The following is a 55,624-nucleotide window of genomic DNA, read 5'->3' on the forward strand; positions in this document are numbered from 1 at the left end:
GGCTCGCCGAAACCCGAGGCGAACTTCGCGCTCTTGGCCTTGGCGAAGTCCTTCAACGCCTGCTGCTGCACATCCGCGTTACCGGCGGCCAGCCATTCGTTCTCACGACGGGCCTCGGTCAGCTGGCGGCACTGCTCCGCGAAGCCGGGAGCGGCCTTACGGCCCTTGCTCCAGTGCGAGTGCTGCTCGACAGCCAGGTTCCACACATACCGGGCGTGTGCGCAGTGCAGCAGCATCTGCTGCTCCTGCTCGCGCGTCGGGTACATGCGATACCTGGACATGGGTCCATTCTAGTCCAAGAATGGTCCTATGAAGCATGTAAATCTGAGACTCCCCGATGATCTGCACGACCAGGCCAGGGCTGCTGCCGCCGCCGACGACCGTTCCCTGAACTCCTGGCTGGTCGCCGTCGTGCGACGTGCTGTTGAGACCGGCGAGACGCCGAATCGCCCGGGCGGCGATTCGGCTACCCGTGCCCCGCTACGCGGGAGCGGGCATTCACCCCGGCCCTGAAGGACCGGGCACCCTGCCCGAAAGCCAGGTGGAACCACTCGCCCCGAGATCGGTATCCGCCCGGCGCCCGCTTGCTGCCCTTCTCCCCGATGGGGAGCAACAGGCGGTGCCGCAGCGTGCGGATCCCGGCTTCGAGGTTTTGGATGTGGGCGAGCAGGCAGCGGCGGGCCAGACCGTACTGGTCGTGCGTGGCCTTGGAGATCGTCCCGGCGATACGGGACGCGAGAGCCGAGCAGGTCTTCTTCCCCCGGGAGCACCTGCGGTTCGACCGCCACTGGCGGGTGATCACCGCCGCTGCTGCTGGTCGCCGGAGGTCTCTCGGCGGGACTGATCAGGAGGAACTGCTGCGTCCGGCGGTGGCCGACGTGCGCCAGGGGGCTGGATGTGGCTGAGCGGCTGGGCCTGACCAAGCGGCTGAGGGTGGCCGAGGAACTGCTGCTTCCTGCGGAGGCGGACGTGTCCGAGGGACTGGGTGTGTCCGAGGGACTGGGTGTGTCCGAGGGGCTCGGGCGGGGGTCGTGGGGGCAGAGCCAATCAGGGTTCTTGAATCCGAAGCCCACGCCCCACTCCTCGTCGCAGCCGCCCCAGTATGTCCCCACCCAGCCGCAGTAGGGATCGCCGTAGCTGTAACAGGGGGTGCTGATTCCTGCGAGCCGGATTCGTGAAGGGTGGCTGGGGCGATGCGGCTTTCCTCCGCGAGATGCCTGGGCGCTGGGTCATGTCCCGCGGGGTGTCACTTCATGGGACGCGATCGGGCGCTGACCACGCGGACCTGCGTGGCATCGGAACTCTGGGGCATCCAATCAGTGAAGAAGAGGGGCAGGCCGATGGCTGTGGCGGAGGCCGCCACCGTTGCAGCAGCGGATCAGGCGCATGACTGTCCCTCTCGGCTTTGTGGTCTGTGGCAGGTCTGGACGAGCTCCGTGCGCGGGCGCCACCGCTGTGCGCGCCGGAGCTGAACGTATGTTTTGCAGATCCCCCCAACAACCAGCGACCCGCCAATCAGGCGGCCCTGCTCCGACTTTTTCACTCGAAGAGTCTCGCCTCGATCTTTGGCTCCGACCCACACCGGCGCCGTCTGGCGCAAGTCGCTGCACAGCGCCCGCGAAGGCCAGCGCGCGGAGATCGCCGACCTGCCAGCGGACGGTACCCGCGTATCCGCATCGAGGACGGCGGTCGTGGGGACAGGTCTGCAGGGCAGCTGCTGGTGGGGATGGTCCGCAAGAACGGCCAATGTCAGACAATTTCATTATGATCGGCAAGTCGTCTCGATTCGTCATGGCGAAGATGGCACCGTAAATGCGCGTGAAACTGATCGGAGCCAGACAAGCCGACCGCTCTGTGCGCTGGAGGCTGCTGCTGGCCAGCGCGACCATGCTCTTCGTCGAGCTGGCGCTGATCAGATGGGCGGGCGCCAATGTCGTCCACCTCAGCTACTTTTCGAACTTCATCCTGCTGGGGTCGTTCCTGGGTATCGGCATCGGGTTCCTGATCCCCGCTGCGCGCGGGCAGTGGCTCACGCGCTGGGCATCGGTTCCGCTCGCGCTTCTCGTCATTCTGGTACGCGAGTTTCCGGTTCAGGTGCGTCAGAGCAGCGGCCAGGTCATCTACTTCACCGCCGTGAAGACCACCGGTTTCCCCGAGTGGGTGACGCTGCCGACTATCTTCCTGCTCACCGCGGTGATCATGGCCGCGATCGGCAAGATCGCCGCCGATCTCTTCCGCCGGCTTCCCTCGCTCGACGCCTACCGCTACGACCTGCTCGGCAGCATCACCGGGTCAGTGTCCTTCGCCCTGCTGTCCTGGCTCCGCGCTCCGTCGGTCGTGTGGGGCGTACTCGCCGCCGCGGCCCTGCTGGTCCTCGGGGGACGGCGCAACGCCCTGCGGTACGGCATCCCTCTGACGGCGATGGTTGCCGCGTTGTTCGTGGAGACGACGACGGCCGGTATCTCCTGGTCGCCCTACTACAAGATCCAGCTCACGCCCGCGAAGTCCACCACCGGTGGGTACCACATCTCGGCCAACGGTGTCCCGCACCAGAGTATCGCGCCACTCCCGGTGCTGATGCGGAAGAACTCGCCCTACCGGCAGCCGTACGACCGGACGCCCGGCAATCCGCACCAGCGCGTGCTGGTCATCGGGGCCGGCAACGGCAATGACGTCGCGGTCGCGCTGGCGCACGGAGCGCAGCGCGTGGACGCGGTCGAGATCGATCCCCGGCTGCAGCAGATCGGCGCACAGCTGCACCCCGCGAAGCCGTACGACCACCCCAGGGTGCACGTCCACATCAACGACGGGCGGGCTTTCCTGGAGCGGACGAACGCCAAGTACGACCTCGTCGTCCTGGCGCTGCCGGACTCGCTGACGCTAGTGGCCGGCGCGAGCAATCTGCGCCTGGAGAGCTACCTGTTCACCCAGCAGGCGTTCGAGGCCGCCCGCGATCACCTGGCGCCCCACGGCGCGTTCGCCATGTACAACTACTACCGGACGAGCTGGCTGGTCGACCGCTTCGCCGGCTCCCTCGATGGCATCTACGGCCATGCCCCCTGTATGACGACGTTCGGCAAGAACGCGGCCGTGCTGGTGGCCGGGATGACGACTGCCGATCAGTCGTGCGAGCGGATCTGGCAGCCCAGCGGCGCGGTCCCGGCGGCCGCGAGCGATGACCACCCTTTCCCGTATCTGCTCCACCGGGACATTCCCAGGCTCTACCTGGGCGCGCTGGGCGCGATCCTGCTGGTGACGCTCCTGGCGGTGCGCCTGACCGGAGTCCGGATCCGAAGCACGGTCCGCTACACCGACATGTTCCTGATGGGCGCGGCCTTCATGCTGCTCGAAACGAAGAACGTGATCGGCTTCGCGCTCTACTTCGGAACGACCTGGCTGGTCAACGCCCTGGTCTTCATCGGCGTCCTGCTCGCCGTCCTCGCGGCGGTCGAGGTCCGGCGCCGACTACGGCGAGTCAACCAGCTGCCGCTGCAGCTCCTGCTCTTCGCCACCCTCGCGGCAGCCTGGCTCGTCCCGGCGCACGCCGTGCTCTCGCTGCCCTTCGCCGGACGGCTCACCGCCGCCATCGCCCTGGCCTTCGCCCCCATCTTCTGCGCCAACCTCATCTTCTCGGACCGCCTCGCCCTCGCCACGGACCCGACATCCGCGTTCGGCGCGAATCTGCTGGGCGCGCTGACCGGGGGCGCGCTCGAGTATCTGGCGCTGGTGACGGGCTATCAGGCGCTGCTGCTGGTGGTCGCCCTGCTGTACCTGGGAGCGTTCGTCGCCATGCGATTCGCGAGGCGTGGGCCGGGCACACAGTCACCGCCGGTGCTGGACGAGACGGTGGCCCTCAATAGGCAGTAGAACTTGGCCATGTTGGTGTGGGGATGCGTCGCGGGAACTGGTAGGGCAGGCGTCGGCCTTGCTGCCAGTCCCAATGGGCTGATCACCTGGCCCGTTCGTCATCACCGTTTCCTTCATCGGCTACGTCGTCGACGCCGCCACCGGTGCGCTCGTCGCCACGGTCGCCCTCTACCCGGGCGTCGTCGTCCCGGGCCGCTCGTTCGTCCGCCACCGCGACAACCTCCAGCGCAAGGCGTTCGTCACCGGAGCCACCGCCGCCGCGGGCGGCGCCTTGTGCGGCGCGGTGGTCGTCCTGACCCGCCAGGCCGTCGTAGACCTGCTCACCGCCGCCATAGCCCTGACCATCCTCGGCCTGCTGTGGCACTTCATGATCCCCGAACCGTACGTCGTCGGGGTCGCCGGGGCCCTCGGCCCGCTGCTCCACTGACCGGCCGCCAGGCAAACGGCGGCATGCGTCAGGGGCGGGTGGGCCGCAGCGGGCGGGTCAGTCGTGCGGGGCCTGCCCGCTCACCCGGTGGTCGGCGTGACTGAGGGCCTCCATCACCAGCCGCCGCAGATGCCCGTCGCGCAGGCGGTAGTAGATGTACCGACCCTCGCGCCGCGTCTCCACCAGGCCCGCGAGCCGCAGCTTCGCCAGATGCTGACTCACTGCCGTCCGGGACGCCTCGCACCGCTCGGTCAGCGAGCTGACGTCCGCCCCCCTGAGCCAGCAGCCACAGCAGGTGCAGCCGGGTCGTGTCGGACAGCATCGCGAACACCTCGGTCGCCTCCGCGAGACGCACGCTGTCCGGGGCACGTAGATGCGCATCAGCAAGGACTCGCGAGCAGGCATGCAGACGGCGTAAAGGCTGGAGTCGGCAGATACGGGCTTCGGTCGAATCGGCTTGAAATCTATACGTGCACAGGTGCGCACGTATAGATACAGTGGGCCGGTCGAGCCCGCACCAGACCCGCCGAGGGGCGCCCGTTTATCAGCTTGCCGCCGTCGAAGCCCCGGCTGTCCGATCCGACGACGGCGTCCGCCTTGACCGACTGCGAGTCGATCACCCCGGCCGTCGACTCGGCATCCCGCTCCAGCCGCTCGCGCACCCGCGTCCGTAGTCGGTCGTGGAACTCCCTGACCAGCGCGTGGTCGCGCCAGCGGCGGAAGAACGCATACACCCGGTCCCACGGCGGGAAGTCGGCCGGCATGGCGCGCCACTTGATGCCGTTGTCCACGAGATGGCGGATCGCATCCAGTATTGCGCGATGGCAGTACGCCTCCGGCTGCCCGCCCCGGCCACGTAGCCACCTCGGCAGCGGCAGCAACGGCCGCAACGGCCGAACAGTAGTCCACTCCCCGTCCGTCATGTCCGTCGGGCAGCTGGCGACACCCTCGTGGTCGCCGACGTGGATGACGCCACCGCCGAGTCCTCCGGCCTGGCAGGCCACCGGGCCCATCTCGCCGGAGCCTTGAACGGCGCCGACCCCGACCTGCCCGTCCTGCTCCTGGCACCTCAGCCCAAGTTCATCGACCGGGCAGCAGCCGCCGGCATCGACCTCCAACTCTCCGGCCACACCCACGGCGGCCAGATCTGACCCTTCCACCACCTGGTCCGCATCGACCAGGCCGCCCTCGCCCAGCAGCCCGATCTGGAAGACGCCGACCACGCCGCCGAACGCGCCGCCCGCAGCCCGCGCTCCCTCACCGCCCAACTCATCGCCGCCGCAGCCCTCGACCACGGGCCCCTGGAGGGTTACCGGCGCACCCGGACCGTCCGCCACGCTGCCGCTCTCTACGCCGGCTCCCCCGCCCAGGACACCCCCGAGCGCGAGACGCTGCGCGTGGCCCTGATCAACGCCGGAGCGTGTGGGTATCGAATGGGAGTTCTATCGGCGACTTGGGCGGGTGCCGCGCTTAAAGGAGGCTTCTGCTCAGACACCAACAGCTCTGCCTGGCGCTCTGGTCGCGGTGCATGAGCAGGCATTTTGTGCAGGGAATCGCTCCAGACGTCCCGGGGTGGGAGCGAGGTTCCACTCGGGGCGTCGGGAGCGGCATCCGTGGCCGTCCCGGGCCTTCGAGGCGCGGGACGGCGGCGCAAGCTGTCAGTCAGCGTCGTCTGCGTGCGCCCACGCCGGTGTGCGGAAGGTGCCGCCGTACATGGGCAGCGTGATCGTGTGCCCGTATCGAGCCAGCTGGGACCATGGCCGGTTGATGCCCGCGGAGCCGTAGCGGCGGACGCGGGAGACGGCGTCTAGGTCGAGGACGTCGACGAGGATCTCCTCTCCGCCGGCTGCCTGCTGACGGATGACTCCTTCGGGGTCGACGATCACACTGGCGCCCACGCCGGCCGGATCGGCGGCGTTGAGGTTGACCACGTAGACCTGGTTGGTCCAGGCGTTGGCGCGTGCGCAGACCAGCTCCATTTCGCGGTCCCGGGTGGTGGTCAGTGTCGGTTGGATGACGACCTCGGCGCCCAGCCAGGCCAGTTGTCGCACGGTCTCGGGGAAGGAGCCGTCGTAGCAGATGGCCAGTCCCACGGTTCCGATGCCAGGGATGTCGAAGACGGTGAACTCGCTGCCGGGTTCGGCCTTTTCGTAGGGCTGCCAGGGGAAGACTTTTCGGTAGCGGGCGACCACGCCGTCTTGGGGCGAGATGGCGAGGGCTGTGTTGTAGACGGTTCCGTCCTCGGCGCGCTCGTAGACGGATCCAGGGATCAGCCACAGGCCGGTCTGCGCGGCCAGGGCGCAGAGGCGGTCGGTGAGGGGGCCCCGGATCGGGACGGCCGCCTGGTTCATCCAGTCTGCGGGCGCGGGCTCCAGCAGGGGGCCTTCAGCGGCGAGCAGGAGTTCGGGGACGACGATGAGCTGGACGTGCGGGAGTTGCTCGCGGACGGAGTGGATCTGAGTTTCGAAGCGGTGCCAGGTTGCCTCCAGGTCGTACGGGGCGGGGGTGGTCTGGATGGCGGCGATGGCGAGTGTGCGCATGGGGGATTTCTCAGTTTTCTGTGATGACGAGGTCGGTGACGGTGCGGCGTCCGTGGCGGAAGAAGTTCGGGTAGCGGATGCGGAGCAGGGCGGTGACGGGCAGGCCGAGCACGATCGACCCGATGCCGAGCAGGAACACGCCACCGACGCCGTCGATCGAGGTGGCGCCGTAGTCGGGGCTGACCATGTCGGAGGCGCTGCGGATGAAGGCCGCGAGCATCATCAGGCCCCCGGCCAGCGGCAGCAGGCCCTTGGTAAGGAAGTCCTTTGCGGAGTTGCGCAGTTCGCGGCGGAAGTGCCAGGCGCAGGCGAAGGCGGTGGCGCCGTAGTAGGCGCAGACCAGCAGACCGATGGAAAGCACGGCGTCACCGAGGAAGGCGGGTGCGGCGTAGCTGAGACCGGCGAGGAGAACGATGGCGACCGCTCCGGTGAAGACGGTGGCGACGGTCGGGGTGCGGAAGCGCGGGTGCACACGGGCGAAGGCCTCGGGGAGCGCGCCGTGCGCGGCCACCGACACGTTGGGCCGTGAGGTGGAGACGATGCAGGTGAGCAGGGCGGCGACGGCGGACAGGGCGACGGCGAGCTGGACCACCTTGGCCAGCGGCCCACCCAGGGCCGCCGGCGCGAGGGCGGCCAGGACGTCCGCGGTGTTGTCCTTGTTGCCCAGGCCGAGGCCGGTGGTCGCGGTGCCGGCGAAGCTCAGCGCGGCGACGGCGGTGAACAGGTAGGTGCTGAGCAGGACGACGGTCGAGACCAGGGCGGCCCGGCCGGGGATGCGGGTGCGGTCGCGGGCCTCCTCGTTGACGGTCAGCGCGGCGTCCCAGCCCCAGTAGATGAACAGGCATAGCAGGACCGACTCGGCGAAGGGGCCGCTGCCGGTGAAGCCGAAGGGGTTGAACCAGGCGGGGCTGGGTGCGGTTGCGTCGTGGCCGGCGAGAGCGGCGACGCCGAAGCCGATCAGGGCCACGATCTGGAGGGCGACCATCGCGGTCTGAACGGCCGCGGAGAGCTGGATGCCGCGGTAGCCCACCACGGTGACGAGCGCGATGAGCGCGGCTCCGAGCAGGGTCACGGGAAGGGTCTGGCTCGCCAGCGAGGTGAGGCCGACCAGGCCGAGGAGGTTGCTCGCGCCGACCTGGGCCAGGGCGGTCATGGCGATGATCGTGGCGATCTGCGGGATCCAGTTGCCAAAGATCCAGCCCGACCATGGGCCGAAGTTCCGGGTGATCCAGACGAAGTTGGTCCCGCAGTCCGGCATGACCCGGTTGAACTCGCGGAAGGCGTAGGCGGTGCACAGGATCGGCACGAAGCCGATCAGCAGCGCGGCCGGGGCCAGGTGGCCGACGCTGAGCACGACCAGGCCGAGGGTGACGGTGATGCTGTAGGCGGGGGCGGTGGAGGCCAGCCCCAGGGAGACCATCGACAGCAGGCCGACGGCGTTGGTCGCCAGGCCCTTGTCCTGGGTCGAGGGTCTGGGGGCGACATCGGTGGGGTTCGACATTGCGGGGCTCCTGCAAGTAGGGCCAGCAGTTGTTAAACGGAGATTTAAGAATCTGGCATCTAATCCGTCAATAGCTGGGCTGCTAGTCTTAAACCCAAGGTGAGAGAAGGGCATGGCATGGCAGCGGGCAAAAAGGGCAAGGAGGCCCGCCGGGCCGAATTGGGGGCGGCTGTGCAGCGAGCGCTGCTGGCCCGAGGCCTGGAGGGGCTACGACTGCGCGACATCGCCGAAGAAGCCGGGGTCACTCCCGCCGCCGTGCTCTACTACGGCGACCTCGACGCCCTGGTCTACGAGACCTACCAGCGCGCCATCGAGCGCTACAGCCAGCAGCGTGAACATGCGGCGGAGCAGTTCACCGACGCGCGTGACCAATTGCGCGCCTGCATCGACCACGGCCCGGCCACGGGCCCCGACGACGCGCTGACCCGGCTCCTGTACGAGTACTGGCCCCGCTGTCTGCGCGACCCGAAGGCAGCGGCGCTCGACAGCGCTCTGACCGAACGTCAAATCATGGTTTACCACGGCATCCTGGTCCTGGGCCAAGGCCAGGGTCATTTCACCCTCACCGACCCGCCGCGCCTGCTCGCGGCCAACTTCGTCGCGATGGAGGATGGCTACCAGATGGAGATTCTCGCCGGCCGCCGCACCCGCACCGAAGTCATCGCCGCCCTACGCTCCTACGCACGCGCAGCCACCGGGCACAGCCTGGGCTGACAAGCCGTAGCTCCATCAAGCATCTCCCGCCCTGCAATGCAGTGGCCATTGTGGTCTCGATCTTGATGACCGCGGTCGAACGGGAGTCTCCATCGGGTGAGTGCGGCAGCGGCGGCGCATGAAGGCAGACACCTCACGTTGCTATGTCGTCAAGCCGCGGCGGCGAGTTCGGTGGGGAACGCGGTGTGTTCGTCGAACAGCTTGCGGTGCTGCAGGCAGTGGTAGAGCCGGCCGATCATGCGGTTGAAGCAATGCCACGAAGTTGAGGCTGGCCCTGCGGCGTCAAGGACTGTCGGTGCATGGGTAGTTCGGGGCACGTAAGACGGGATCCCCTGGTAGGAGGAAAGCCGACCAAGACTTCTTCCGTTCAGAGGATCCCGTTGTCGAGCCAGTCTGCCACCCGCACCCTCACGCGCACTACAACCGTTGCCGCCGGTGCCTTTGCCCCCGGGCACCTCGGCGGGTTGACCCAATTCCTGCCCTTCGAACTCGTCGACGACGTGCTCGAGCAGACCAGAACCCTGCAGCGCCGCGTACGTACGCCGTCCCGGGTCGGGATCTACTTCTTGCTGGCTCTGGGACTGTTCCCGGGCCTGGGCTACCAGCGTGTCTGGGACAAGCTCGTGGCCGGCCTGTCCGGGCTCGAACTGTGCACCCCTTCGGAGGCAGCCCTGCGCCAGCTGCGCAAACGGCTCGGGCCGAAGCCGTTGGAGCTGCTCTTCAACGTGCTCGCTGTGCCGCTGGCACGCCCTTCGACGACGGGCGTGTGCTACCGGCGCTGGCGGACCGTCGCCTTCGACGGCTGCAACTCCCTCAAAGCCCCCGACCTGCCACGGATCCGAGCCCTGCTCGGCAAGGTCCGGCACCACTGGGGCATGTCCGGCTACCCCTCCTTGCGACTGGCCGTGCTGTGCGAGACCGGAACCCGCGGCCTCCTCGGCGCCGTCTTCGGCCCCGCCGAAGCCGGCGAGATCGTCCAGGCGTTTCGGCTGCTGCCGAGGCTGACCTCGCAGATGCTGCTGCTGGCCGACCGCGCCTGCGACGGCGACGAGTTCCTGGGCCAGGTCGCCGACACCGGCGCCCAGTTCCTGGTCAGGCTGTCCGCCCGCCGGCGCCCCGCGGTACTCGCGGTCCTGCCCGACGGCTCCTACCTCACCCGCTTCCACCACGTGCACGTGCGCGTCATTGACGCGGACATCACCGTCACCACCAGCGAAGGCCACAGCATCACCGGGCGCTACCTGCTCGCCAGGGTGGCGGGATCACCGGCAGGTGATCGACGCGATCGCGTTCAAGTACCGCACCGGAACGCCGTGGATGGACCTACCCGAGCACTTCGGCTCGTGGAAGGGAGCTCACAACCGGCTGCGGAAGTGGGCCGTCGACGGCACCTGGGAGAAGGTCTTCACCGCCCTGCTTGCCCAGACTGACGCCACTACTCGACATCCTCGACGGGCTCTGGTTCCACATGCTGGTGGACGCCTTCCATGCCGCTGGTCATCACCTGTCGCTGTTGGCTGCTGCGATCACCTCGGACGGCCCAGACGCCGTGGGCGCTGCGCGGCAGCAAGGTCAACTCGGGAAGGGCTTGACGTCCCTCGCCAACACAGAGAGCATTGCCCTCATTAGAGAGCGCCGCTCTCATAAAAGAGCATCGCTCTTACAGTCAGGGGGAAGGTCATGAAGCTCTTCTACGCGGGTCCGTCACTCATGAAGTTGCACGAGGAGTACGCCAAGAAAGGACTCCTGGATGAGGATGCGCCGGTCAAGTCGATCAGCTCGGTCACGATCAATGCCCCGGTCTCCACCGTATGGCGGCTGATCAGCGACATGCGCAACTGGCCCGCCTGGCGCTCCGACGCTCGCGTTACCAAGCTCGGGATCATGGAGCCGGATGCCTGCTTCCGTTGGAAGGTCCGCGGCACATCCATCAAGTCCACCTTCGCCGTCGTCACACCTGAGCGGGAGCTCACCTGGACGGGCCTGGCGATGGGCTGCATGAAGGCGATCGATCGGATGCGGTTGGCGCCGACTGCGGACGGCGGCACCCTCGCTACCCTTGAAGAGTCGCTCTCCGGCCCGCTCCTCACGCTCTTCTACAACGACGAGAAGCTCCGCAAGGGGCATCAAGACGTTTTGCGGATGTTGAAGGCTGCCGCCGAGAGTTAGTACTGCAACGGTGCTTGTCGTGACTGATGGCCAGGTCAAGGGCTGTGTCCGCGCCGTTTGTAGTGGCTGGTGCGGGCTTGGTGTTGTCGCCGTCGGCGCCAGGTCGACCAGCACAGGATGTGGTCGAGAGATGCTGGCCGGCGGTTGGTGAGGCGGGTGATCAGGCGTCTGATCTCGGCGAGGCTGAGGTGGATGAGCTGGGAGGATCCGTTTCTGCTTTCCCAGCGTCGAGTTCCCGGGCTCGTAGGACGGTCAGGCAGGCGTGGGCAGCCATGGCCAGGGTCATGTGGCGGTGCCAGCCGGCGTAGCGGCGGACCTGGTAGTGGTCCAGGCCGCATTCCTGCCTTGCGCTCTGGAAGCATTCCTCGATGGCCCATCGGCTGCCGGCGATGCGGATCAGGTCGTCAAGTGTGGTCTCGGCCGGGCAGTAGGCGATGTAGTAGGAGATCTCCGCGGGGCGGGCGACGCTGCGACGGGCGATCACCCAGTGGCGGCGGTCGGGTCGATGCCAGGGCCGCACCTCGACGCGTGCCCAGTCGTAGATCCGCAGGCCGTGAGCCCCGTTGCCGCAGGACCGGCGCTTCCATTTCTGCCGCGGCAGGCCGTTGAACAGGTCGTGGACGGGATGGTCGATCGCGGGATGGTCGATCGCCCATCGCGTCACCGCGGTGTCGTGCCGGGTGGTGGCCATGACGTGGGCGACGACCACACGCACTGGGCTCACCATCGACGCCGAGCTGGACACCGGCGGCTACCGCCTGGGCACTACGGTGACCGCCGCCGAGTCCAGGCCCTGCCGATCACGCCCGACGCGTTCCACGGCGACTGGAACTACACCCTGGCGCCAGTCCCGCCCCGAACGCCACAGACGCCGGTGACCGCCCGGCGGATCGACCCCGACCTGACCACGATGCTCAGCCATCCGGCCCTGACCGGCATGCCGCGGTCCGACTTCGAACGCTGGTGGCAGTCTCCGAGCCGTACTGGGACGCCCTGGCCGAAGCGGCCTTCCAGCGACGCTTCCACCGTCCGCGCAGTTACCTCCACCCTCAGACCAGCAGCCTGGACCACTACCACCGCCTCCTGGCAGCGCTCTTACGCCGACGCAGGGCGATCACCAGCACCCTCCTGGCCCAGCTGCTGGGCGTCACCCGCACCAACCTCTCCAACCAGTTCCAAGACGGGCACCGGCTCCTGGACCTGCATCGCATCGCCGTTACACCGCTGCCTGGGTCGCCCGCCCGGACCCTCGAACAGCTTCGAGTTCGCTTGCCTGACGAGGCCCATCCGGAAGATCAACCCTGACAGTTATTCAGAAACAAGCCCTGGCGGTGCCGGAGTACTGCCGCTGCACCCCGGCCGACCGCGTCCCCTTCTTCAGGAAGCCCGTGTCGTCCACGATCAGGACGGCGCTGGGATCGCCGAGGTTGTCGACCACGTACTGGCGCACGTCGTCGAGTACCTCGTCGGCGTCCCACTCGATCCGGTTCAGCATCCGCTGGATGCGGTCCGGGCCTGCGTGGCCAGCTTCCTCCGCCAGGGTCCAGCTGTTCTTCCGCTGCAGGGGTGCGATCAGGCCCCCTTATATAGGCAAGTGCCGACTCCCGGGGCTCCGACCTGCTGAGACGGTGCACGAACCGCTCATGCACAGCTTCCAGTTCACCCGCCCACGACCTGACATCAGCAAGGTCCCCACCCATAACCACACCAACGATCGACCTGGCCATCAGTCACGACAAGCACCGTTGCAGTGCTAGGACGTGTCTCTCAACTTCGTTGGGGCATGAGGGGCCTCGCCCATGCTCGTAGACTCATGACGTGGCATTCATGAGCACCCCGCACTGCTGCTTCCTGTGATCGGAAGACATTGAGGGCGATGCCGGACGGCGTCGCCCTCCTTGGTGTGCCTGCTGGATGAACCACGCTCCCGACGCTGCCCGTTCCTTCCTGAGGCAGTGACGCTCCGAGCACGCGCAGGCACGGTCTCTTCCCTCCACCGTTGCCAGGAGTGCCTCGTGCCCGTGTCGCTTCCCCCTGCCCTCGAACTGTCCCTCGACCTGCTGCGCTGCCCAACGTGCCGCACGCGCCACCTGCACCCCGGCTGCGGCGTACTGCGCTGCCCGGTGGGCCACACCTTCGACATCGCCCGCCACGGGTACGCCGGCCTGCTGACGGGCACCCGCGCCACCAGCGGCGACGACGTGGCCATGGTCCAAGCCCGGAATCGGTTCCTGTCCACCGGTACCTACGCGCCCATCCGCAACGTCGGGGCCCACCTGGCGGCCGACGCCGTCGCTGAACAGGCCACGGTCGTGGACGTGGGGTGTGGCACGGGCTACTACTTGGCCGGCGTACTCGACCGGCTGCCCGGCGCCCGTGGTCTGGGTCTGGACACGTCGGTGCGCGCACTTCGCTCGGCATCCCGAGCCCACGACCGAGCCGCCGCGGTGGCCTGGGACGTCTTCCGTCCCTTCCCCCTGGCCGACGGGGTGGCCGATGTCGTGCTGGACGTGTTCGCCCCGCGTAACCCGGCCGAGTTCCACCGCGTGCTGCGCCCGACCGGCCGGTTGATCGTGGTCCGTCCCACCGAGCGGCACCTGGCCGAGCTGCGCGACCGGCTGCCTGGGATGGTCACGATCGACCCGGCCAAGGAAGAACGCCTGCACCGGGCGCTGGCCCCATTCTTCGAGGGCACCGTCACCGAACAAGTGGAGTACACCGCACCCTTGACCAGGCTGGATGCCCTGGATCTGGTGGCGATGACACCGAGCGCACGCCACGTGAGCCGTGCAGACCTGAACGATGACGGCCTCCTGCCTGATGAGGTCACCGTCTCCGCGCTGGCCACCGCCTACCACCCTCGGTGACCACGAGCGGGCGCATACGCCTGCTGACCGACGAGCAGTGGGCGCGCCTGGTGCCCTGCCTTCCCCGCAACGCAGGGAAGGCAGGGCGTCCGTTTGTCGATCACCGTCGCATCGTCGAAGGGACCATCTACCGGTACCGCACCGGAATCCCCTGGAGAGATCTGCCCCGCGAAGCGTTCGGTCCCTGGCAGACGGTGTGGAAGCGTCATCGCAGGTGAATCGCGGACACCTGCGTGCCGGCCGGGGCCGCGGACGCTGTGCCCGCGCTGATCGGCACCAGCCCCAAGGCCGCGACAGCGGCAACCGCCGCGGCCCGTATGACTCGAAGCCCGGGGCGAGTTGGACTGGTCATGCTTCGCCATCGGCTCCGCCAGCATCCGCCGCCCTCGAACCGGGCAGCCGACCGGACCGAATCCGACCGGCCGGGGCAAGAACGGATCGAAAATCCATCTCGTCGTGGACCGCAGGGGCCTGCCTGGCTCGGTCGCCGTCTCGGCTCCGAATACGCACGACAACCTCGTGCCGCAACCGTCGATGCCGTGACGGCTCGCCCGGATCTCAGCAGGCCTTCGCGATGTGCCTCAGTGCGGTGGCGAGTTGGGCGAGGTCATGGCCGACGAGATTGTCGAGCACGCGCCGCCGCACGCTGGCCAGATGAGCGGGCCACGCCTCCTGCCGGCGGGCGAGACCCTCTTTTGTGAGGACCGCGTTCCAGCCGCGCAGGTCCTCGTCGCACCGGACCCGCTGGACGAATCCCTGTTTCTCAAGGCGGATGACGACACGGGTCATCCCGCTGAGCGTGAGGTTACAGGCCGCGGCGAGTTCACTCATCCGCATCCGACCGCCAGGGGCTTCGGACAGGAACATGAGGGGGGTGTACTCGGAAAGCCGCATGCCTCCGTCGCGGATCATGTCCGCATCGACGGCACGCGGCAGCGCCATCATGACATCGCCCAGCGCGCGCACGAGCGCTTCTTCGTCGGCATCCAAGGGACGCAGGGCCTGCTCTCGAGGGGACATGCCTCACACCCTACCTCCTTGACGCGTCAATCAAATCCGTCATCTACTTGACACGACAAGTAACTGCACACGCATTTACTTGACACGACAAGCATCTCCTCAATGCAAAGGTGAGCAAATGACGAAAATAGGCATCATCCTCGGAAGTACGCGGCCCGGGCGTAACGGCGAGGCCGTGGCCCGCTGGGTGCTCGAGCACGCCCGGCGCCGAACCGACGCCGAGTACGAGCTCGTCGACCTGCTGGACTACAAGCTGCCGCTGCTGGATGAGCCCTACCCGCCGGCGATGGGCCAGTACAGCCGGCCGCACACTCACCAGTGGGCCGCGAAGATCGCCTCTCTCGACGGCTTCGTGATCGTCACACCTGAGTACAACCACTCGGTGCCCGGCGCGCTGAAGAATGCCATCGACTTCCTGGCGGCCGAATGGGCCAACAAGTCCGTCGGCTTCGTCAGCTACGGCTCCACCGGCGGCACCCGAGCGGTGGAACACCTGCGCCTGATCGCCGGCGAGCTGCAGATGGCCGACGTGCGCTCCCAGGTGGCGCTCTCCCTCTTCACCGACTTCGAGAACTTCACCGTCTTCAAGCCCGCCGACGCTCAGGCCGATGCCCTCACCACCACACTCGATCAGATCATCTCCTGGACCAACGCACTCGCACCACTGCGCACCAACTGACCACGGCGCCCCAACCTGACCCGGGGGCCGAACTTGCGGCACCCGCTCCCGGGCGGCGGAGACCTCCGCGAGGGCACCTCCACCATTACATGAAGTAACCACAGCGCTACTTAGAGGCACATAATTCGGAGAACGCCGTCCCCTGACAAACGGAAGGCCACCGGTGGGCCAGCTGCGCACGTAAGTCGTGGCGGCGGGGCCTGACGACCACCCGTCGGGCGCAGGCCGAATAGACGTTCGAGGTGCACACGAAGCCGCAGGGACGCCGATCCTGCGGCGGCATGGACATCCTTCACTGCCCACTCGGCGGGATCGGGTGGCTTGGCTTCCTCAGGCAGTGCCGGCGGAAAACGGCGGCACCGCCTCCATGGCCGCCCGGTCCCGGGCTGCCCGGACTGTGGCAGCTACCGCTTGGCGCCGGGCCGACGGCCCGGTTCGCATGTGCAGCGATCCGTGACGCGCGGTGCGCTCTCGAACCGGCGTGCGGAAGTGATGCTCAGCCGCCTGGCGAGCAAGGAACCGTTCAAGCCTCTCGGCTTCGACCTTGCCGACACGACCGGGTGTTGGAGGAGAAGGCGGATCTGTTCGCCGCGCTGCGCAGCCGGTCACCCGGGCAGGCGGGACGCGGGCGATCACGCCGCAGGCGCGTGACGAGCATGGCTTCCCGACCACCACCCGGGAGTGTTCGACCTCAAGCACGCCTCGGACCCGATGCCGCACACGCTCCTCAGGGAGAACAGCCGGCTCTTTGACACCGGGGTCGTCCCGGTGCACGGGAGGCCCTCGGCCTGGGACCCAGCACGTTCAGAGTGCGTTCGCGAGCGCGGGCTCTTGAACCACCGACCACACCGTTCAGAAAGGCGGATCATCATGGAATTCGGGATCTTCGGAGTCGGCGACGTCACCCGCGACCCGGCTACCGGCCGCACTCCCAGCGAGGGGGAGCGCATCGACTCGGTCGTGCGCACCGCCAAGCGGGCGGACGAGGTCGGTCTGGACGTCTTCGCCATCGGCGAGCATCACAACCCGCCGTTCATCCCCTCCTCGCCGACCCTGCTGCTGGGGCACATCGCGGCCATGACCGAGCGGATCACGCTCAGCACGTCGGTCACCCTCATCACCACCAACGACCCGGTGCGCATCGCCGAGGAGTACGCGATGCTCCAGCACCTCGCCAAGGGGCGGGTCGACCTGGTGATCGGGCGCGGCAACACCGTCCCGGTCTACCCGTGGTTCGGCCAGGACATCCGCTACGGCCTGGAGCTCGCGCTGGAGAACTACAACCTGCTGCACCGGCTCTGGCGGGAAGACGTGGTCGACTGGGAGGGCAACTTCCGTTCCCCGCTGCAGGCGTTCACCTCGACCCCACGACCGCTCGACGACGTCCCGCCGTTCGTATGGCACGGCTCGATCCGCACCCCCGAGATCGCTGAGCAGGCGGCCCACTACGGCAACGGCTTCTTCGCCAACAACATCCTCGCTCCCTACGGGCACTTCGAACGACTCGTCGCCTTCTACCGGCAGCGCTACGCCCACCACGGGCACGGCACTCCCGAACAGGCGATCGTCGGGCTGGGCGGACAGGCTCACATCGCCAAGAAGTCGCAGGACGCCGTCAAAGCGTTCCGCCCCTACTTCAACGGCTTCCCCATGTTCCGCGGCCACTCGCTCGAGGAGTACATGAAGACCACCCCGCTCTCGGTCGGCAGTCCGCAGGAGGTCATCGACAAGACCATGGACTTTCGGGAGCGCTTCGGCGACTACCAGCGCCAGCTGTGGAACGTCGACGGTATGGGCCTTCCCGTCGAAGCCGCCCTCGAGCAGATCGAGCTCCTTGGCACCGAGGTCGTCCCCGTGCTCCGCAAGGAGATGGCCGCGCTCCGCGCGCCCGGCGTCCCTGAAACCCCCACGCACGCGAGCCGGGTCAAGGCGAAGTACGGGGACGCGCAGCCGCGCCAGCCACGCCCGAACCCCAACCGCGGCGACAACGTCACTGGCACCTCGCCGTACGAGGACAGTGACTGCGCCATCGCTGCCCACCTCCCGCTGGTCGACTGAAGGGGTCCTCCCCGCCGACGCGGGGGTGTTCCGTCCCGGGGGGCCGCGGCCTTGCTGGTGGTGTCGTCCTCCCCGCCGACGCGAGGGTGTTCCGCGGGCGCGTCGGCCAGCTGCTCGAAGGGGTCGGTCCTCCCCGCCGACGCGGGGGTGTTCCGGCTTCGGCTCGATGGACAACAACCGCCTTGACGACACCCTCGCCGTCCTTCGCAACAAGATGGTCACCGTCATCAGCCACCTGTTCCCGGTGGCCGAGGCTGTCGACGACGTCCTGCTCGTCGACAAGTCCGCCCAGGGTTCAACGGCCACCTGGCTCACACCGCAAAAACGCACCGCACTCATCCACGACGGGATCCGGCGCCTGCTGGAACACATCTGAGCAGTACCGGGCCGCCACCAAAGTCGCCAAGGAGCCCATCTTCCGATCCCCCGGCAGCCTCATCGGGTACCGGTGGCTCGTCTTCCGGTGACCGGCGGGCCCGGCACTTCCTTCCCGGCGCATCAGGTCGCCCCTGCATGCCTGCGGACAGCGCTGACAAGCACTCGGCTCAGCGTCGACCGCAGCCTTCCACCCGACGGCGCCGCCGCAGGACCGGCCGGTGCCAGGCCCTCTTCGGCAACCCGACGCAAGAGTGCTCCTGCGAGCAGCCGGGCCGTCGAGGAGCACACCCCCTTCCCAGCGAACTTGCTGACGCTCGCGCCCGACGCGGGCTTCCGGCTCCGCCGTGCCCACCTCCCCTGGAATGACGCCGCGTCACGCCCTGACGACGGCCGGGGATCGCGCAACCACCGGGATCCTCACCGCCTGGCAGCACAGCCGGGACACCGACGAAGTCCTGTGGCAACTCCCCCACGAACAGGCCTCAAGTCATCCCGCTGCACGCCCCATGCAGCCCCACTCATTGGAACAGTGAAGCTCAGGTCGAGAACTAGACATCACTCAAGAAGAGCAACAGACTCCACCCATCCGTACTATCTCTATGCCAGGCCACACGCAGCAGTCATCTCCACCTGCCGCTCGGATCCCAGCCCGAAAACACAGGCGTGACTCTCTGCGCCTGCGCCACACGTGCTGCACGCCCGGCCACGAAACCGAAGGAAAGGTCCACCCATGTCCATCACGATTGGCACTGAACTGACATCGCAGTACGCCGCACAGGTAACCAGCGACCTCGAACGCAACACCAAGGAGCAGGAACGTATCACTGCGGAGATCACCGCACTGCAGGAGCAGCTGGCCTCGCTGCAGCACGACCACTCCGTGCTGATGCAGGTGCAGCACGTCCTTGGGCTTTCGCCGACGCCGGCTCTGCCCACAGCCGGTTCGGACGGCGCGGCAGTGCCTGCTCCGCGCAAGAAGGCCTCTGCTGAGCCCGGCCAGGGAAAGCAGACGCGCGCGAAGAAGGCAGCCGGCACACAGGACTCCACGACTAGCAAGGAGTCGGCGGCCAAGAAGCTCAGCAACAAGGACGCAGCCGCGAAGACGGCCCAGCCCACGCTGGTCCAACTCGTCCGCAGCCATCTCACCGAGCAGAGCGAACCGCGCTCCGCGGCCGAAGTCGCCAGCGCACTCGGCCAGGCCCATCCCGAGCGCGGCATCAAGACCACCGTCGTGCGTACCACCCTTGAAGGACTCGTGGCCAAGAACCAGGCCCAGCGGACCAAGCAAGGTAGCTCCGTCTTCTACACCGCCCCCGGTTCGGCCGAGCAGACGGCCGCACCGGCGAACGACGCGCAGTCGTCGGAGCAAGCCGAGTGAGCTGCTGACAGCACCCGGAAGACGGCGCTGGCCCGCCGGTGCGGGTGCGTTGGCCGGCAGCGCGCTTCGGCCGCACGGATCATCCTGACACGCTCGTCACCCGCCAGGCCCTCGCTCACTGGACCAATAGAAGGCAAGAGGCGGCGGGTGCCGCAGACGCCTTCAACCGGCCTATCGGCGACATGGTGCGAGTACTGGCCCGCGACCACCTCTCCATTTGTGTAGTGCGCCAAAGCGTCGCCTACTGGCAGGAGCGGACGGGTGAGGCGTCAGGTACGGACGGATGACACCAACCAGCCCGGAACCGGTCTGCGAACTGCAGATCCAAGCGAGTCGTAAAAGTCCGCCCCCGGAGCAGGTACGGGTCGAAGGGCACCGCCTGCATCCCGCGCATGTACGGGGGTTGCGCGGTTCCTGGGGAGAGTTTGTAAAGTGTTCAACTGCCCCGTGGCGTATGTCCGGGTGTCCGTCGTAGGGGGATCGTCGCGTGAGCCAGCACCAGCCCGGGCCGTGGGCCGTCCGTCCGCCTGAGCCTGTCCGCATGCCTGATATCCGCCCGCTGCACAAGCGCAAGCGCGTGTGGGTCGGCGGTTTCGTGCTGCTCGCGGTCGGTGCCGCGTTCGGTGGTGGTAATTCCAGTGCGGCCAGTCCCGCCCCGCGCCCTACGGTCACCGTCACCGCGACCGCCACGAAGACTGCAGCGCCGGCCCCGGCGGTCACCGTGACGAAGTCGGCAGCGCCGGCCCCGACGGTCACGGTGACCAAGCCGGCCACGCCGGCTTCGGCGGCCACGCACGAGTCAAGTTCCGGTTCCTCGGGCAGCAGCAGCGGTTCGTCGTCGGACAGCTCGTCGAACTTCGGCGGCACGACTGACCAGACCGGGGCCACCGCCTTGTGCAATGACGGCACCTACAGCTACGCCGCTCATCACCAGGGAGCCTGCTCCCATCACGGCGGTGTCGCCGTCTTCTACAGGTAGCAGGCGCCGCGGCCCGGCTGCTGAGCCGCGGCGCTGCGGCTGCGGTCGGGGAAATGGGGCAGCGCGGCAGGCCCGTCGGCTCGCCAGTCCTTCCGGGTGGTGCCGTTCCCGAGCGCCACCAGGTCGTGTGGGGCAGCCGGCGTGCGATGTGGCAGCGGCGCGGTCGTCGTCGAGGGCAGCGCGCCTTGCGTGGGAAAGGCGAGAACGGAGAGGAAGCATGGCTTTCGGCTTTCGTGTGGGTGTGCCGGGGATGAGCGTGCGGGTCTCGACCCGGGGCGTTCGCACTTCCGTGGGGCCCCGCGCGGCACGCATCAGCATGGGCAGCGGCGGCACGCGGATCTCTTCGGGAGTGGGCCCGTTCTACGCCTCCAGTTCCCTTAGCGGAGGGCGCCGCCGTACCAACACGAGCCGCACGACCCGCTCGCGGGCCGCTGCGCCGTCAGCGGCGCAGTTGGAGCGTGCTCGCCGGCAGGCCGAGCGGGCCCAGCAGGAAGCGGAACGCGATGCGGTGATCGCCGAGTTGAAGGAGATGCGGCGGCAGACGACCAGTGTTCACCTGCAGTCCTTCACCCCGGCCCGGCCGCCGGTGGTACCGGGGCCTCAGCAGCTGAGCCTGGCCTGGGCGCTGGCACAGGCCCAAGCCCACCACCTGGCAGGGCTGGGCCTGTTCGCTCGCGCCGAACGGGCGGCGGCCAAGCGGAGGGCCGAGGACGACGCTCCGGCCTACCTGGCCGCCGAGGAGGCCCGCCTGCACGCCGTCCATACGCAGTTGGCCGCCGGGGCCGGTCAGTGGTGGCAGGCCCTGATCGCCAACGACGAGGAGACCGTGTGCGAGGCAGTCAATTACGCCTTCTCCGATAACGCTGCCGCGGGCTGCGCGGTGGGAGTCGACGGGGCAGTGCTGTCCGTGGTGATGCGGCAGCAGGACATCGACTCGCTGCCCGACCAGACGCCCGGGGTCACCCCCAGCGGGCGCCCCACTCTCAAGACCCTGAGCAAGCGGGACCGCACCCTGTGGTGGCTCACTTCCATGGGGTCAAACATCGTTGCCACGCTCAAAGAGGCATTCGCCGTCGCTCCCGGGATCACCGCCATTGACCTGGCCGTGCTCACGCGTCTGCCGGATACCCAGCGTCTGGGGTTCGTGGCCTACGGCCGCTGGACGCGCCAGGCCATCGAAACGGGCCCCTGGCGGGAGACGACCGACGCGCTACGGTTCCTCGACATCGGCCAGGACGTCGCCTGTTCGGTCACCACTACCACTTCCGGGAACCTGTCCAGCGCCATCAAGCCCCTCGACACCAGCCGACTGCCCGGTCTGCAAAGCCTCCTCGACCACGCCCAGGACGACACCGGATCCGGTGACGGGACCCTGGTCGGCCTCGACGGAGACCTGCGCGCCAACCTACCTGCCGCGCACTCGGCTCCCCTGCCGGATCCCTACCGCATCCGCCCCTTCGCCGAGTGGAAGAGCCAGACCGCTGCCCCGACACCGCCGCCCGCTCCCGCGGCACCGACGCCCACTCCTGCGCGGCCGAGCCACGTCCCGGCGACCGCCCTCGCGCCCGGACAGAACCTGGTGCTACCCGAGGAGGCCTGGCAAGAACTGCGCATCACCTTCGGCTCAGCCGGCGCCGACGCCGACCTCACTCTCTTCCTGACCGACACGGGCGGCCAGGTCACCTGCGATGAGGACTTCGTCTTCTACAACCAGCCCTCCGCCGCCTTGGGCGCGGCCCGCCTGCTGGGCAAGCAGACCGAAGGCCCGCACACCGTCGAACGCGCAGCCCTCCACCTCGCCTCCTTGCCCGCTCACATCCAGCGCGTCACGATCGCCATCAACATGGACGTCGACACCGGCCTGACCTGCGGCGCCCTCACTCACGCAGCCCTGTATATGGACTGCGTCACCGAGGCCGCGTGGACCTTCCAGCCGCCCGCCGACCCCGACATCCGCGCCATGGTCATCGCCGAGCTGTACCGGCACACCACCAACGGCCAGCCCGTCTGGAAACTCCGCGCGATCGGCCAAGGCTGGGCCGACGGCCTCGACGCACTCGCCCGCGCCCACGGCGTCAACATCACATAACCGGTCAGCGTACGCCCGCCCGGGCCTGGCCGAAGACGGGGGCCTTTCTGTCTCCGGCTCCGAAGAGCACGGGTGCTCAACCGCATACAGCGCACAGCACAACTGGTCAGGCTCCAGTTCTGCCGATACGGTCCCACAGCTCCAACGCCTTGGTCGGTTGATCGCTGTAGGCGAGCATGAATGCGGCAGCTGCAGCTCCTCCGATCGCGTAGGGCTGCCCGGCATCCGGTATGGGAAGGAAGGAGGCGCCCACGGCGGCCCCGGTACAGGCCAGCAGTGCCACTACCACCCGTAGCCATTCCCAGTCCCTTGCCGGTTCCAGGCCGATCAGCGCCTCCTCGTCCAGAAGTGCCCCGACCCGCCCATGCACGTATCGATCGCACACGGCGATCAGCGTTGCTGCCAGTTCCCGAAGCGCCACGTCGCAGTCCGTGTCCAAACGGCTCTCTACGACACGTAGTTTGGCGATGACCAGGCCCGAGTGGCGCCGCAGCGCTTTCCTACGGTGAGAGGGCCACCGGACGCTACCCGCGTCGCGGTAAGATCTCGCAATCAGCCTGGAGGTCACAGCCAGACGACGGGCCACCTCACGCAGCCGCTGCGGCTGGTCGTCCGCCGACGCCGTCGAGGCCGCGCTACAGGCACGGATGGTCAAGGCAGCGTTGTGGACCAAACGGTAACGAGTGACCCACCTGCCCGATCGCCAGGGAGTAGATGCCGATCCTCGCCACACCACAACGAAGGCCACCACAGGCGCAGCAAATATCGCCACCAATGCGGCGATCAATGCGGCCATCAGCGCGAGAACAGCCAGAACCATCGGCCCTTGCAGAATCGCCGGGGGAAGACCGGACTCCGCCGAGGCGCGCGTTGTCGGGCTGGGCGCGTGCGACGCCGTCGCGGACACCACGCCACGATCCAGGCCCATTGCAATCTCCGAGAAGACCAGCGCAGCGATCAGACGGCCACCCACAGCGGGACGGCGACTGACAAGGAACCGGCGCAGCCCCAAGCACACACGCGCCGGAGGCCGGCTGCTGGGCCCGGAGAGTACCTGAATGTCCCGCCTGAGCAGTCCAACCTGACGGTCTGCTACACGCCAACCGCGGACCGCCGTTTGTCTGGGAAACCAGCGCGATACCGTCTGCCAGATCGTTTCCGTCTCCATACGCCACAGCATCTCAGCTTGATCATTAACCTCGCTGCTGTTTCAGGCGGACATGTTCGGTGAGGGTTTCGATTCGCTTCACGGTCTTCCCGGGCTCGTGATGTGGGGCTGACCTGCGGTTCTTCGAGCCGGGTGGGCGTCCGGGGCCGGGCTTGGAGGGCCTGGGCACGCTGGCGGGACGAGCGGTCTTCACGCGGAGGTGGCGGAACCCCCGGCGGACTCGGGCCGGGGTGAGCCGACGTGGCTCGCTGGGTCGTTCCCAGGGCCGGCGCAGGTCCTCGGCGAGTGGCCGGGCGAGGCAGAGTTGGGTGTGGGCGGCGATGATCAGCCACGTCCACAGGTCGGCCGTGTGCGGATCTCGAACCTTGGGGACGGTCCAGCCCAGGGTCTGTTTGAACAGCCGGAAGGTGTGTTCAAGATCGAATCTGCGGAGGCACGCCTGCCAACGGACATCGATGTCCTGGCCGGTCATGCCGGTGCGCGAGGACCACAGCCACACCGGCTTCGGGTCCCGGTCACCGGGCAGGTACTCGACCTTCAGCCGGATCAACGTGCCGTCGATCAGAGGGAGTTCACCGGAGTGGTCGAGCCAGGGGCCACGGGCCTGCAATCGGGGGTGCATCCGGTCCCAGGCGAGGGCTTCGGCCGTGCCGTAGCGGGTGGTGTCGCACGTCGTGGCCTGGTCGGGGGTGTGCCAGGACTCTGGCTTGGAGAAGGTGAGGACGCCGCCGTGCTTGCGTGGCTGTCCGCCACGCGGGGTGGAGCGGCGCGGGCCGGCATCCCGGAGCATGACGCGGTCCGAGCGGAGCCTGCCGACCAGTTCGACGGGCAGGTCGGCCAGGACGTAGGCGAGGCGGGTGACGTCGTAGCCGGTGTCCATGACGACGAGGATGTCCGCGTCGCCCGGCCGCCACTGCCCGGCGTGCATCAGCCGGGTGACCACCTGGCGCAATTGGGTCGCGGTCACCGCCGTGGCGTCGTCGGACGGCCCCAGTCTGATCGCGTCCAGCACGGCCGTCCAGGACGTGCGTCCCGTCTCCAGTGCGGCGACGAAGGAGTAAGGCCAGCCGGGAATGAACTGGTCCGCGCTGCGGCCCCGCCCGTAGACGTGGCAGAACAGCAACTCCGGGCTGGTGGGCGCGTCGGGACGCAGCCAGTTGCTCACGTCCACCGCGAGCACGATCCGCCCGTCGGCGGCCCGCGGCTGCGCAGGACCTGCACCGCCTCGATCTCCCGCAGCCAGGCCGGTGCGTCGGGTGCGTAGACGGCCTCAAGCAGTGCGAATCCGTCCTCTCCCACGGCCAGCGCCCACTGCCGGCGGGCGTCGGCTCCCTTGGGGAAACGGAAGGAGTCGATGCGCTTGCCGTAGCGTTCGAACCACTGTGGCGCGGCGACCTGCCGCAGCCAGCCGGGCGCCGCGACGGCCAGCGTCTCCAGCGCGGCGCGCAGGGTCTCGCCCACAAACTCCATCCGGTTCAGCGTCCGCACCGCGGCCAGCACGTGCGTGGAGTCGGTGCGCTGGCGGCCTCCCGCCCGCAGCATCCCCAGTTCGCTCACTCGTTCCAGCAGCCGGTCCAGGACCAGTTCCTCCAGGCCGTGCGCAACCAGCCGGACTCGGAACTCGCTGAGCACAGAGAAATCGAACCCGGGATCGTCCAGCTCCAGCCCGAGCGCGTACTTGACGTCGATCCGCCCGCGCACTGCGTCGGCAGCCTGCCGGTCCGTCAGGCCCTCCGCGAACTGCAGCACGCTGACCATCGCTAACTGGCCCGGCGACCAGGCTGGACCACCCCGGCGCGGAAATGCCCGAGCGAACTGCTCGTCCTCGAACAGCGGACCGAGCTCATCCCGCATCCGCATAGCCCGACAGCCCTTACGAAATGCGGCGCGAGCAACCCGCGCAGTGGCCTCCGGGACGGACGGAGCAGGCACAGGGCGCAGCGACACCGCAGTCCCTCCTTGCCTCCCCGCACGATGGAACCGAACCTCCATCAGACTGCCCGATCAAACAAGATCACCAAAGGCGGTCACCGAATCCGCCAACAAAGTCCTTCAGGCCCGGGGTTCCTCGCTAGATTCCGCTGAAGACGAAGCTGCACACCGCGGTCTGCTCCGGGAAGGTCACCCTCGCCGCAGCCCAGAACGCAATTGCCGGCGACTGGACCACTGCCCTGTCCAAGCTGGGCCTGAGCTGACCAGGCAGGGCAGCACCGGCACCGCGGCAGGCTAGATCGACTGCGGGCGTGCTGGGGGGCTGTCCGCAGTCGGCCCTGAACAGTGAGCTCGTCAGAGGATGGCCGGAGCCTCAAGCAGACACTACGTGCAGCAAGCATCAGCAGGACACCGACCCCTCGCAGGGAGACAAGCCAATCGATCAACCGGCAGCAGGCCAAGAGCCGTCAGAAGCGCTCTAGCGGTCCCCGTCCCCGGAGTGCCGCCTGACGTTCTGTGTACGACGTTCGTTTCGTTCCTCCGCGCTGACGGAGCTCGGGTCGCAGTCCTGGCACATGCGCTTGATGCGCACGTGATTGCGGCGTATTTCGCCCGATCGGGACCGGACTTGCGGACCGTCTCCACCAGCAGTCCACCGCCGGCCTGGGACACGACCCCGCAGCCACCGCTCTCGACGCGGACGCGGGCAGGTCCCGATACGCCTCTTCACCTGGAGGACGCCCTACCTCGTGCAAGCGCGAGGCTAGAGCGAACGGTCCGCCACGTGTTTGTATGACCTCTGAAAGGCAATCCAGAAGGTGGCAAACACATGGTGTCCACGGGGAGCATTCTCGCGTTCGCGGCGATGTCGCTGGTGGTGATCGTGATTCCGGGGCCAAGCGTGCTGTTTGTGATCGGCAGGGCCCTGGCACACGGCCGCCGCACGGCGCTCGCGACCGTCCTTGGCAACCTGATCGGTTCGTACCTCCTGGTAACCGCTGTGGCGTGGGGCCTGGGCACGCTGGTGGAGACTTCCGCGGCGATGTTCACGGGCGTTAAGCTGGCCGGCGCAGCCTATCTCGTCTACCTCGGCGTGCAAGCTTTCCGGCACCGCAAGGAGATGCGCGCGACGGACATGGAGGCCCCGGCGGGTGAGCGGCGCAGCGATCTGCGCACAGTCCTGGACGGCATTTTCGTGGGCTTCACCAATCCCAAGGGCCTCATCTTCTTCGCGGCGGTGCTACCGCAGTTCGTGAACCACTCGGCGGGCCGAGTCCCCCTCCAGATGATGGTGTTGGGGCTGGTCCCGGTGGCCATCGGCGTGATCACGGACACCCTGTGGGGACTGGGTGCCTCGGCGGCCCGTTCCTGGTTCGTCCGCTCGGACCGCCGCCTGTCGATGGTCGGCGGGGCGGGCGGCTTCGCGATGATCGGTTTGGGTGTGGCCGTGGCAGCGACGGGCCGCGCTGACTAGGAGAGGAGTTCGGCAGGGCCGTCCCGGACACGGAGGTGGAGGAAGCCTTCCTGACTGCTTGCTTGCCGGCGAAGTGCGACCAGACGACCTTCCCATGCCCCTGCTTGTCGACGCCCCAGTCGTCCGACAGGGCCTGCACGATGAGGATTCCCCGGCCGTTGGGTGGCGCGTCGGCCGCGGCCGTCACGGCTACGTCCCGGTTCGCGTCCTGGTCGCCGTCATAGACCTCTATACGGACACATCCATGGCGGTCGATGCATACCTTCACGGTGAAAGCCGTGTCGTCACGTCGGGCATGGAGCATCGCGTTGCTCGCCAGGGTTCCCCGCACCGGCCCCGGACGGCCCCGGGTGCGACCGGCCCACGTCCTGGGCGACTCGGCGCATGCATGCACGAAATCCTGACTCGATCTCGCCGCACACCTGTCGCGGTCCGGGGTGACCGGTGTTCCTCGCTGTCAAAAGGCCCTACCGAACCAGACGATGAGCAACCTGTCAACCTCACTTTTTCCAGTTACGGACTTCGTGCGTGCGAGGGTGCAGAGGACAGGTCTTGTTCGACCCAGACGAGCTTGCCGCACGGTGTGGGGCGGAAGCCCCATCTGCGGGCCAACTGGGCAACCATGAGGAGGCCTCGGCCGTTTTCGTCGACGATGCGGCCATGCCGCAGGCGCGGGTAGCACGTTCCGCTGTCGAAGACTTCGCAGGTCAGGGCTTGGTGCTGGATGAGCCGCAGCCGGATCGGGCCGGCGCCGTGGCGGATAGCGTTGGTGACCAGTTCACTGACGATCAGCTCCGTGTCGGGTACGAGATGCTCCAGCCCCCATTCGCTGAGCTGACGGGCGGCCAGCTGACGGGCGGTGCGGGCGGCGGTTGGCTCAGCCGGTAGGTCCCCGGAGGCGATCTGGGCCGCGTTGAGTGTGTGGGTCCGGACAAGGAGCAAGGTGACGTCGTCGGACGGTGCCTGAGTCGGCACGGTTTCCATCACTGAGGAGCACAAGTCCTCCAGGGACTGATCAGGCCGAGCGAGAGCGGTGCCCAGGCGGTGTATGCCGACGTCGATGTCCTCGTCACGGGACTCGACCAGGCCGTCGGTGTAGAACGCGAGCAGGCTGCCTTCGGGCAGTTCCACTTCCACAGCGTCGAAGGGGACCAGCCCGAGGCCGAGGCCGAGTGGGGCTCCGGTGGGCAGGTCGGGGAAGGTGACCTGGCCTTGTGCGTCGACTATCGCGGGCGGGGGGTGCCCGGCCCGTGCCATCGTGCACTGCCGGGTGGCCGGGTCGTAGACGGCGTACAGGCAGGTCGCGCCCATCGTGGAGACCTGGTCGGGGTCGTCGTCCTCCTCGGCCAGCCGCCGGACGCTGTCGTCGAGGTGGCTCAGCAGCTCGTCGGGAGGCAAATCCAGGTCCGCCAGTGTACGAACGGCGGTGCGGAGCATGCCCATGGTCGCCGCGGCGTCGATGCCGTGTCCGACCACATCCCCGATGACGAGTGCCACCCGGGCGCCGGACAGCGGGATGACGTCGAACCAGTCGCCCCCAACTCCTGCATCCGTATCGGCCGGCAGGTAGCGCGAGGCCGCCTCCACCGCGACGCCACCCATCAAACGGTGTGGGAGCAGGTTGCGTTGCAGTGCGAGGGCCGCAGTGTGTTCGCGGGCATATTGGCGAGCATTGTCCAACGACAGTGCGGCCCGGGTGACCAGTTCCTCGGCCAGGAGCAGGTCATCCTCCTGGAACGGTACCGGGTCGTCGGTGCGTGCGAACAACGCCAGGCCCAGCACGGAGCGCTGCGTACGGATGGGCACGACCATGAGGGAGTGCACCCCGTTCTCACGGATCTTCTGCGCCCGCGCCGGGTCGTGGTCGATCCATGCCCCAGGAGAGGTGTCCAGCACCGGTTCCAGGTGAGACCTCCCCGTGCACAGGACGCTGCTGAACGGCGAGTTCGGTGAGAGGAATACCATCTCCCCGCGCGCCCACGGTGACTCTGGGATGCCTCGGTGGATCGAGGCCAAACCGGCACGGCGGAAAACAGCGGCGTGATCGTACATGGTGTCGAGTCGGGCATAGGGCTCTTTACCGAGCGGAACCGGCTCTGCCAGGTCGACAATGGCGTAGTCGGCCAGCAGGGGCACGGCAACGTCCGCCAGTTCCTGTCCGGTCTGCATGACGTCCAGGGTGCTGCCGATACGCGTGCCGGCCTGGCTGAGGATGGCAAGGCGCTCGCGCGCCCGCTGGCCGCCGGTGACATCCACGCTCATGGAGCACACCCCCAGCGCCTGGCCGTCCGCGTCCTGAAGGCAGAAGAACGAGGCCGCGAATGCGTGCTCCCGACGCGGATCTTCCGGCGGCCACGCCCGGTACTCGTGGACCATGGTGATGCCACACTCCAGCACCTGCCGCAGCGCTGCCTCGAGCGCTTCGGTCTCGAAGCTGAGCATCGATTCGGTGGGTCGACGTCCCAACCGCCGGTCACGAGGAATGCCGTCGTGGCGCTCCATGGCGTCGTTCACCCAGGTACAGCGCAACTGCGGGTCGCGAACGACGATGCCGATCGGTGCGTGGATAAGGAGCGACTCCCGCACCGATCCGTTCATCATCCCCGAGGAAAGCGCACCTATGTCGGTCAGGGATACCAGCCACCGCAGGGTTGCGTCCTGTCCCCGCAGCAGCGAGATGCGCAGACTGACGTTGAGTATGCGGCCGTCGCGGTGGCGAACCGGCGCGGTGCCCGACCAGCCACCTTGAGCACGGCACTGCTCGGCGAACTCTGCAACCCGCAGCGGATTCTGGGAGGACGGCAGCACGAGCGTGGCGGAGCGGCCCACCACTTCTCCAGCGGAGTACCCGACAAGCTGCTGAGCGGCCTGGGTCCATCCGACCACCGTCCCCTGTTCGTCGATCATTGCTATCGCTGCGTCGGATATCTCGCGGGGCTTCGGCGGCTCAATGTGTGCGGTCTGGTCAGTGCTCGTCATTGCGGTTTCCATCCGGTACGTAGGTGAGAGGAAAAGACGATCCTCAGGAGGGCGTTGCTGCGGCGGCGGCCGGGACCACAACGGGAGAGGACCAAGGCCCGGTGGTAGGCGAAGCGGGATGACAGCCATGACGCCGACGACCGCCTCCGCACGGCGAGCCATCCCGTGTTGCCTCATACCGTCCAGGCGGATCCCGGCCCGCCGCAGCCCCTGAGCCGCTAACGCGATGTCAGCGGCGGCCGGATCCGCCTCTTCACCTCCTGCAGCACCCAGCCGTTGCCGTCCGGGTCGCTGAAGGTGAGGTAGGAGGCATAGTCGGCACGGGCAGGATGCGGGCCGGCCACCCGCTCCTGGCCCGCACCGGGGTGGACGACCCCTCCGGCATCGTGGCCGTGGTGAAGGGCCCATCCGGCATCGTGGAACACCTCGCCGACATCGATGCCGCGGCCGACGAGCTCCGCCCGGGCCTCCTCGATGTCGAAGACGACGAGGTACAGGCCCTGGACCGAGCCGGGCGCGGCGGAAGTCATCCCCGTGCCGAAGATGATCGAGCACTCGGAGCCCGGCGGCGTGAAGTGCACCACCCGGTAGTCCCCACTGACCGTGTTGTCGACGTCCAGCTGGAATCCCACCGCCTGGTAGAAGGCCTTGGCCCGATCGACGTCGGAGACAGGCAGCACGATGAGTTCAAGTTTCAGATCCATGGAGATGTCCTTCTTTCTTCAGTCGGTGAATCTCGCACCCTGGTGCGTCACCGGTTCAAAGGCGGTCATGGTCGGCGAAGCGGCACATGCCGCCGTGGCTGTCGCGGCAGAGAGCCGCGATCCTCGGCGGAACCGCCTCCCCCGCACTGGCCCTCGTGCTTGCCGAGTCCCAGGTGATCGAGCGGAGGTTGGAGCAGCGTCGCTCGGTGACCTTCCGCAACAGCCCGTCCACCGGGGATTCGCCTTGGTCGGCGCGGTCCGCGAGGATCGTGTCCTGCGGGCCTTGTGCTGACCTGCAATCCCAGGGAACACCCCGGAAAGGCACCTGGAGGCGGTCAAAGAGGCCTGCCTCGGCCAAGGCCTGCTGGTCCAGGTACTGGCAGGCCCCCTTTCCCATTGCTGGGTAGTTGCCGATGTGGGCTTCGGAAGAACGCCCCGATCCCCGCCGACACGGAAACCGGCGAAAAGGTCGTCGGCGCGGTCACAGACCGACGTCTGGACGAGGGCAAGGAATTCGGCTCCACCACCTGCGCGGCCGCGACGATACACAGACTCCAATAACGCATTTCCGCATACTCCGGGAGCAAGATCACATCCCGCGCGGATGGGTCCAGGCAGAGACCGCAGCCGGATTGACGTGGGAGGCGAACCGGTGCCGGGCACCGGGCCACCCGCTCCCCCGAACCTTCCTCGGCGACCCACTCCCGCAACAGCACATCAAAACACTGAGGAAAACCCGAAGCTGCTTTATCGGCCGCCAAGATTACATTCCGAAAGCCTCTATTTACTCGACCCCGCTCGCCGGTCTGGAAACAAGCGGGGCAGCTCCACTTCGATTTTGCCGGGCGCGACTGCTCCAAGGGCTCCCCTTATCACAGACCGAGGGCGGCGCAGGCGACCACGAAATTCCGCTATGCACGTTGCCAGGATTGCGTCTAGAGAGCTAGACTCAAAAAATGAGCAAGGCGTCGTCCGGTTCAGGTGTCAACAAAGAGCTGAGCGATTTCCTGCGCTCGCGGCGTGCCCGGGTGACTCCTGAGCAGTCCGGGATCACGGCAGGGGCGAGTCGCCGTGTTCCCGGACTCCGCCGTGAGGAAGTTGCGCTCTCAGCCGGATTGGGCGTGGACTACTACATCCGTCTGGAACGCGGACGGGTGGCCAACGCCTCCGAAGCGGTGTTGGAGGCCGTAGCCCGGGCCCTGCGGCTGGATGATGTCGAGCGTGCGCATCTGTTCAGGCTCGCCAGGCCGCAGTCCGTGGCCAGAGTGAGCCAGCCCGCCGTTCCCCGAGTGCGTCCGGGTGCGTACGCGCTGCTTGAGGTTCTTCGGGATACCCCTGCCATGATTCTGGGCAGCCGCATGGACGTCCTCGCCCTTAACCGTATGGCTCGCGCAGTGTTCGTCGATTTCGAAGCCATGCCGGCTCGCGAGCGCAATTTTGCGCGATTCATGTTTCGCGACCCTGCGGCGCGTGAAATAATTCTCGACTGGGACCAGGCCGCCCAAATGATCGTCACAGGTTTGCATCTGCATGCCGGTCGACATCCGAACGATCCGCAACTGGCCGAGCTAATTAATCAGCTGTCGGCCGCAGACGAAGATTTTCGCCAATGGTGGGCCGCGCACGATGTGGAGGAGTTCTCCCACGGTACCAAACACCTCCGGCACCCCCTGCTCGGCGAAGTCACCTTGAACTATGAGACCCTTCTGTTTCCCGGTGATCCGGGCCAATGGTTGATCGTGTTTACAGCTCAACCCGGCTCGCCGTCTTCTGAAGCCTTGCGGATCCTCGCCGACCGTATCGGTGACCTGGACACCTCCGTACGTACAGGTTCCGCAAACCCCTCCGAGCAACTGTCTTACCGCCAGCTCCAAGTCCACCGGGAAAAGGGGGTGACATCAGAGGGGCAACCGCGGCCTGAGTAGGGTCGGGGACTGGCGCGGTGGCCCCTGAAGGCTCCGTTTCCAGCCCAGGGCGGCATCGTTCAGAAGCCGTTGTCTTACCGGATGTGATCATTGAGTTTCCGCTGTTCAGGCCTGGTTCCGGTGTCGTCGTGGGAGCGTTCGGGCGATCAGTTCGTCCTCGACGATGCGGAGGCGGACCGAATCCTGTCCGAACTCGTCGCAGCCGAGGCCGTGTTGGAACGCCGGGCGATCGCCCGGGTGGAGCTGGCCGAGGCCCTGGCCACACCCGTGATGCGGCGGATGCGACCGTGCAGGAGGCGCCGGAACCGGTGCCGGCGGCCAAAGCGGTGAAGGTCCCGGGGTGGGGTCGATCGAGCCGCACTTCGGGGAGGGGATGACGGTGGAGGCGCTCGCGCCGGATTACCGGCGGATCGTGGAGCTGATGGAGTCCTGTCCCGAAGGCGGTGAGGGGGTGTCGGCGAAGGAGATCGCGTCCGGGCTTGGGCTGGAGTTGGTGCCGGCGAAGATCGAGGGGGTGCGGTCCAAGACGAAACGCCTGGCCGAACAGGACTGGCTGACCGTGTCGCCGTCCGGACGGCTCACGCCGCGGCAGCCCACCGTGACTGTTCCTGCCGCCGCCGGGAAGCCGGGCGGGCGAGGCGACGGCTCATGAGCATGGCCTGCGAGAAGTAGATGAACGCCTCGCTGCTGGCGAGCAGAGTCGCGAAGTCCCGCACCAGGCGGCGCGAGCGCATCAGCCACCCCAGCGTGCGCTCTACTACCCAGCGTCTCGGGAGTACCACGAACCCCTTCACGTCATCGCTGCGTTTGACGATCTGCAGCGTGAGCTGGAGTCTCTCCTTCGCCCAGATGGCCAGGCGGCCGGTGCAGCCGCCGTCGGCCCACACCAGCGTGATCTTGTGGAACCGTGCCCGCAGGCGGGGCAGCATGACGCGGGCAGCCTGGCGGTCGGTGACGTCGGCGGCTCGCACCAGCACCATCAGCAGCAGGCCGATGCAGTCCACGGCCGGCGAGCTGCCGCCGCCTGCGTCGCCCGAGGCCGTGGCCGTGGCCGTGGCCGTGGCCGAGCTTGAGGCTGCGGTGGGGCATCCGATGCCGCCGCTCCTCAAGCGGATCTATCTCGAAGTCGCGGACGGTGGGTTCGGCCACTGGGGTGGGCTTTGTCCCTTACCGATACGACCTACAGCTTCAGCGACAGCCGTCGGCTGCTGGAGGAGTACTTGGGCTGGCGCGGACGCCCCAACCACCCGCCGTCTCTCGTACCGCTTTTGACGTGGGGCTGTGCGATCTGGTCCCTCGTCGCCCGGCCAGCCGCTCCCCCATGACGAAGACGATCTCGGGCTCGACGCGCGGGTATCCGCGGCCGCCATCGCCAAGATGTCGGCCGGCACGCCACTCGACGACGCCGACCGCCGACCCTGGCTGGAGTCCATCGGCCGCTGGCTGCACGAGCACGACATGGCAGGCACCGGCGCGGTGGTCGCATGCTCCGCACTCAAGCGACGCTACCGGGACACCCTGCTAGCGGCCTGCCCAGGCGCCTTCTTCCTGCACCTGACGGCCGACCGCGAACTGCTCGCGGACCGGCTCCGACGGCGCCACGACCACTTCATGCCGGGCTCGCTCCTCGACTCTCAACTCGCCACACTCGAACCACTCGCAGCGGACGAACGAGGAGCCGAACTCGACGCGACGTCGGCACCCGACACTCTCGCCGACCTGGCCGCAGACCTCCTGGCACGACAGCCGTAGCGCCGCCCGATCGCGGCTCCATCGCCGCCTTCACACGCACAGGCCACCTCGGCATACCGAAATGGTCGTCACAACAGGGACAGCTGGGCTCGGGGTGCGACCGCTCCCGGCTCACGATGATGCGTAAGCGCGACGCGCATGACTTGACAGGGAGGCGCAGTTCTCTGTCAAGTCTGCGTGCTGAGCGGCAGTCGGGGAGCTGACTCGATGACTGGGGCCCCGGCGTGACTGCCGGGACCCCAGGGTGCGGATGCTGTTCGCTTTGTTCCTCGGCCTGCTGCTGGGTCGGGCGCAGTCCGGCACTCCACTTCTCCTCGATGCGGCCGAACTTCCACACGGCGAGGGCGATGGCCCAGGTGGCGAAGAAGAGGCCGACGATGACGTGGCCGATGATGTTGAGGTCGAGGCCGCTGCCCCAGTCCGCTCCGGCTGGGGCGTGCTCGCCTGGGAGCCGCTGGGCAGGCGGCTGCTCGTGGAGCAGGTCTACGACCACCACGGCAACGCCGGCCAGGGCAGCACCCCGCTGCTGGTCTTCGACGCCTGGGAGCACGCCTACCACCTGCAGTACAAGGACGTGCGCCCCGACTGCGTCACCAAGCTGTGGGACCTGGTCAACTGGGAGGACGTTGCCGCTCGCTACTCCGCAGCCCTATGAGCCTGATCTCACACATGCCCCGGCCCGCGTCGAGGGACGCGGGCCGGGGGCGATGGGGGCGCGGGTGTCCGCCAGTGGTCAGTCCGTGGACCGTACGGTGGGCATGGCAAGGCTGACCGGACCGGCGGTGCCGCTGCCGCTCTTGCAGGAGTCGTGGCAGTCCTTCTCCAGGCTGCAGCAGAGCGAGCAGATCGCGCCCCGATGGAAGGGGCAGCCCGACAGGTCGGGCCGCTCGAACTCGGTCGCGCACACCGAGCAGGTCAGGACAGCGGCCGAGGGCAGGCCGTCCGCGCCCAGTAGCGGCTCGTCCAGGTCGTCGGCGCGGGCGATGTAGTACTTGCCCTTGGTCAGCACCGCAAACAGCGGCGAGAGCAGCATCGCCAGGAACAGCGCGATGAAGGGCGAGTACGCCTTGCCGTAGTCGCCGAACGCATCGAAGTAAGCGGCGATCGAGACGGCCGAGGCGATCAGCATCGAGCCGAAGCCGACCGGGTTGAAGTTGTACAGGTGGGCGCGCTTGAACTCGATGTACGACGGGCTGAGCCTCAGCGGCTTGTTGATGACCAGGTCGGCGACGACCGCGCCGATCCAGGCGATGGCCACGTTGGAGTAGAAGCCGAGGACCGTGTTGAGGAAGCCGAAGACGCCGCCTTCCATCAGGGCCAGGGCGATGCCGACGTTGAGGAAGATGTAGACGACCCGGCCGGGGTGACGGTGGGTGAGGCGGGAGAAGAAGTTCGACCAGGAGAGCGAACCGGAGTACGCGTTCGTCGAGTTGATCTTTATCTGGGAGAGGATCACGAAGAACGTGGCCAGGCCCAGGGCAACCGGAGCTGCGAACGTCTTGAACCCGGACATGTACTGCTGGATCGGCTCGTTGGCCTTGGCCAGGCCCACACTGCCGGCGATGTAGAAGGCAAGGAAGGCGCCACCGATCTGCTTGGCCGCACCGAGCACCACCCAGCCGGGGCCGGCGGAGAGCACGGCACCCCACCACTTCTTGCCGTTCTCCGGCGTCTTGTCCGGCATGAACCGCAGGTAGTCGACCTGCTCACCGATCTGCGCGATCAGCGACAACGCCACACCGGCGCCCGCGCCGACGCCGAGCATGCTGATGGTGGAGCCGGTCGGTGAGTTGCCGGCGAAGTGGGTGAACTTCGAGAACTTGCCCGGGTCCTGGATCGCGATGGACACGAACGGTGCGACCATCAGCACCAGCCAGACCGGCTGCGTCCACACCTGCATCTTCGACAGCGCGGTCATGCCGTAGATGACCAGCGGCAGGATGATGAGGGAGCAGATCAGGTACCCGACGGCGAGCGGGATGTGCAGGCCCAGGTCCAGGGCCTGCGCCATGATGGAGCCTTCGAGGGCGAAGAAGATGAAGGTGAAGCTGGCGTAGATGACCGAGGTGAGCGTCGAGCCGAGGTAGCCGAAGCCCGCGCCCCGGGTCAACAGGTCCATGTCGATGGAGTACTTGGCCGAGTAGTACGAGATCGGTATGCCGGTCAGGAAGATAACCACGGCCGCGGTCAGGATCGCCACCATGGCGCTGGAGAAGCCGTTGGAGATGGCGATCGAGCCGCCGATGGCGAAGTCGGCCAGGTAGGCGATGCCGCCCAGCGCGGTGGTGGCCACCACGTAGGGGGTCCAGCGGCGGAAGGACTTCGGCGCGTAGCGCAGCGAGTAGTCCTCCAGCGTGTCGTTCTTCGCCCAGTCGTTATAGGTCCGTCCGGCTGATGTTGCCGGCGCCTCTCCGTCGACGATCTCCGTCACGACTCTTCCCTCTTCCGCATGCAGGGTCACCGCCCGGATGGCCCGGGGGGAGTTCCACGGAAGAGTCACGCCGCACTGTTTCCCGGGCGTTTCGCATCCTTTAAATGAAGGCTCTTTAGTGAGCCTTTTGGTGACGCGCGTAGATAAATGACTGGAGAGAATCCAAGGTTCATCGAAATGTGCGCCTCGATGGCCCCTGAAGTGGCCTTTCTTGTGTATCGCGAGTTCCCGGAGGGATTGGCTGTGACGGATTCCGATGGGAATTGCACGCCTGGTGATGGGGGTGCGCAAGCCGTCCAGTAGGTGGACGGTATTCCGCTGCTTGACGACCTGGTGAGTCCTCGTGCGGACTGGCGCCCGCCGGGTCTCGGGGTGTCGCCGTGCGTGCGCGGGGTGGTGCGCGTACGCCCTGGTCGTCGCTGTGCCGAGGAGGATTGCTCTGCTTGATTCTTCCCATAGAAAATATTTCTGCGGCGGGGTATTGTCAATGGACAGGCGGGGCAAAGGGCATGACGGGTACGCTGACCAGCGCGAAGGCGGGGCTGGGGTCAGAGTTGGGCGACGATGTCGAAGTCGAAGGCGTCCGCCCGTGCGAGGTACAGCCGTTGGTGGAGATGGTTGCCCTGCAGCCGCAGCAAGCCCCGAGGTCCCTCGTAGGTGACCGTGTCCTCCACCGCACACATGGCGTCCACGTCCAGCGACTGCGCCCGCTCGGCAAGTGCCGCCAGCAGTCGTACCCCTTCGAAACACGACTCGCCGAGGCTCCCCACCACCGGGGCCTCGATGCCGAACCGGGCTGCGTAGCGGCCACTGAAGTCCAGGCTCTCGGCGGTCCCCAGCGTCTCGAAGTACCCGGCCGTCGCCCACAGTCCCTCGGTGGCCTCCGCGCCGGTGGCCAGCAGGATGTTCTCGTCCATGTGCGTGCTCAGCCGCAGACACCGCTGGTGCAGCCCATAGGCGGCGAACGCCCGGTTGAAACGCGCCGCGTCGTCCCCGACCAGCAACATCAGCACCACATCCGCCTCGCACCGCTCGATCCGGCGCAGCACCGGGGCGAACTCGTACGTCCCCAGCGGCACGAAGACCTCGTCCCGTACCTGGCCGCCACAGGCCCGGGCGTACCCGCGCGCGGCCCGGGCGGTGACTCGGGGCCACACGTAGTCGTTGCCCACCGTGCACCAGCGCCGAGCTCCGGTCGCCTCGGCCAGCAGTCGCATCGCCGGCAGCAACTGCGCCGCGTCCGTCTCGCCGGTCAGGAACACCCCGGGCGTGTGCTCACCGCCCTCGTACTGTGCGGTATAGATGTACGGCACCCTGCCCGCGATGCGCGGCACCAGTGCTCTGCGCACCGCCGAGGTGTGCCAGCCCACCACCACGTCCACCGCCCGCAGCGACACCAGGGCCTCGACCTCGCCCGCAGCCCGCTCCGGCGCAGCTCCGCCGTCCACGACGACCAGCCGGACCTCCTGGCTCAGCACGCCGCCCGCGGCGTTCAGCTCCTCCACGGCCAGTTGTGCGGCCATCTCGCACGACGGGCCGAAGACTCCGGCCGGACCCTGCAACGGCACGACCAGCGCCACGTTCAGGGTCCTGCCCGAGTTGCCGTTCCTCGACGGGGGCAGCGGATACACCAGACCACCTCCGTGAGGGCATGGGGGCATGCGGATCGCGGTCCCGGCCCCAGCGCCCTCGCGGAGGCTCGTAATCTGTCCAAACAGTAGACCTATCGGAAGGACACCGGCAATGCCGTCTGAATCGTCGCCGGACCTCGCTCATCTCCTCAGCCACGCCGAACGGCGCCTCGTGCGGCGCCTGGCTGCCGTGCTGGCCGAGGAGGGCTGCTCGGTCGAGCAGTGGCGCGTCCTGTCGAGCGTCGCCGACGGCCGGGGCCACCCGATGACCGAGATCGCCGACCAGGCCCTGATGCCGGCACCCAGCCTGACCAAGCTCGTCGACCTCATGGTCGCCGACAACCTGGTTCACCGCCGCCCCGACCCCGCCGACCGCCGCCGCGTCCTGCTGTATCTCACGCCCCGCGGCAGCGCGTTCCACCGACGTGCCGCCCGTCGCGTCCGCACGGACCAGGCCCGGCTTCTTGACGCCCTCGCCGACCACGGCGAACTCATCAAGCTGCTCCCGATGCTCACGGCAACCCTCGACGGACAGTCTGCGGTCGCTCCGGCGGAACGGCTGCGTTGATCAACGGACGCGCGATCATCGCGATCGGACCTGACCGCCTGCGATGCTGCTCCCTGGGAGTGGGTTAACTGTCAAAGGCTGCCGGGAGACTTGTCCAGGTTGAACTGGGCCGTCAAGTCCGGGTGAACGGCACTCTCGTGCGGGATGAAGCTGAACAGCTGACCGGGGCTGAGCAAGTCCATATGGAGCGGCTCACTGCGTCAGGACCCGTAGTCGGTGGTGTCGTCGAGCGGCGACGTGCCGCTCGACGGGAACTGGTCCGTGCCCGTGGACGGTGACGGTACGGCCCTGGCGCGAGGACTAGGAGCACGGTCCACCAGCCGGCTGAGGTCCACAGCTTTCCGGTCGCCGACGTGATCTCGCCGTTCAGGAACTGCCACTACTGGGACGGCCGGGCATCGACCTGCTCGGCTTCGTGTGTGGCGGCGACCGCCCCGACGGCGCCCTCGCCGACGCCATCGACAGACACTTCGGCGCCTTCGAGCGGTTCAAGAAGCAGCTCACGGTTGCTACTTCGAGCGGGCAGGGCTCCGGCTGGGGCGTGTTTGCCTGGGAGCCGCTCGGCAGGCGGCTGATCGTGGAGCACGTCTACGACCACCGCGGCAACGTCGGTCACGGCAGTGCCCCGCTGCTGGTCTTCGACGCCTGGGAGCACGCCTACTACCTGCAGTACAAGAACGTCCGGCGCGACTACGTCACCGAACCGTGGGACCTCGTCAACTGGCAGGACGTCGCCGCCCGCTACACCGCAGGGGTCGGCGCCTGGCCTGTGCCACGGTCACGCCGCCAGCAGGCTGGGAAGCCTCGAGGTTTCCCAGCCCGTTCTGCGGGAGGCAGTGCTCTTCGACGCGGCGCAGCGCGGCGGGCAGGTCGGGAACGATCTTCTACGCCCCGACGACCCAGATCGCGCGGGCGGCGCCGCCGGCGTAGCCAGGCAGTTGGCTTACGCTGGCGGAGCCAGCCACCGGGGAACCGGTTTCGGTGACCGCAGCGACGCTGCCCACGATGAAGTCGGGGACCGACAGCGCCCGCCAGATGTCATTCCGTTGGGTGGCCCGGTCCATGCACACCCCGCGTGCCTTGACGGAGTCGTACCGCCCGCTGGTGTTGATGTCGTCATCGATGCCGGACAGGCGAAGCGTCTCGCTGGCACCGGTGAATACGGAGGCGCCCGCGGGGATCAAGTCTTGGATGCGGGCTCGCGCGGCGGGGACGTCATCGAGAATCTCAACGGCGAAGCGGTGTTCCGTCAGCGCGGCGGCCGCTCGCTCCAGGCGCTGCGCGGGCGCGGGGTCGGTGAACAGCGGTGTCGGGATCGGGGTGGTCATGGCGTCTCCTGTTCGCTGGATGGCGTTTGGGGTCTCATCAGTAGGAAGGGACAAAGCAGCAGGCGCTGTTCTGGGACGGCCAGCGGGTCAACACGCACCTCATGGCGATTCGCCAACGACGGGTGGGGATCGACGGGACCGTAGAACGCCGGCTCTTCATCCTCAGCAACGGTCTACAGCTCCCGTCGAGCGGACGCCGACGGGTCAGCTGATCCCGAGGTTGGCCATCATTCCCATGTCTTCGTGTTCCGCGTTGTGGCAATGGAAGAGGTAGCCGAGCCGGCGTCCGTCGTCGGTGACGGCTTCGACCTCATAGTGCCTGGCGTTGGAGGCGTTCAGGACGCGCAGCGGTACCGGGCGGCGTCGACCTCGTGCACGGGCCAGGTGCCCCGTTGACCAGGATCACGTCGCCGAGGACTCCGGCGAGGAAGGGCTCGCGGACTCCGGGCGGGTCCCGCAGGGTGGGGTCGACGGCGGGGTAACGAAGGTCGCCGTAACCGTCGAACGCGCGGTCGGCGATCGTAAGCGGAAGCTCACGCGGACCGGCGGGCAGGCCGAGCGCCTCTTCCGCGTCGTCGCGCACGAAGTGCAGCCCTGCCAGTCCCCGCCAGGTCGAAGGTGCGGTGAAGTCCATCCGGTGATCGTGGTACCAGAGCATCGTCGGCCGCTGGTCATTCGGGAACGTGTAGTCCCGGGTCAGCCTGGTCACCACCGCTCGCGGGTCGCGCATCCCCGCCCTGCCGGTCAAGCTCGGGTCGCCCATGGAGTCCATGCCGTTCATCCCGGGCATGTGAGGCATCTGATGTATGGCCGACATCCCTCCGGCCGGACCCCGCCAGCCATCGGGTAAGACCAGATCGGTCGGATACCCGTCGGAGTTCGGCGTGTTGTCGGCCAGGCGGCTCAACACCTGCTGCGCGATCGCCAGTTCATCCCGCTCGGCCTGGACCTCCTGGAGCTGCTTGGCCAACTTCTCAGCGAGGGCGTCCAGTTCGCTCCGGCGGGCGGTGATCCACTGCCGCTCCTGCATCCCCCGCACCCTCCCGCGTTCTCACGGCGTGCCGACCTGCTGACGGATCGTAGGCGGGCCGGTCATGGGCGCAGCCGAACCCGGCATCCCGCCGAAGCCGGACCCGCCCGATGATCTACGCCATGGTCATCGTCCGCCGACCGACACGAGTGCCCAACTCGCCATTCACACCAGACCCGTGACCTGCGACTTCACGATGCACACCGCTCACTGAGGTTCCGGACGCCCCCGGCCTGGTCATGGCCCGTCCGGATGGGCAAATCACCTACGCCAGCCGGATAGCAGAGTACTGGTCTCGCAGATCTCTGAACGGCACCGCGATCCAAGCGCGTCGACCACCCACACTCTCACAGCGGTGTTCAGCCGCGCGCGTCACAGCCTTTCCGGGCAGCCAGTGTCCGCGCGCGTCCGCCTCAGCACCGGGCGTTGGCTCACCATCAGCGCTTGGCCTGATGCTCCGGCAGGCGAAGAGGCAATCTTCGCATCCATAACGCCGAGCCAGCCCGCGTCCCTGGCGCTCTCGTCTCAACGGCTACGGGTTGTCACCCCGGGAGCGCCAGATCGCGCAGTTGGTGATCCTGGGGCGCACGTACGCCGAGATCGCAACCTCCCTGCACATTCAAGAGCAGACGGTCAACGACCACATGCGCAAGGTGTTCGCCAAGATTGGTGTCGGTAATCGTGTCGAGCTCTGCACGGAGATGTTTACCGGACACCATCTGCCCGTCATCGCGAACCCATCGCTCTCGACCGACGGACGGCTCATGGCCACGCGAGCCCGGCGTTGACTCTCGCGTGATGCCGTGATTCAGGGAGGGCCACACGCTGGGACTTGCCTGGTCCTCGAACAGATGCTCCCTGTCGCTGTGTCGGTCTTCGAGGTATAAGCCGAGTGATGTCGGCGGCCGGTGCCGGGGAGATCAACGTACTGGGGGCGGGCAGTACGGGCGCGGGTTCGGGTGTGGTCGGCTTGGGCAGGGGTGGACTGGCCTCGCCGCTGGCGTGGATGCCGGACTTCGCCCACTCCCGGGCTTCGGCGTCGGAGAGGTTCAGCACCTGCGTCTCCTGGGCGCGGCCGCCGAGGACGACTGACGTCCTGACCCAGTTGAGCGGCCTTCGACCGGTCGGACTGCTCCACGGCGATTTCCGCGAAGTGGAGCCACAGCCTTACGGGTCCGTGCTAGAACGCGAAGGACCGCCGCACCACCAGGGTGCAGCGGTCCCGTGATGCTCCGCGGTTCTAGGTGGCGGGCCTGGTGCGGGCCCCTAACCGACGTTGAGGTTGTCATCCACGAGGAACTCCGGGTAGCCGAAGACCTCACCGAGAGTGATGAAGGCTTCGCAGCGGTCCCCGTCGATCGCAACAAAGTAGGCCTTCATCGCCCGGAGGAACAACCGAAACCCGAGATCCGCACAGGCTTCGGTCACCACCTGCTCGAGCGCAGCAACCAGGCCAGGTACCGACCCGGCGGTGGCAGCACGCTCCAGCCCGTCGGCGACGGCGCTGATCTGTTCCAGCGCACGTCCTCGCAAACCGGAATCCGTCACCGGTCGCGGCGGGGGCGGGTCGCAGACGGTGGCGTGGTCGCCCCAGGGCGTGTCGTCCAGCGGGCGGCCGGCGGCGCGGGCGAGGTTGGGACGAGCTCAGGCCTGGTGACACATCACTCGATTCCGAGGGGTCCGATGCCCAGGTCCTCACGCATGAGGCGACGCATCTGCGCCATAGCCTTGCGTCGCCGCTCTATCAGGGGCGCGTCGTCGGCGGAGCCGACAGCCACTCCACTGGCATAGGCGTCGCGGATCGCGCGCAGGCGGTGGAACGCCTCGTTCCCCGCTTCCACGACCTGCGGGGGGCCCACGAGCCAGAGGCGTTCGCTCGCCGTGTAGATGCCGGTACCGCGCACGGCTTCCCGCACCGCCGCGTCGCGTGCCGACTCGGACATGTGGTCGCCCAGGGCAACGGCCCGTATCTCCTCGCCCGCGGCTTTGAGGGCGGAAACATACTCCGTGTAGACCTCGCGCCGTACTTCCAGAGCATGCCTGGCTTCCTCCCGCCGCCACCGGTTGCGGTCGGCGATCAGAGTGGCTGCAATGCCGATGACGGCACCGGTCAGTGTCGAGAGCAGGGGCGTCCAGTCCATGTGTCGCAGCTTGTCGAAACCGGTGCGCTGGCACCAGTGCTTTCGCTACGCATGGCTGTGACCAGCACTTTGGAAACAGGCGAACAGGCCGTAGAACCCAAGCGCCGTCAGTGAGCCCGTTTTGGGCCGTCGCCGAGACCTGGCAACCGGCTCCACCGGCTGCGGCTTGGCGAACCTTCATATCTCAGCCTGACGACTCCTCGATCGCGCCTGGTGGGCACCCCCGCCCAGCATCGGGATCGGGGGGTGCCCGGTCGGGTCACGCTCGGGTGAGCACGATCTTCTTACCGCCGGCCCGTCCGGTAACCACCCGGGCGAACGCAGCCGGTCCCTCGCTCAGCGGCAGGGGTTGCGGTGCGAGTTTCAAGGTTCCCGCGGCGGCCTGCTCCGCCAGCTGGACAAGCTGCGCGGCGTTGGGCTCGACGTAGAGGTCCCAACTCGTGATGCCTCGTTCCTCCGCAGGCGCGTCCGAGGTCAGGGAGCACAGTCGTCCGCCGTCCCGCACCAAAGGCAGGGCGGCGTCCGCCGTGCCGGTGGCGATGGTGAGGGCGGCGTCGAACCCGCCGCGTACCTTGGTCGACCAGTTCGGGTCGTGGTAGTCGACGACCTCCATCGCTCCCAGACCGAGCAGGCGCTCTGCGGCGGCAGCAGACGCGGTCGCGGTCACCTCGATGCCCTTGGCCGCGGCGAGCTGGATGGCCAGGGCTCCGGTGGCCCCGCCTCCGTTGGTGATCAGGAGCCGCTGTCCTCGGCTGAGGTCCAGCTTCTCCAGGGCCTGCCACGCGGTGAGACCGTTGACCGGCAGCGCCGCCGCGTGCACGGCGTCCAGCCCGGGTGGGCAGGCTGCCGCGTGATCCGCGTTGATCAGAACGCGTTCGGCCCAGAAGCCGCTTCCGCCGGGCAGCGGGGCCTCGTGGGCGAGCACCCGGTCGCCCACGGCAAACCCGGTGACACCCGCGCCGACGGCCAGCACCTTGCCCGCGCCCTCCACTCCCAGCGCCGCCGGGGGGCGCAGTCCCACGTCCCAGCCGGCGCCGTTCAGCAGTTGGTCCCACGGGCCGACCCCGGCCGCCTCTACCTCCACCAGGATCTGACCGGGCCCGGGAGATGACGGTTCGGGCAACTCCAGCAGGGCGACTTCCTTCTCGGCCCCGGACACTCCGCATGCTTTCACAGTAGATCTTTGTCCTCTCACTCAGTCCGACCGACCAAGAAATACGGGCCGGAAACCCAAAGCAGGCACCAGTGTCGACCTCAAGATCTCCTTTTAGAGGTCGCTCGTGGTCTCAGCCGCACTGGTGTCGAAGCTAAGCAGCCAGGCCTGGGCGGTGCAGGGGCCGCCGGGGTGGACGGCGAGGTGGCCTGTAGTGACGTCGAGGGACACGGTGGCCAGGGTTTCCCAGCGCTGGCCGAGTGGCGCGCTCGGGGCCGCGTGGCAGCACAGGGCCGCGCCCTCGGCGCGGTGGACAGTGAGGGCCTGCAGCAGGGCGCCGCGGTCCGGGGCATCCAGCGGGCGGGTGTGTTTCTGCAGGGCCTCGAAGCGGTGGTAGGTGTCGGGGTCCTGCGTTCCGATGGTCTCTCCGGGGGACAGGTTCGGGGCGAGGAAGTGATTGGTGTGGAGCAGGTAGCCGTCGTCGCCGGGCTGGATCAGGGCGCGACCGGCCGGGCTGACTTCGACGGTGGCGGCGCGGGCGCGGCCTTCCTCGTAGTCGCACAGGGTGAGCGCGGAAGAGGCCGCGACCGGGGTGCCCGTGGCCAGTGCCTTCGCCTCGTCGAGGGTCGCGCAGCGGTCGAGTACCAGGCGGGCCAGGACGTGGACGGGGAGCCATGGGCCGTGGTGTTCGGGGGACTGGTCGGAGCGGTGGCCGAGGATGTTGAAGTGGAGGCCGAGTCCGCGGGAGTTGACTCCGATCTTGCCGACGATGCCGTATTCGGTGAGCGTGCGCACCACCCGGCCGTCTGGGTGCTCGACGGTCCACACGAACCAGTTATCGCGCATGCCATCGTGCCAGTCCCAGGTCTGGCTGGTGACCGGCGGGCCGCCGTCGGCCGGGGTGTGGACGACGGTCGAGCACTCCGGGTGCTGCTGCCCGAGTCGGCCGAGGATCTCCGTGCGGGCATTGAGCGCGGCGATCTGATGCGGCGGCAGGCCGGAACCGTGGGCGATGCCGTCGATCCCGGCGGCTAGGTCGGGGGCCAGCGCGCTGATGTGCTCCAAGGCCTCCTCGCCCCACTCGGTGACGTCTTGGCGAGCCGCCCCGGCGGTAGCGAAGAGTTCGTCGTAGAACTCCCAGGTCCGCCGGATCTGGTCGGGGAAGGCGCGGCCGAGGAGCAGTCCTTGGTCGCCCGGGGCGGCGGCAGCTGACCGGAAGACCGTGGGGCTGGGCATGAAGTGGGTTCTCCTCATCCGAAAGTGGACGCGATGCACGGGACGAGCACCCGTGTTGCCAAGCTGCGTCATACCGTCCAGCAGGTCGCGGCTCGGATAGGCGTCTGGTCAGTTACTGCCGGGTCGGCCTGTGCCATACGTGAGAGCCAGGTCGTGAGCAGCGTTTCGAGTGTTGTGGTCTCGGTGGGTGTCAGCAGGTTCAGTAGGCGGCGCTCGTTGAGAGCATCGGACCCACGCTGATCCGCTTGACCCCGATCTTTTGCAGCTCCGGGACGGTCAGCACCTTGTCCCCCGGCGACGCCAGGACGTTGACCGGGGTCGGCGCGACCGCGGTCACGATCGCGACGAGCGCGTCGCGGTCGGGCGGGAACGGCGCGTAGAGCACATCCGCGCCGGCCTCGGCGAAGGCCGTCAGACGCCGGATGGTGTCATCGAGATCGGGCCGCCCTGGATGAAGTTGTCGGTCCGGCCAGTGACGACGATGCGTCTCCTGGCCGGGTTGACGGCGCTACGTACGCGATTGACTGCCTCGTCGAAGTCGCGGATCGGTTCTACGGAGATACTCCCCGCCGTCTGTAGGGATCGTTGCTCATCCCTTGACGGTGAAAGCTACTTCTGCAGGAAGGAGCTCAGCAGAGCCGTCACTTCCTTCGGCCTCTCCTCGTTCACGAAGTGGCCCGTATTCTTCAGGACTACTCCCTGGACGTTCGCGGCGTATTCATGCCACTGGTTGGGGACCCCTGGACCGAAGGAAAGCTGGCCACCGACCGCGAGGATAGGCATCTTCAACTTGCCCTGCGCAAGGAATACCTTGTTCTGCTGAACGTCTGTGCGAAGCCCACGGTACACATTCATCCAGGCCGTCGCGCGGCCGGGCTCCTTCAGGAAGTGGGCGTAGTAGTCAAAGTCCGACGGCGTGAACGGCGACTTGTCGCCCGCGACGTACTCGAGCATCATGTCGTGGACGAGGACGCGTTCGTGACCAGCAATGAGCTTTTCAGCGAGGGGCAGCTGGAACAGGCCAAAGTGCCACGGCGAGGGCTTGTTCGGGTCGGCGTTGAGCGCGGGGTAGCTGTAGATGCTCTTATCCGGGATGGGAGCTTCCATCACAGCCATGCTCCGCACTTCCGGACGGAACTGCGCCGCATAGCCGTAGGCGACCCACATACCAATATCGTGGGCGACAACCTGCACGCCGTTGTTGAGCTTCAGCTGCGTCAGTAGCTGATGCACGTCCTTCGCCAACTGCGCCGCGTCGTAACCACTCTCGGTGACCTGGGACTGGCCGGCACCACGCAGGTCGACGACGATCACGGTGTGCTTCTTGGAGAGCGGGCCCATCTCCTGCCGCCACTCGCTCCAATCCTCGGGGAACCCGTGGATCATTACCACAGGTGAACCTTTGCCACCCCGCACATAGTGCATGCGAAAGCCATTTACTTCCGCGAACTTGGACTGAAAGCCAGCGGGTGGTTGCGACTGCGGGTAAGACGACGTAGGCTCCGCCGCCACTGAGCCGTGCTCGCGACTCTCGCCCCATGCTCCAGAGCTCAAAGCCACGGAGCCCACCAGGAGAGCCACCACAGCCGTGATGAGCGCGATGAGCTTGTTGGTCTTTCTTATTCCGATGCGTGGATCTTCGCTGCACAGCTTGCTGTCGTTCACTTTCTTGTTCTTTCTCTGTGTGTTTCGGGGTTCACTGCCGGCGCTGTGGACGCGGTGCCGACGTGCAAGGTTGCGGTCTTTCGATCAGGTGAGGATCGGCGCGGCCGAGGCGGCGAACGAGGCCTCCCGGGGGACCACCTCAGGTGAAAATGTCTGCCGGAGCGTTCCGCCTCGGCGAGCCAGGTTGATCACCGTTGTCACGTCCAGTATCGAGCCTGACATTGAGATTGTCCCCTTCCTCTTCCTCGTATGCGTGGTGGGTTTTTGGTTTCCGGGTGGTGTTTAGATGAAGGTGAACAGCTGGTCGGCGTCGAATCGCGAGATCGGGCTGGTGTACACCCTCGCGAGGTCGGGGTAGCCGAGGGCCAGCAGCACGGTCGTGCTGTGTCCGGTCTCGCGGATCTTGAACGCCTTGTCGACACTGGTCGGGTCGAACCCCTCCAGCGGCGTGGCCTCGACGCCGAGTTCGGCGGCCGCCATCATGGTCAGGCCCACCGCCATGTAGGTCTGCTTCTCCATCCAGTGGCTCAGGTCCTTGTAGCCGTAGTTGCGCAGGTTGAGGAAGTCCCGGGTCATCGACTCCCACAGCTCCTGCTTTGACGGGTCAGGGAACCGGCCGTCGGCCCTCTCCTTCGTGAACACCGCCTCGAGGTGGCTGTCCGGCACATCTGCCCGGGTGGTGAGGATGACGGTGTGCGACGCGTTCAGGATCTTCTCGGCGTTGTCCTGGAACCGCTCGCCCAGGTTGTTGGCGAGCCGCTCTTTGCCTTCGGGCGTGGCGAGGACGTAGAAGTGGTTCGGCTGGATGTTCACCGACGTCGGCGTGGAACGCAGGAACCTCAGCAGCTGCTGAAGGGTTTCCTCCGGGATGGTCTTGCTGGAGTCGAAATACCTGGTGAGATGCTTGTTCATGAGCTTGTCGAGGTTCATGTCAATCCGCCTTCTTCTTGCAATCAGTAGATGAGGAGCGGTGGTTCGCAGGTTTTGGGCTAGTTCTTGCCGCGGGCAAGCAGTTCATCAATACGCTCGAAACTCATGCCTGTCGTCGCCGAGGCGAGGTCGCCCGCGACGAGCGCCTTGGTGGCGTGTTCGAGGGCCCCCATCGCGTTCGCGTAGAGCATCGGACCCACGCTGATCCGCTTGACCCCGATCTTTTGCAGCTCCGGGACGGTCAGCACCTTGTCCGCCGGCGACACCAGGACGTTGACCGGTGTCGGCGCGACCGCGGTCACGATCGCGACGAGCGCGTCGCGGTCGGGCGGGAACGGCGCGTAGAGCACATCCGCGCCGGCCTCGGCGAAGGCCGTCAGACGCCGGATGGTGTCATCGAGATCGGGCCGCCCTTGGATGAAGTTGTCGGTCCGACCAGTGACGACGATGCGTCCCCTGGCCGCGTTGACGGCGCTGCGTACGCGATTGACTGCCTCGTCGAAGTCGCGGATCGGTTGATCGGGATTGCCCGAGGTGTCCTCGATCCCGATACCGGCCAGGCCGGACGCCACGGTGGCCTCAACGGTCGCGGCGACGTCTTCAGGCGTGTCGCCGTAACCGTCCTCGAAGTCTCCGTTCACGGGCAGCCCGGTGAGTCGGCCGAGCAGCCGCGCATGCTCGAGGTGCTCGTCGCGGGTGACTTCGTGACGCCCGTCGGACCTGCCAAGTGTGCCAGCGAGCGCCGCCGACGATGTCGCGATCGCCTCGAAGCCGGCATCAGCCAGCATCAGCGCCGAGAGGCCGTCCCATGCGTTCGGCATGACGAACCCGCCGTCGCGGGTGTGCAACGCCATGAATTTCTCGTAGAGCTCAGAACTCGGCATGTGAAGCCCCTTCTTGAAAGATCACCGGATCGGCGAGAGGGGTACCGGCCGCGTACGCGGCCCGGTACGAGGGGGTCGAGCGGTCAGCCCGACGTACCGACCGAGCCGGCGGCGGGGATGTCGACGTCGGACTGGTTGACGTTGTTGATGAAGTTGGTGAGCAGGAATTGCACCGTCACCGCGACGATCGCCAGGATCTGCGGGTCGGTGTACCCGGCGCCTCGCACACCCGCGAGCTCGGCGTCGCTGACCCGCCCGCGGCTGTCGACCACCCGTTGGGCGAAGCGAGCGGCCGCGGCGCGTTTGGGATCGACCGAGCTCCCGGCGCGGCCGAGCTCGATGTCTTCGCCTGACATGCCGCCGAATTCGGTCGCGACGTAGGTGTGCATCGCCAGGCAGTAACTGCAGCCGTTGGCTTGCGACACGGCCAGCGCGATGCTGTGCCGCGTCTTCGCATCGAGAACCCGGCTCAGGGTGCCTTGCAGAGTCGTGACGACCTCAAGAACGGTCGGGTTCGACGCGATGGTCTTGAACATGTTCGGGACGAAACCGAGCTGTGCACCAACGTTGTCGAGTATCTGCTGCGCGCCGGCGGGCACATCCTCTCGAGGGGGAACGTTCAGTCGTGACATGGCGAATCGACCTCCGGTCGGGGTGTGAGTAGTAGTCATCGAGCCCGGGTCGGGCTCGTAGTGCTTCAGAGCTCGGCCGCAGGCCTTAGCTGGGCGGGCGGCAACCTGGCCGGTGGCGTCGGTTGCGCCGAGCGCCTGCATTGCTAGGGGCGACTCCGTCGGCACCGAGTTCCGGATCTCTTCTCCACCCGGGCACCGCCTAAGAAGGACTATACAGACCAGAAACTTCAACGCAACCCCTCCCCCGGTCCGGCTGAGTCCGCCGCACTGGATGCAAGCGGGTCAACGTCGCATCGGGCCATAAATCCGCAGCTCAATGGCACAGTAAGGCTGCACCGTGAGCCACTTCGACTGGTCGGCACGAACGAGTTCAAGCCGCCTCGAGCCAGTCCGGCTCGGGCCTGATCGGTTGATCTGATGGACGATTTAGTCCACTCTAGAGGGACGAAGGCGAGATCTCTCGGATCTGCCTGCCGCCTCCATCTCGCGTCCGCCAACGAGGGGGTTTTCGCTGATATGACCGCCGCAACACAGTTCATCGACGCCAGGGTGTCGCGCCACATCGGCACCTACTCCGAAGCGGTCGCGATCCCGGCCGGCGCCACGCAGGTCGTCCTGTCCGGCACCCCGGGATTGCGGCCGGACGGGACACTGCCGGAGCATTTCGCCGAGGAGGCCGAGGAGGCCGCGCAAGCCTCGGACAACGTGTGCGAGGTGCTGCGGTGCGCGGGCGCCCAACTGAGCTACATCGTCCAGGTCCGGTCCCGGCTCACGGATCGCGACGACATCGACACCTACGTGAAGGTTCGCAAGGACGTCATCTCTCACCGACCGGCCTATGTGCTCGCAGTGGTGCCACAACTGATCCGGCCCGGTCTCCGCTTGGAGATCGAGGCCACTGCGGTCGTGACGCACACGGCTGCCGAGCAGCACGAGTGAGTAACATGCCCGAGGGAGACACCGTGCCCGGAACCAGCGTTACTCGACGCACGCCACGCGGCCTGGAGACCCGTTCACGGATCGTTGATTCGGCGGCCAAGCTGTTTTATGTCAGGGGCGTCAACGCCACCACGCTCGATGACGTCCGGCTGGCGAGCGGCACGAGTAAGTCGCAGTTGTACAACCACTTCGAGGACAAACTCGCGCTGATCCACGCCGTGATCGACGTGCAGTCGAAGTTCGTCCTCGCCCGCGAGGAACAGCGTCTGCGCGGCGTGAAGACCCTCACCGGTCTGCGCCGCTGGCGTGACGCCCTGGTCCAGGCCAACTCACTACAGGACGGCTCCTACGGCTGTGCGCTGGGCGCGATGTCGATTGAGCTGTCCGACAACGATGAGCAGTCCCGCCAAGCGCTCAACGCATCATTCGATGCCTGGCGGTGGATGCTCGTCGAAACGCTGACCCGACTCCGCGTCCTCGGCGTACTCGCCGAGGACGCGGACCCACAACGTTTGGGTACTGGTCTGCTGGCTGCTCTGCAGGGGGGTTACGTGCTTGCACAGAACGCTCATAGCTCCGAGCCGATGGCTGTCGCGCTGGACATGGCCCTGGACCACATCGAATCCTTCGCGCGCAGCTGAGCCCACGTTCGCAGCTCCACGAGCGCGTTCGTTCCACGATCCACGACCCACTTCTCAGGCGGCTGCTGCCTCTTGAGGCCTGTTCGGCATGCCTGCTCGACCCAAGAACACGGCGGACCATGCACACCGACTTCGGCACCTGCTATCAGGCGGTCACAGACAAGGAGCGACGTTACGACGGCCAGTTCGCCACCGCGGTTCACACCACCGGCATCTGTTGCCGGCCTTCCGGCCCGGCCCGTCTGCCACATGCCGAGAACGTCTCCTTCTGAACCGCCCCGGACACCGACTACAACCCCCCGAAACAACGGGACGACGACTCCGCCAAGTGCCGGGTAACGAAGGCTTGGTTGGTAGGCCCGGGGTAATCGATAGGTGTTCGTGCTGCAGCAGCCGCCCGTACTCCGGTTCTTCCTTGAGGGTGACGATGCGTTCGTCCGGGTCGTCCGTGACGATCAGGAGGACCTTGCCCGCCACCTTGTAGACGTCCAACTGCTCGGCGAACGGGCGCCCGTGGCTGACCCCGGGCATCGCCGGCGCTGTGTCGCGCGCACTGTCCTGGAGCTTCTCGCCGCTGATGGGCATGACGAAGGTCAGGCGCGGCGGCCGTAGGTGTGCGGATCCACGGGCTGCTCGGACTTGGGAAGCCGGCCGACCACGAGACGATAGGAGTCGATCACGAGCTCCTTCACCAGCTTCTCGTCGATGGTGCCCCCGCCTTCCACCGTGATCCAGTGCCTCTTGTTCATGTGATAGCCGGGGGTAATGTCTGCGTACTGCTCACGCAGGGCTGCGGCGTCGTCCGGATCAGCTTTCAGGATCACGACGGGGCGCCCCGGCATGTCGGTCATGAGCATGAAGACCTTGCCGCGCACCTTGTAGACCCCCCAGTCGGGGCCGAAACGATGCTCCAGGTCGGCGCCAGGCAGTTCCACAGTGCAGTCGCCCGCGATCTTCTGCAGCTCCTGTCCGTCCAAGGTGATCAACTCCTCTGTCGATCCGAGTGCCCTGACCGCCCGGCCAAAGCCCAAGGTGGCGTCCCGCACGGCCGCCACGAACGGCGGCGCCCGCACGCCGGCAATAGTGACGGAAGCCGACGGGATACAGAGACAGTTACGCGGGCGGCGCGACGCAGGCGGCCAAATCCGCGCTGGTCATGCCCCGAGCGTATGCGCGTGTCCGCCCACACGTGTGGACCATTTTCTGAGCAAAAGACCGGGCCACTTCGCGTCGAACGGCCAGGCGAGCACCTGGGCGCCGCCTGTCAGACGTGTCGAGCCTTTGCTCGCCTGAGCCTGCAGACGTACGTGCGCACGGAGCCTACGGCCGACGGTGGGGCATCGTCGCCCCACGCGTCCTCCACCAGTTTCGAGGGACTTACAGGCTTGCCTGCCTTGAGCAACAGCGAAGCGAGCACGGCGCACTGACTCGGCTGACCGGCTTCGGCCTCGCCCCCCTGTCTGTGCAGCCGGACTGGGCCGAGCACTGAGAACTGGACGCCCACGTGCATAGTGCTTACCGCCCTGGAGATCCCCGTGAGGCTTGGCTGCCTGGCTGTCCGTAAGGGACCATCTCCCCCGAACCTACCGCGGATCGGGCCAATTTTCAGGACCAAATAGTCCCCTCTTGGGGAGGAAACCTGCCTTTCATCAGGGGGCCGCCGCTCTTGGTCGGCGGCTGGGGCCACATGCGGGCAAACAACGTGCGGACGACCGCGCCCTCCCGCCGCCAACCCTCCCGCCTGCGCCCGCCGGGAGGGCGGTAAAGTCCAGTCCGGTACGGAGACGGCGACACAACCGCCCGTGGCGCCACACCGGGACTTCTCGGCCTCGCCCCCGACGGCTTAGCGCCCTCCCGCGCTCCCCTCCGGCGGATTGACGTCCTCGGCGGCCACGACATAGGCCTTGACATGGCCGATCGCCATGTCAAGGGCGATCCTCATGGGTTTGACGTCCTGGGCCGTCTGCGCAAGGAGGTAGCCGCCTTGGAGGGCGGCCATGAGGCCGGTGGCGAGCTCTCCGGCGTCCGCGTCGGCGCGGAGGACTCCAGAGTCCTTCATCCGCTCGAGCCCGGCATCGAGCAGTCCCTCCCAGGAGTCGAAGTGCCGGGCGATCGCCTTGCGCGCCTCTTCGTCCTGATCGGCCAGCTCGCTTGCAAGCGAGCCGAGCGGACAGCCGTACGCTCCGTTTCGGAGCGCGTTGTGTTCGATCAGTGCGTCCCGCCAGCGCTCCAGCCCACGGATGGAGTTGAGCCTCTGCAGTAGCTGGTGCTGACGTTCGAGCAGTTCTGCAGCCTGCAACGCGACAACGTCCCGCACAAGTGCATCCTTGTCGGGGTAGTGGCGGTAGAGCTGGGATTTGCTCGTTCCGCTGGCCGCCCTGACCTCGTCGAGCGTCGTGGAAGACACGCCCTTGACGTACATCATGTCGGCGGCGGCCCTCAAAATGCGCTCTCGAGTCGCCCGCCCTCGCTCAGTCAGCCGGGAATCGCTTTTATCGCGCGCCTGTTCCGCCACATTGACCAGGTTACCGATGCGAACGGTAGCAGGATTCAGAAGGGACCTCAAGGTCCTTTTCCGTTACTCGTCCTCCGGCGTCCGACCCATTCGATCCGGAGTCATCCTCCCGGGCCTCCCTGGCAGTGGTCGGCCCGGGCCGACCAGTGCCAGGGAGAAGCCATGCCTCCGGCGGTTCCCGCCCCTCCTGGCCGGCCAGGGGCACAGGACCGGCCGTAGCGAGGAGCTGCGGCGGGAATGCTCTCCTCGCGTCCGAGCCGGTCCCGGACAGGCCCTTCACGCGGCGTCGGCGAAGCCGACGTGCGTGAGCTGGGGCGTGGGGACCAGGTCTCTGACAGCGGAGAGGGTCCGGGACGTTCGTCCGCATGTACTCGTCGACCGGGACGTAGCCCTGGTCCATGGCGACACCCTGCTGCTGGTAGTCGAGGGCCGGGGAGACCGGGTCACGGTCGAGGGCGACTTCGCCGCCGCGTGCCGGCAGCAGTTGGGGTCTCCCCTGGGCTGACGCTGCGCCGGTGAATGAGGGGCGGAGGGCGGCTTCCCTGCCCGGGAGACACATCGAGTCTCATGTGCGTCGCATGACCAGCACGGCCACGTCGTCGAGGTGGCCCACCGCGGTCACCGCGTCGAGTATTCGGTCTGCGGTCGCCTCGACGCCGAGCCGGTCCTGGAGGGCTCGACCGGCCAGCGCTCCCGCTCGCTCCAGTCCGGCGTCCAGGGTCAGGTGCGGCCCTTCGACCACACCATCGGTGACCATGACCAGCGCGGTGCCCTCTTCCAAAGTGAAGGTCTCCTCGGGGTAGGCGGCGCCAGGCACGATTCCCAGGAGCGGCCCGGCGGGAAGTGTGCGAATGGTGTGGCTGCCGTCGTCGCGCGCGTGGAGCAGTGGCACATGGCCTGCGCTGGTGCCGATGACCTGTCCGTCATGCGGATCGAGGTGCAGCATGGTGCAGCTTGCGAACCGTGGCGCGTCCATCGCGACGAGCAACTCGTTGGTACGCGTCAGCACCGTTCCCGGGTCAGGCTCGTGGGCGGCGATCGCGCGCATGGACGAGCGCACCTGGCCCATGAAAGCCGCGGCATCCACGTCGTGCCCTTGAGCGTCGCCGATTTCCAGGGCGACCGCACCATCGGGGAGCAAGAACGCGTCATACCAGTCTCCGCCGATATCCAACCCATCCCGACTAGGCTGATAGCGGGCGGCGATCTCCAGGCCTGGGAGGTGCTCCGGCAGCGTCGGGAGCATGCTCTCTTGGAGCGCCATGGACAGCTCGACGTGGGCTTGTTGCAACCTGATGGC

The 55,624-nt window shown here is 67.4% G+C and carries 51 protein-coding genes and 16 pseudogenes (1 of these 67 cut by a window edge); 29 read left to right on the plus strand and 38 right to left on the minus strand.

Annotated elements, in window-relative coordinates:
• A partial coding sequence (locus tag ACZ5NH_RS39070) for a helix-turn-helix domain-containing protein (RefSeq protein WP_468782340.1) occupies positions 1-281 on the minus strand: 281 nt, incomplete at its 3' end.
• Between the two features lie 28 nt (positions 282-309).
• On the opposite strand from ACZ5NH_RS39070, the gene ACZ5NH_RS39075 reads away from it, so the two are divergent.
• Positions 310-513: an Arc family DNA-binding protein gene (locus ACZ5NH_RS39075; protein ID WP_450986798.1), complete on the plus strand. Its 204-nt coding sequence runs from the start codon at positions 310-312 to the stop codon at positions 511-513.
• A gap of 28 nt (positions 514-541) precedes the next feature.
• Here ACZ5NH_RS39075 and ACZ5NH_RS39080 read toward each other — a convergent pair.
• Positions 542-736: pseudogene (locus ACZ5NH_RS39080) on the minus strand (IS200/IS605 family accessory protein TnpB-related protein); the annotation flags it as partial.
• 1,082 nt (positions 737-1,818) lie between these two features.
• Between ACZ5NH_RS39080 and ACZ5NH_RS39085 the strand changes: the two are divergent.
• A complete protein-coding gene (locus tag ACZ5NH_RS39085; RefSeq protein ID WP_468782342.1) occupies positions 1,819-3,867 on the plus strand; it encodes a spermine/spermidine synthase domain-containing protein in 2,049 nt (682 codons plus the stop codon).
• Positions 3,868-3,982: 115 nt separating this feature from the next.
• Positions 3,983-4,294, plus strand: coding sequence for a hypothetical protein (locus ACZ5NH_RS39090; RefSeq protein ID WP_468782457.1), 312 nt, complete (start codon positions 3,983-3,985; stop codon positions 4,292-4,294).
• A 57-nt stretch (positions 4,295-4,351) separates the two neighbouring features.
• On the opposite strand, the pseudogene ACZ5NH_RS39095 reads toward ACZ5NH_RS39090, so the two are convergent.
• Together ACZ5NH_RS39095 and ACZ5NH_RS39100 are read right to left on the minus strand one after the other, a co-directional pair.
• Positions 4,352-4,703 (minus strand): annotated as a pseudogene (locus tag ACZ5NH_RS39095) (ArsR/SmtB family transcription factor).
• Between the two features lie 55 nt (positions 4,704-4,758).
• The gene (locus ACZ5NH_RS39100) at positions 4,759-5,307 is read right to left on the minus strand and encodes a transposase (RefSeq protein ID WP_468782459.1); all 549 of its coding nucleotides are present in this window, start codon (positions 5,305-5,307) and stop codon (positions 4,759-4,761) included.
• Here ACZ5NH_RS39100 and ACZ5NH_RS39105 point away from each other — a divergent pair.
• Positions 5,230-5,442, plus strand: a pseudogene (locus ACZ5NH_RS39105) (metallophosphoesterase); the annotation flags it as partial. The gene ACZ5NH_RS39100 and the pseudogene ACZ5NH_RS39105 overlap by 78 nt on opposite strands.
• 510 nt (positions 5,443-5,952) lie before the next feature.
• Here the strand turns inward: ACZ5NH_RS39105 and ACZ5NH_RS39110 are convergent.
• On the minus strand, positions 5,953-6,834 hold the full coding sequence (locus ACZ5NH_RS39110; protein WP_468782344.1) for a carbon-nitrogen hydrolase family protein: 882 nt from the start codon (positions 6,832-6,834) through the stop codon (positions 5,953-5,955).
• A gap of 10 nt (positions 6,835-6,844) precedes the next feature.
• Complete coding sequence (locus ACZ5NH_RS39115) at positions 6,845-8,335, minus strand: APC family permease (protein WP_468782346.1); 1,491 nt, start codon at positions 8,333-8,335, stop codon at positions 6,845-6,847.
• Between the two features lie 117 nt (positions 8,336-8,452).
• On the opposite strand from ACZ5NH_RS39115, the gene ACZ5NH_RS39120 reads away from it, so the two are divergent.
• From ACZ5NH_RS39120 to ACZ5NH_RS39135, 4 genes and pseudogenes are all read left to right on the plus strand, one after another.
• Entirely contained in the window at positions 8,453-9,049 is a 597-nt protein-coding gene (locus ACZ5NH_RS39120) for a TetR/AcrR family transcriptional regulator (RefSeq protein WP_468782348.1), read from the plus strand.
• Between the two features lie 380 nt (positions 9,050-9,429).
• Positions 9,430-10,299: pseudogene (locus tag ACZ5NH_RS39125) on the plus strand (transposase domain-containing protein); the annotation flags it as partial.
• A gap of 22 nt (positions 10,300-10,321) precedes the next feature.
• Positions 10,322-10,678, plus strand: coding sequence for a transposase (locus ACZ5NH_RS39130; protein ID WP_468782350.1), 357 nt, complete (start codon positions 10,322-10,324; stop codon positions 10,676-10,678).
• 51 nt (positions 10,679-10,729) lie between these two features.
• The gene (locus tag ACZ5NH_RS39135) at positions 10,730-11,218 is read left to right on the plus strand and encodes an SRPBCC family protein (RefSeq protein WP_468782352.1); all 489 of its coding nucleotides are present in this window, start codon (positions 10,730-10,732) and stop codon (positions 11,216-11,218) included.
• A gap of 160 nt (positions 11,219-11,378) precedes the next feature.
• Here the strand turns inward: ACZ5NH_RS39135 and ACZ5NH_RS39140 are convergent.
• Positions 11,379-11,921, minus strand: a pseudogene (locus ACZ5NH_RS39140) (IS701 family transposase); the annotation flags it as partial.
• Between ACZ5NH_RS39140 and ACZ5NH_RS39145 the strand changes: the two are divergent.
• Together ACZ5NH_RS39145 and ACZ5NH_RS39150 are read left to right on the plus strand one after the other, a co-directional pair.
• Positions 11,812-12,065, plus strand: a pseudogene (locus tag ACZ5NH_RS39145) (ISAzo13-like element transposase-related protein); the annotation flags it as partial. The pseudogenes ACZ5NH_RS39140 and ACZ5NH_RS39145 overlap by 110 nt on opposite strands.
• 116 nt (positions 12,066-12,181) lie before the next feature.
• The gene (locus ACZ5NH_RS39150; protein WP_468782354.1) at positions 12,182-12,523 is read left to right on the plus strand and encodes a hypothetical protein; all 342 of its coding nucleotides are present in this window, start codon (positions 12,182-12,184) and stop codon (positions 12,521-12,523) included.
• 22 nt (positions 12,524-12,545) lie between these two features.
• Here the strand turns inward: ACZ5NH_RS39150 and ACZ5NH_RS39155 are convergent.
• Positions 12,546-12,918 (minus strand): annotated as a pseudogene (locus tag ACZ5NH_RS39155) (transposase); the annotation flags it as partial.
• Positions 12,919-13,233: 315 nt separating this feature from the next.
• Here ACZ5NH_RS39155 and ACZ5NH_RS39160 point away from each other — a divergent pair.
• From ACZ5NH_RS39160 to ACZ5NH_RS39170, 3 genes and pseudogenes are all read left to right on the plus strand, one after another.
• Positions 13,234-14,085 (plus strand): methyltransferase domain-containing protein, encoded by an 852-nt coding sequence (locus ACZ5NH_RS39160; RefSeq protein ID WP_468782356.1) that lies wholly within the window; start codon positions 13,234-13,236, stop codon positions 14,083-14,085.
• Between the two features lie 14 nt (positions 14,086-14,099).
• Positions 14,100-14,300 (plus strand): annotated as a pseudogene (locus ACZ5NH_RS39165) (transposase); the annotation flags it as partial.
• Between the two features lie 106 nt (positions 14,301-14,406).
• Positions 14,407-14,610, plus strand: a pseudogene (locus ACZ5NH_RS39170) (transposase); the annotation flags it as partial.
• A gap of 33 nt (positions 14,611-14,643) precedes the next feature.
• Here the strand turns inward: ACZ5NH_RS39170 and ACZ5NH_RS39175 are convergent.
• The gene (locus ACZ5NH_RS39175) at positions 14,644-15,105 is read right to left on the minus strand and encodes a MarR family winged helix-turn-helix transcriptional regulator (protein ID WP_468782358.1); all 462 of its coding nucleotides are present in this window, start codon (positions 15,103-15,105) and stop codon (positions 14,644-14,646) included.
• 118 nt (positions 15,106-15,223) lie between these two features.
• Here ACZ5NH_RS39175 and ACZ5NH_RS39180 point away from each other — a divergent pair, with 118 nt between their 5' ends.
• The 6 genes from ACZ5NH_RS39180 to ACZ5NH_RS39205 all read left to right on the plus strand — a co-directional run bounded on the left by ACZ5NH_RS39180 (position 15,224) and on the right by ACZ5NH_RS39205 (position 22,666).
• Positions 15,224-15,784 (plus strand): NADPH-dependent FMN reductase, encoded by a 561-nt coding sequence (locus tag ACZ5NH_RS39180; RefSeq protein ID WP_468782360.1) that lies wholly within the window; start codon positions 15,224-15,226, stop codon positions 15,782-15,784.
• Positions 15,785-16,654: 870 nt separating this feature from the next.
• The gene (locus ACZ5NH_RS39185) at positions 16,655-17,842 is read left to right on the plus strand and encodes a CE1758 family FMN-dependent luciferase-like monooxygenase (RefSeq protein WP_468782362.1); all 1,188 of its coding nucleotides are present in this window, start codon (positions 16,655-16,657) and stop codon (positions 17,840-17,842) included.
• 166 nt (positions 17,843-18,008) lie between these two features.
• Complete coding sequence (locus tag ACZ5NH_RS39190; protein WP_468782364.1) at positions 18,009-18,218, plus strand: hypothetical protein; 210 nt, start codon at positions 18,009-18,011, stop codon at positions 18,216-18,218.
• Between the two features lie 732 nt (positions 18,219-18,950).
• Positions 18,951-19,598 carry a hypothetical protein gene (locus tag ACZ5NH_RS39195; protein WP_468782366.1) on the plus strand — a complete coding sequence of 216 codons (648 nt, stop codon included), beginning with the start codon at positions 18,951-18,953 and terminating at the stop codon, positions 19,596-19,598.
• 541 nt (positions 19,599-20,139) lie between these two features.
• Complete coding sequence (locus ACZ5NH_RS39200; RefSeq protein ID WP_468782367.1) at positions 20,140-20,577, plus strand: DUF3761 domain-containing protein; 438 nt, start codon at positions 20,140-20,142, stop codon at positions 20,575-20,577.
• Between the two features lie 451 nt (positions 20,578-21,028).
• Positions 21,029-22,666, plus strand: coding sequence for a TerD family protein (locus ACZ5NH_RS39205; protein WP_468782369.1), 1,638 nt, complete (start codon positions 21,029-21,031; stop codon positions 22,664-22,666).
• A 106-nt stretch (positions 22,667-22,772) separates the two neighbouring features.
• On the opposite strand, the gene ACZ5NH_RS39210 is transcribed toward ACZ5NH_RS39205, so the two are convergent.
• From ACZ5NH_RS39210 to ACZ5NH_RS39225, 4 genes and pseudogenes are all read right to left on the minus strand, one after another.
• Positions 22,773-23,639, minus strand: coding sequence for a hypothetical protein (locus ACZ5NH_RS39210; protein WP_468782371.1), 867 nt, complete (start codon positions 23,637-23,639; stop codon positions 22,773-22,775).
• 220 nt (positions 23,640-23,859) lie between these two features.
• Positions 23,860-25,053: pseudogene (locus ACZ5NH_RS39215) on the minus strand (NF041680 family putative transposase); the annotation flags it as partial.
• Positions 24,996-25,826, minus strand: a complete 831-nt coding sequence (locus tag ACZ5NH_RS39220) for a transposase (protein ID WP_468782373.1) — start codon at positions 25,824-25,826, stop codon at positions 24,996-24,998. The pseudogene ACZ5NH_RS39215 and the gene ACZ5NH_RS39220, both read right to left, overlap by 58 nt.
• 531 nt (positions 25,827-26,357) lie before the next feature.
• Positions 26,358-26,496, minus strand: a pseudogene (locus ACZ5NH_RS39225) (IS1380 family transposase); the annotation flags it as partial.
• 99 nt (positions 26,497-26,595) lie between these two features.
• Between ACZ5NH_RS39225 and ACZ5NH_RS39230 the strand changes: the two are divergent.
• Positions 26,596-27,240 carry a LysE family translocator gene (locus tag ACZ5NH_RS39230; protein WP_468782375.1) on the plus strand — a complete coding sequence of 215 codons (645 nt, stop codon included), beginning with the start codon at positions 26,596-26,598 and terminating at the stop codon, positions 27,238-27,240.
• Between the two features lie 91 nt (positions 27,241-27,331).
• Here ACZ5NH_RS39230 and ACZ5NH_RS39235 read toward each other — a convergent pair.
• From ACZ5NH_RS39235 to ACZ5NH_RS39245, 3 genes and pseudogenes are all read right to left on the minus strand, one after another.
• Positions 27,332-27,544, minus strand: a pseudogene (locus tag ACZ5NH_RS39235) (ATP-binding protein); the annotation flags it as partial.
• Between the two features lie 209 nt (positions 27,545-27,753).
• The gene (locus tag ACZ5NH_RS39240; RefSeq protein ID WP_468782377.1) at positions 27,754-30,219 is read right to left on the minus strand and encodes a SpoIIE family protein phosphatase; all 2,466 of its coding nucleotides are present in this window, start codon (positions 30,217-30,219) and stop codon (positions 27,754-27,756) included.
• 218 nt (positions 30,220-30,437) lie between these two features.
• Entirely contained in the window at positions 30,438-30,923 is a 486-nt protein-coding gene (locus tag ACZ5NH_RS39245) for a VOC family protein (RefSeq protein WP_365334539.1), read from the minus strand.
• Between the two features lie 956 nt (positions 30,924-31,879).
• Here ACZ5NH_RS39245 and ACZ5NH_RS39250 point away from each other — a divergent pair.
• Positions 31,880-32,848 (plus strand): helix-turn-helix transcriptional regulator, encoded by a 969-nt coding sequence (locus ACZ5NH_RS39250; protein WP_453598363.1) that lies wholly within the window; start codon positions 31,880-31,882, stop codon positions 32,846-32,848.
• A 399-nt stretch (positions 32,849-33,247) separates the two neighbouring features.
• On the opposite strand, the gene ACZ5NH_RS39255 is transcribed toward ACZ5NH_RS39250, so the two are convergent.
• Together ACZ5NH_RS39255 and ACZ5NH_RS39260 are read right to left on the minus strand one after the other, a co-directional pair.
• Positions 33,248-33,430: a hypothetical protein gene (locus tag ACZ5NH_RS39255; RefSeq protein ID WP_468782380.1), complete on the minus strand. Its 183-nt coding sequence runs from the start codon at positions 33,428-33,430 to the stop codon at positions 33,248-33,250.
• A complete protein-coding gene (locus ACZ5NH_RS39260; protein ID WP_468782382.1) occupies positions 33,427-33,852 on the minus strand; it encodes a transposase in 426 nt (141 codons plus the stop codon). Before ACZ5NH_RS39260 ends, ACZ5NH_RS39255 begins: the two co-directional genes overlap by 4 nt.
• Before the next feature lie 277 nt (positions 33,853-34,129).
• On the opposite strand from ACZ5NH_RS39260, the gene ACZ5NH_RS39265 reads away from it, so the two are divergent.
• The gene (locus ACZ5NH_RS39265) at positions 34,130-34,600 is read left to right on the plus strand and encodes a gluconokinase (protein WP_468782384.1); all 471 of its coding nucleotides are present in this window, start codon (positions 34,130-34,132) and stop codon (positions 34,598-34,600) included.
• A gap of 265 nt (positions 34,601-34,865) precedes the next feature.
• Here the strand turns inward: ACZ5NH_RS39265 and ACZ5NH_RS39270 are convergent.
• Positions 34,866-35,021, minus strand: a pseudogene (locus ACZ5NH_RS39270) (HoxN/HupN/NixA family nickel/cobalt transporter); the annotation flags it as partial.
• Between ACZ5NH_RS39270 and ACZ5NH_RS39275 the strand changes: the two are divergent.
• Positions 35,022-35,255, plus strand: a pseudogene (locus ACZ5NH_RS39275) (Fe-Mn family superoxide dismutase); the annotation flags it as partial.
• Between the two features lie 78 nt (positions 35,256-35,333).
• On the opposite strand, the gene ACZ5NH_RS39280 reads toward ACZ5NH_RS39275, so the two are convergent.
• Together ACZ5NH_RS39280 and ACZ5NH_RS39285 are read right to left on the minus strand one after the other, a co-directional pair.
• Positions 35,334-37,031, minus strand: coding sequence for a purine-cytosine permease family protein (locus tag ACZ5NH_RS39280; protein WP_468782386.1), 1,698 nt, complete (start codon positions 37,029-37,031; stop codon positions 35,334-35,336).
• 548 nt (positions 37,032-37,579) lie between these two features.
• Positions 37,580-38,662: a substrate-binding domain-containing protein gene (locus ACZ5NH_RS39285; RefSeq protein ID WP_468782388.1), complete on the minus strand. Its 1,083-nt coding sequence runs from the start codon at positions 38,660-38,662 to the stop codon at positions 37,580-37,582.
• A gap of 112 nt (positions 38,663-38,774) precedes the next feature.
• On the opposite strand from ACZ5NH_RS39285, the gene ACZ5NH_RS39290 reads away from it, so the two are divergent.
• Together ACZ5NH_RS39290 and ACZ5NH_RS39295 are read left to right on the plus strand one after the other, a co-directional pair.
• The gene (locus ACZ5NH_RS39290; protein WP_388635125.1) at positions 38,775-39,230 is read left to right on the plus strand and encodes a MarR family winged helix-turn-helix transcriptional regulator; all 456 of its coding nucleotides are present in this window, start codon (positions 38,775-38,777) and stop codon (positions 39,228-39,230) included.
• A 421-nt stretch (positions 39,231-39,651) separates the two neighbouring features.
• Positions 39,652-39,990: pseudogene (locus tag ACZ5NH_RS39295) on the plus strand (superoxide dismutase); the annotation flags it as partial.
• Positions 39,991-40,114: 124 nt separating this feature from the next.
• On the opposite strand, the gene ACZ5NH_RS39300 reads toward ACZ5NH_RS39295, so the two are convergent.
• From ACZ5NH_RS39300 to ACZ5NH_RS39310, 3 genes are all read right to left on the minus strand, one after another.
• Positions 40,115-40,558, minus strand: a complete 444-nt coding sequence (locus ACZ5NH_RS39300; RefSeq protein WP_468782390.1) for an LUD domain-containing protein — start codon at positions 40,556-40,558, stop codon at positions 40,115-40,117.
• Positions 40,559-40,762: 204 nt separating this feature from the next.
• Positions 40,763-40,942: a multicopper oxidase domain-containing protein gene (locus ACZ5NH_RS39305; protein ID WP_468782461.1), complete on the minus strand. Its 180-nt coding sequence runs from the start codon at positions 40,940-40,942 to the stop codon at positions 40,763-40,765.
• Positions 40,869-41,588: a hypothetical protein gene (locus ACZ5NH_RS39310; protein ID WP_468782392.1), complete on the minus strand. Its 720-nt coding sequence runs from the start codon at positions 41,586-41,588 to the stop codon at positions 40,869-40,871. The genes ACZ5NH_RS39305 and ACZ5NH_RS39310 overlap by 74 nt, the downstream gene beginning before the upstream one ends.
• Before the next feature lie 539 nt (positions 41,589-42,127).
• On the opposite strand from ACZ5NH_RS39310, the gene ACZ5NH_RS39315 reads away from it, so the two are divergent.
• Positions 42,128-42,376, plus strand: a complete 249-nt coding sequence (locus ACZ5NH_RS39315; protein ID WP_468782393.1) for a response regulator transcription factor — start codon at positions 42,128-42,130, stop codon at positions 42,374-42,376.
• Between the two features lie 478 nt (positions 42,377-42,854).
• Here ACZ5NH_RS39315 and ACZ5NH_RS39320 read toward each other — a convergent pair whose 3' ends face one another.
• From ACZ5NH_RS39320 to ACZ5NH_RS39360, 9 genes are all read right to left on the minus strand, one after another.
• The gene (locus tag ACZ5NH_RS39320) at positions 42,855-43,136 is read right to left on the minus strand and encodes a hypothetical protein (protein WP_468782395.1); all 282 of its coding nucleotides are present in this window, start codon (positions 43,134-43,136) and stop codon (positions 42,855-42,857) included.
• Positions 43,137-43,249: 113 nt separating this feature from the next.
• The gene (locus ACZ5NH_RS39325; RefSeq protein WP_468782397.1) at positions 43,250-43,729 is read right to left on the minus strand and encodes a hypothetical protein; all 480 of its coding nucleotides are present in this window, start codon (positions 43,727-43,729) and stop codon (positions 43,250-43,252) included.
• 259 nt (positions 43,730-43,988) lie between these two features.
• The gene (locus ACZ5NH_RS39330; protein ID WP_468782399.1) at positions 43,989-44,888 is read right to left on the minus strand and encodes an NADP-dependent oxidoreductase; all 900 of its coding nucleotides are present in this window, start codon (positions 44,886-44,888) and stop codon (positions 43,989-43,991) included.
• Between the two features lie 108 nt (positions 44,889-44,996).
• Positions 44,997-46,118, minus strand: coding sequence for a C45 family autoproteolytic acyltransferase/hydolase (locus ACZ5NH_RS39335; protein WP_468782401.1), 1,122 nt, complete (start codon positions 46,116-46,118; stop codon positions 44,997-44,999).
• Between the two features lie 199 nt (positions 46,119-46,317).
• Positions 46,318-46,542 (minus strand): isocitrate lyase/phosphoenolpyruvate mutase family protein, encoded by a 225-nt coding sequence (locus ACZ5NH_RS39340; RefSeq protein WP_468782463.1) that lies wholly within the window; start codon positions 46,540-46,542, stop codon positions 46,318-46,320.
• A gap of 185 nt (positions 46,543-46,727) precedes the next feature.
• Positions 46,728-47,783 carry an alpha/beta fold hydrolase gene (locus ACZ5NH_RS39345; protein ID WP_468782403.1) on the minus strand — a complete coding sequence of 352 codons (1,056 nt, stop codon included), beginning with the start codon at positions 47,781-47,783 and terminating at the stop codon, positions 46,728-46,730.
• Between the two features lie 282 nt (positions 47,784-48,065).
• Positions 48,066-48,713, minus strand: a complete 648-nt coding sequence (locus ACZ5NH_RS39350; RefSeq protein WP_468782405.1) for a nitroreductase family protein — start codon at positions 48,711-48,713, stop codon at positions 48,066-48,068.
• A gap of 59 nt (positions 48,714-48,772) precedes the next feature.
• Positions 48,773-49,597, minus strand: coding sequence for an isocitrate lyase/PEP mutase family protein (locus ACZ5NH_RS39355; RefSeq protein WP_468782407.1), 825 nt, complete (start codon positions 49,595-49,597; stop codon positions 48,773-48,775).
• Between the two features lie 83 nt (positions 49,598-49,680).
• Complete coding sequence (locus ACZ5NH_RS39360) at positions 49,681-50,370, minus strand: carboxymuconolactone decarboxylase family protein (RefSeq protein ID WP_468782409.1); 690 nt, start codon at positions 50,368-50,370, stop codon at positions 49,681-49,683.
• A 375-nt stretch (positions 50,371-50,745) separates the two neighbouring features.
• On the opposite strand from ACZ5NH_RS39360, the gene ACZ5NH_RS39365 reads away from it, so the two are divergent.
• From ACZ5NH_RS39365 to ACZ5NH_RS39375, 3 genes are all read left to right on the plus strand, one after another.
• On the plus strand, positions 50,746-51,168 hold the full coding sequence (locus ACZ5NH_RS39365; RefSeq protein ID WP_468782411.1) for a Rid family hydrolase: 423 nt from the start codon (positions 50,746-50,748) through the stop codon (positions 51,166-51,168).
• 23 nt (positions 51,169-51,191) lie between these two features.
• A complete protein-coding gene (locus tag ACZ5NH_RS39370) occupies positions 51,192-51,809 on the plus strand; it encodes a TetR/AcrR family transcriptional regulator (protein WP_468782413.1) in 618 nt (205 codons plus the stop codon).
• Between the two features lie 119 nt (positions 51,810-51,928).
• Positions 51,929-52,081, plus strand: a complete 153-nt coding sequence (locus ACZ5NH_RS39375; RefSeq protein ID WP_468782415.1) for an Ada metal-binding domain-containing protein — start codon at positions 51,929-51,931, stop codon at positions 52,079-52,081.
• A 321-nt stretch (positions 52,082-52,402) separates the two neighbouring features.
• Here the strand turns inward: ACZ5NH_RS39375 and ACZ5NH_RS39380 are convergent, their stop codons facing one another.
• From ACZ5NH_RS39380 to ACZ5NH_RS39400, 5 genes and pseudogenes are all read right to left on the minus strand, one after another.
• A complete protein-coding gene (locus ACZ5NH_RS39380) occupies positions 52,403-52,786 on the minus strand; it encodes an MmcQ/YjbR family DNA-binding protein (protein WP_451009877.1) in 384 nt (127 codons plus the stop codon).
• A 287-nt stretch (positions 52,787-53,073) separates the two neighbouring features.
• Positions 53,074-53,319, minus strand: a complete 246-nt coding sequence (locus ACZ5NH_RS39385) for an AfsR/SARP family transcriptional regulator (RefSeq protein WP_468782417.1) — start codon at positions 53,317-53,319, stop codon at positions 53,074-53,076.
• 333 nt (positions 53,320-53,652) lie between these two features.
• Entirely contained in the window at positions 53,653-54,324 is a 672-nt protein-coding gene (locus ACZ5NH_RS39390; RefSeq protein WP_468782419.1) for a TetR/AcrR family transcriptional regulator, read from the minus strand.
• Between the two features lie 285 nt (positions 54,325-54,609).
• Positions 54,610-54,784: pseudogene (locus ACZ5NH_RS39395) on the minus strand (FAD-dependent oxidoreductase); the annotation flags it as partial.
• Between the two features lie 105 nt (positions 54,785-54,889).
• A protein-coding gene (locus ACZ5NH_RS39400; RefSeq protein WP_468782421.1) for a SpoIIE family protein phosphatase crosses the window boundary here: on the minus strand, positions 54,890-55,624 show its final stretch. The gene runs 1,230 nt beyond the window's last position; only the last 735 of its 1,965 coding nucleotides appear in the window; its start codon lies off the right edge, out of view; the stop codon is at positions 54,890-54,892.

This window comes from Streptomyces sp. NPDC031426, assembly GCF_055581585.1.

Bases quoted from the DNA above. Each gene is read 5' to 3' on its own strand.
- ACZ5NH_RS39290 (WP_388635125.1), top strand. From the start codon at position 38,775: ATGCCGTCTGAATCGTCGCCGGACCTCGCTCATCTCCTCAGCCACGCC.
- ACZ5NH_RS39100 (WP_468782459.1), bottom strand. From the start codon at position 5,307: ATGGGCCCGGTGGCCTGCCAGGCCGGAGGACTCGGCGGTGGCGTCATC.
- ACZ5NH_RS39325 (WP_468782397.1), bottom strand. From the start codon at position 43,729: ATGGACTGGACGCCCCTGCTCTCGACACTGACCGGTGCCGTCATCGGC.
- ACZ5NH_RS39245 (WP_365334539.1), bottom strand. From the start codon at position 30,923: ATGGATCTGAAACTTGAACTCATCGTGCTGCCTGTCTCCGACGTCGAT.
- ACZ5NH_RS39240 (WP_468782377.1), bottom strand. From the start codon at position 30,219: ATGACGAGCACTGACCAGACCGCACACATTGAGCCGCCGAAGCCCCGC.
- ACZ5NH_RS39360 (WP_468782409.1), bottom strand. From the start codon at position 50,370: ATGCAGGCGCTCGGCGCAACCGACGCCACCGGCCAGGTTGCCGCCCGC.
- ACZ5NH_RS39075 (WP_450986798.1), top strand. From the start codon at position 310: ATGAAGCATGTAAATCTGAGACTCCCCGATGATCTGCACGACCAGGCC.
- ACZ5NH_RS39385 (WP_468782417.1), bottom strand. From the start codon at position 53,319: ATGCACGTGGGCGTCCAGTTCTCAGTGCTCGGCCCAGTCCGGCTGCAC.
- ACZ5NH_RS39195 (WP_468782366.1), top strand. From the start codon at position 18,951: ATGTCCATCACGATTGGCACTGAACTGACATCGCAGTACGCCGCACAG.
- ACZ5NH_RS39110 (WP_468782344.1), bottom strand. From the start codon at position 6,834: ATGCGCACACTCGCCATCGCCGCCATCCAGACCACCCCCGCCCCGTAC.
- ACZ5NH_RS39335 (WP_468782401.1), bottom strand. From the start codon at position 46,118: ATGCCCAGCCCCACGGTCTTCCGGTCAGCTGCCGCCGCCCCGGGCGAC.
- ACZ5NH_RS39185 (WP_468782362.1), top strand. From the start codon at position 16,655: ATGGAATTCGGGATCTTCGGAGTCGGCGACGTCACCCGCGACCCGGCT.
- ACZ5NH_RS39350 (WP_468782405.1), bottom strand. From the start codon at position 48,713: ATGAACCTCGACAAGCTCATGAACAAGCATCTCACCAGGTATTTCGAC.
- ACZ5NH_RS39365 (WP_468782411.1), top strand. From the start codon at position 50,746: ATGACCGCCGCAACACAGTTCATCGACGCCAGGGTGTCGCGCCACATC.
- ACZ5NH_RS39355 (WP_468782407.1), bottom strand. From the start codon at position 49,597: ATGCCGAGTTCTGAGCTCTACGAGAAATTCATGGCGTTGCACACCCGC.
- ACZ5NH_RS39250 (WP_453598363.1), top strand. From the start codon at position 31,880: ATGAGCAAGGCGTCGTCCGGTTCAGGTGTCAACAAAGAGCTGAGCGAT.
- ACZ5NH_RS39190 (WP_468782364.1), top strand. From the start codon at position 18,009: ATGGACAACAACCGCCTTGACGACACCCTCGCCGTCCTTCGCAACAAG.
- ACZ5NH_RS39180 (WP_468782360.1), top strand. From the start codon at position 15,224: ATGACGAAAATAGGCATCATCCTCGGAAGTACGCGGCCCGGGCGTAAC.
- ACZ5NH_RS39175 (WP_468782358.1), bottom strand. From the start codon at position 15,105: ATGTCCCCTCGAGAGCAGGCCCTGCGTCCCTTGGATGCCGACGAAGAA.
- ACZ5NH_RS39120 (WP_468782348.1), top strand. From the start codon at position 8,453: ATGGCAGCGGGCAAAAAGGGCAAGGAGGCCCGCCGGGCCGAATTGGGG.
- ACZ5NH_RS39220 (WP_468782373.1), bottom strand. From the start codon at position 25,826: ATGGAGGTTCGGTTCCATCGTGCGGGGAGGCAAGGAGGGACTGCGGTG.
- ACZ5NH_RS39300 (WP_468782390.1), bottom strand. From the start codon at position 40,558: ATGACCACCCCGATCCCGACACCGCTGTTCACCGACCCCGCGCCCGCG.
- ACZ5NH_RS39230 (WP_468782375.1), top strand. From the start codon at position 26,596: ATGGTGTCCACGGGGAGCATTCTCGCGTTCGCGGCGATGTCGCTGGTG.
- ACZ5NH_RS39135 (WP_468782352.1), top strand. From the start codon at position 10,730: ATGAAGCTCTTCTACGCGGGTCCGTCACTCATGAAGTTGCACGAGGAG.
- ACZ5NH_RS39310 (WP_468782392.1), bottom strand. From the start codon at position 41,588: ATGCAGGAGCGGCAGTGGATCACCGCCCGCCGGAGCGAACTGGACGCC.
- ACZ5NH_RS39115 (WP_468782346.1), bottom strand. From the start codon at position 8,335: ATGTCGAACCCCACCGATGTCGCCCCCAGACCCTCGACCCAGGACAAG.
- ACZ5NH_RS39375 (WP_468782415.1), top strand. From the start codon at position 51,929: ATGCACACCGACTTCGGCACCTGCTATCAGGCGGTCACAGACAAGGAG.
- ACZ5NH_RS39200 (WP_468782367.1), top strand. From the start codon at position 20,140: ATGCCTGATATCCGCCCGCTGCACAAGCGCAAGCGCGTGTGGGTCGGC.